This is a genomic window from Streptomyces sp. NPDC001194 (assembly GCF_042896985.1).
Lineage (GTDB): Bacteria > Actinomycetota > Actinomycetes > Streptomycetales > Streptomycetaceae > Streptomyces.
The window spans coordinates 392,176-449,383 of the sequence record NZ_JBIAXU010000002.1 but is presented as its reverse complement, the minus strand read 5'-3'; the positions used below and the strand labels follow the sequence as shown (position 1 = coordinate 449,383).

Below are 57,208 nucleotides of genomic sequence, written 5' to 3'. Positions count from 1 at the left end.
ACACCGCCGCGAACATCGCGGCCCGTGTGACGCGCAGCGGCGCGGGGGTTCCTGGCATGGCTGAAACATGCTCGCACGGGCCCCGGTTCCGCCAGTCCGAGGGTCGTATCCGATCATGATCGGATGAAATCACTGCTGTGGCCGCCGCCGGCCCTCGGCGTGGTGTATGCGGGCGGGCTCCAGCTCGGCGCCTACGCCCTGGAGCGACGGGGGCCGGCGGAGCGCGAGCGCGTGCTGCGCGGCTGCTCGACGAATGTCGACAATCTCGCGGCCGGCCGCTGGGACACCCTGCTGAGCAGCGCCTTCGTCGTCGAGGAGCCCATGCCGCTGCCGTACGCGCTGCTGCTCGTCGCGACCCTCGGGTACGCGGAGTACGCGTACGGGGCCTGGTGGACGGCCGGGGTGTTCCTCTTCGGCCACGCCGCGGCGACGCTCCTGGTGTTCGGCGCCCTGCGCGGAACGGCGGACGCCCCGACCCGGCGGGCCCTGGACGTGGGCGCCAGCTACGGCTTCAACGCGGTGCTCGGCGCGCTGACCTCCTCGCTGCCGCGCGGCCCGGTCCGCACGGCCGCACGGGTGGGGCTGCTGGCGCTCGCCGCACGGCCGGCGCTGGGGCGGGACCGGAACTTCACGGACGCCGGGCACCTGGCGGCACTGGGGCTCGGGGTCGGACTGTCCCTCGCCTTCGATTACCTATCCGGGGCAAAACACCCGAAAATCGGATGAACGAATATCCGCCGCACCCGCCACCGCATCACCGCCACCGCTTCACCCTCCACCGCACCACCCACGCCGCACGCACACCGCTGGAGCCGCCACGATGACCACGACCACCCCCTCCACCACCGTCGCCAACCTCCGCGACCTCGGCGGCACCCCCCTGGCGGGCGGCCGCACCGTCCGCCCCGGCCTGGTCCTGCGCTCCGGCCAGCTGGACCGGCTCGACGTGGACGCCGACCCGGTGGTGGCCGCGCTGGGTCTGCGCACGGTCATCGACTTCCGCACCGACGCCGAGCGGGCCGACCACCCGGACCGGATACCGGAGGGCGTACGCCTCCTGGTCGAGGACGTCCTCGCCGACAAGATGAACTCCGGGAAGATGCCGGCCGCCACCCAGCTCAAGGACCTCCTGTCCGACCCGGCGATGGCCGAGGAGCACCTGGGCGGCGGCAAGGTGCAGGCGCTGTTCGCCGACACCTACCGGTCCTTCGTGTCCACCGCTTCCGCGCAGGCCGCGTATCGGACCCTGCTCACCGAGCTCGCGGACCCGCAGGCCGGCCCGCTGCTGTTCCACTGCACGGCGGGCAAGGACCGTACGGGCTGGGGCGCGACCGTCGTCCTGGCGCTGCTCGGCGCGGACGACGAGACCCTGATGGCCGAATACCTGTCCGTCAATCCGGCGGTCAAGCAGGCGTTCGCGCCGATGATCGAGGGCTTCACCGTCGCCGGCGGCAACCCGGACATCGCCCTGGGCCTGATCGGCGTGTTCCCCGAGTACCTGCAGGCCGCGCTCGACGAGGTGGGCACGCGGTACGGCTCGATGGAGAAGTACGTGCGCGAGGGCCTCGGCGTCCCCGACGAGACGGTCGAGGCGCTCCGCACCCGCCTGACGGCCTGATCCCGGGCGGCCCGGCCCCCGTTCGGCCCGGCGGCTCGCGGCCCGAACGCGCGACCCGGGGACGGGTGACCATCCGACGATTCGCTCGTTCTGCTGAACGTGACTGCGCCGGACACCGCCACCCGCCCCCCGTCTCCCGTGCCGCCCGACGTCGAGCTGGCCGAGGCCGCCATCGTCGAGCACTACCCGCGGCTGGTGCGGCTCGCCTACCTGGTGCTGCCGCCCTCCCTCGGCCGCAACCGGCGGGTGCTCACCGCCCATTCGCTGGCCCAGCGGGCGCTCCCGCGCGGGCGGCGGGGCGCCGGTGCGGAGGCCGCCGCCGCAGCAGCCGTGCAGGGCGGGGTTCCGGGCCAGCGCGGGACCCCGGGAGCCGACTCGGGTTACGCGTACGTCCGGCTGAGGGTGTTGCGCGCGGCCCTGGAGGCCGGGATCCCGCTGACGTTCCGGGCACTGCCCAGGCGGGCGCAACTGCCTCCGCTTCTCCCCCAGGTGTGGGGGCTGCGGCTGTTCCCGCGCTCCGGCGGGGCCGAGGAGCTGGCCCTGGACCAGTGGCTGGCCACCCTCGACGGCCCCGGCCGCGCGGCCTGCGTACTGCGCGCCCTGGAGCGACTGCCGGAGCCGGAGGTGCTCCGGGTGCTCGCGGAGGCCGGGGTGGCGAACCCCGCCGTCGCGGTCGCGGAGTCGGGCGATCCGGCCAACGACTCCCTGTTCGCGTCCCCCGAGTTCGATCCGTGCGCCCTCCAGGCCCGCCCCACCGACCTGCTGCGCCGGCGCCGGTTCGCGCGGGCCGGCCTGGCCGCCGCGGCCGCCCTCGCCGTGTGCGGGGCGCTGCTCGCGCTGCCCGGCGGCGGCTGGGGCGCGGACGGGGCCGCGGCGCCGCCGTACGCGCTCAACGCGGCGGCGGAGCAGGCCCTGGATCCGGGCAGGCTGGTCCGGGTCGCGCCCACCGCCTGGCGCACGTCCTCCCGTACGGGTTTCTCCACCTGGCCCGCCCGCGGCGACCGCACCGACGACGCCGAACTGCTGCGCCGGGCGCTGGCCGTCTGGGCCCGGCCCGGCTCGACCGTCGTCGCCTCGGCCACGCCCGGCACCCCTCCCGGGCCGCCGATGGGCCCGCCGCAGCTGCTGTTCGCGGGCACCGTCGACCAGGCGGTCGTGGTCCTGCTGTACGACGGCCTGCGCGTGGTCCGGTACGCCGAGCCCCGCACCGGGACCTCGGTCGCCGCGCTCGACTTCGCCCGGACCGACGCCGCCTCGGCGGAGAGCGCGACCGCGCTCGTACTGAGCCGGGTCGACGGCAACGTCCGCTACCTGACCGCGCCGTGGGTCACCGGGGTGGGGCTGCGGGACCTGCTCAAGCCCGGCGACTCCCCGGTGGCGCTGAAGCCGGGCCGGGACGGGGTCACCCCGCCGGTGGCGAGCCCGGCCCCGGCGGGCAACTGCACCGGCTGGAACGCCCTGGCCCTGACCGGCGGCGGCGCAACCCGGCTGGTCACCGACCTCGGCGAGCTGACCCCGGCCCGGCTGACCTCGGGCGCGCCGGGCGCGGAGCGCGACGTGGCCGAGGGGGCGGAGCTGGGCGACTGGTCGCGGATCGCGTGCCTGCTGCCGTCGGTCCGCTCGCACGGCGTCCGCAGCGTCAACGCCTGGACGTACGCGAAGCAGCCGCTGCCCGAGGGCGACGGCACGGCGACCTGGCTGTGCACCCGGGCCGAGACCTGGGCGGGTACGGAGGACCGGGTGCAGGCGCAGTTCCTGGCCCCGGGCGCCCCGCTGGCGGCGCAGGCGGCGAAGGCGGAGGGCTCGCCCGCCTGCGGGGCGCGGGAGCCGCGGGTGCTGGCGGGCGTGCTGTGGAAGTCGAAGGCCGGCCAGTGGTACGTACTGGCGGCGGGCAGCGCGCAGTTCGCCTCGCTGTCCGTGTCGGGCGGCGGGGTGAACGGGTCGGCGAACGGCAACCGGCTGGCGGTGAAGGCTCCGGCGGGCGCGCAGGTGGAGCTGGCGGGCAAGCTGACGGACGGCACGAAGGCGGGAGTGCTGCGGTAGCCCCGCGAGGACGTGGGTGAATCTTCAACCGTAAGGTGCCTCAACCATCAGGACTGGTCGGGGAGTTGGCGGGATCCGGACATGACGGCCGCATAGCGCACATGGCATGATCGGATTCCGGTTACCACTCGGTAACCCACCCACACCCCCCTCACGTACTGAAGGTTCACCCACGTGCGCATGCTCGCCCGACGGCTCCTGCTTCCCGGCCTGACCACACTCGCGCTCACCGCCACCGGCTGCTCCTCGACCCCGCACACCGGGGCCGCCGACGCGGCCGCCCCCGCCACCCTCGCGCCCGCCGGCGACGGCACGTCGCAGCAGCTCGACGTGGCCGCCGCGCCGCAGGGGACGCCGACCCCGGCGGCCGTGGCCCGCGCCGGCGCGAAGGGCAGGACGGAGCAGTCCTCGTTCAAGGTCGCCTCGTACGACCAGGCGAGCGGACGGGCCGTCATAGCCAAGGCCCCCCAGGGGCCCGCACCCGGCAAGTCCACCACCCCCTCCGCCTCCGCCAAGCCCTCCGGCTCCGCGTCCGCCTCCGCCTCCCCGCCGGCCGACAAGCCCGTCGCCGTGGGCGACGTCATCGCCAGCGCACCGGCGCCCGGCGCCCCCAACGGCCTGCTCGCCAAGGTCACCGAGGTGGTCGGGAAGACCGACCGCGGCACCGAGGTCAAGACCGCCTCCACGACGCTGGCCGCCGTCCTGAACGACGACAAGGCCGACGGCAAGGTCCCCGTCGACCCGTCGTCGGTCACCGTCGAGCCCCTGATGAAGGGCGTCACCTTCTCCTGGGCCAAGACCGGGGGCGTGAAGTTCGGCCCCGAGGGCGCGAAGCTCCCGCTCGGCAACTTGCGGCTCGACGTGAACGCCGCCGTCGACACCGCCCCGGACGCCCCCGCCTCGGCGGGCGCCTCGGTGTCCGGATTCGTCCAGCTCGCCCCGCAGGTGGAGTTCTCCTACGACGGCAGCGGCGGCTCCGGCCCGCGCGGCGCCTTCCTCGGCATGAGCGGCGACTGGTCCTCGCAGTGGAAGCTCCAGGGCCGCGCCGCCGCGAGCACCGGAGCGCCCAAGCGGATCCCGTTCGCCAAGCTGCACAGCGCCCCCGTCATCCAGGTCGGCCCGGTGCCGGTCGTCGTCAACCTCGACATGACCTGCTACGTCCAGGTGGAGGCCGACGGCCGCGTCACCCTCGACGTCCAGCAGGACGTCAAGGGCGACTTCAAGGTCGGCGGCACGTACGCCCTGGGCAAGGGCTGGACCCCGGTCAGCCAGTCCAACGTCAAGAGCACGCCGGTCACGGCGACCGTCACCGCCTCCGGCAAGGTCAAGGGCGCGCTCGGCGCCGAGGCCTCCGTCGGCCTGTACGGGGCCGTCGGCGTCAGCGCGGACTTCGCCCCGTACCTGCGCGGCGAGGCCGATGCCAAGGCGAGCGCGTCCAGCGACGGCAAGACCTCCCTCAGCGGCTCGTGGGCGCTGTACGGCGGCTTCGACCTGAGCGGGAACCTGCACCTGCAGCTCTCCCTGTTCGGCACGCCGCTCTTCGAGCGCAAGATCCCCCTGGGCGCCCTCAACCGCGAGTGGGCCCTCGCGAGCGGCCACGCCGAGCGCTAGGCCGAGCGCCAGGCCCTGCCGCGAGGCGGCACACCGCAGGAGTCCCCCGGACGCACACCGCGTCCGGGGGACTCCTGCGTGAAGTGGTGGGCGCAGAGGGGTTTTCCTCTCCCCTACCCCTCAGTACATTGACGCCATGTCTAATACGCCGCACGCGCCCGCCCCCGTGGCGTCGGAGCACATCGAGCTCAAGGCGCGGAACGTGTCCTTCGGCTGGGAGGACACCCCGCTCCACTGGCTGCCCGGCGACCCGTTCGCCACCCACACCATCAACGTGCTGCACCTGCTGCTGCCCGCGGGCGAGCGCTGGTTCGTGCACGTCTACAAGCAGGTGCTCCCGTACATCAAGGACGAGCAACTGCGGGCGGACGTCGTCGGTTTCATCGGGCAGGAGGCCATGCACGCCGCCGCCCACGACGACGTGCTCCCCCACCTCAAGCGGCTGGGCCTGGACCCGACGCCCTACACGGCGCAGGTGGACTGGCTCTTCGAGAAGCTGCTCGGCGACCGGACGCTGCCTCCGGGCAGGGCCCGGCACTGGTGGCTGATGGAGCGGGTCGCGCTGATCGCGGCGATCGAGCACTACACGGCGTTCCTCGGGGACTGGGTGCTCAACGCGGACGAACTGGACCGCCGGGGCGCGGACCCGGTGATGCTGGACCTGCTGCGCTGGCACGGTGCGGAGGAGGTGGAGCACCGCTCGGTGGCCTTCGACCTCTTCATGCACGTGGACGGCGGCTACCACCGGCGGGCCCGCACCTGGGCCACCGCCTTCACGGCGCTCGTCTTCCTGTGGCAGCGGGGCACCCGCTTCTTCATGGAGAACGACCCGGAGCTGCCCGCCGCCAAGGCCTCCCTCGGCCAGTTCTTCCGGGCGGGCCGGCAGGGCACGCTGCCCTCGGCGGGGGCGATGCTCAAGTCGATCCCGACGTACCTGTCCCGTACGTACCACCCGTCCCAGGGAGGCTCCACGGCCCAGGCCGTGGCCTACCTGGCCTCCTCCCCCGGCGCGAACGGCGGTGCCATCGCATGAGCCGCGCCCTGAAGCTGGCGGCGGTGGCCGGCGCGGCCCTGCTGACCCGGCGCGCCCTGCGGGGGCGCATCGCCCGCTCCCCGCTGTGGCCCCTCCCCGCGCTGGAGACCCCGGTCTCGGGCCGCTCCCCCCGGCGGTGGCTGCCCGCGCTGATCGTGTCCCGCACGGAGCCCGCCGACGGGGTGGTGATGCTGACCCTCGAATCCCCGGAGCTCCCGCCGTGGACCCCGGGCGCGCACGTGGACGTACAGCTCCCGTCGGGCCTGGTCCGCCAGTACAGCCTCTGCGGAGACCCGGCCGACGCGGGCCGCTACACGATCGCGATCCGGCTGATCGAGGACGGCCGCGGGGGCTCCCGGGAGGCGCACGCCCAGCTGGTGGAGGGTGCCGAACTCCCCGTACGCCCGCCCCGCAACCGCTTCGAGCTGGTGCCGTCCTCCTCGTACGCCTTCGTCGCGGGCGGCATCGGCATCACCCCGATCCTCCCGATGCTGCGCGAGGCCGCGGCGGCGGGTGCGGACTGGACCCTCCTGTACGGCGGCCGCTCGCGCTCCTCCATGCCGTTCACCGCCGAACTGGCCGCGTACGGCTCCCGGGTCACCCTCGTCCCCGAGGACGAGGCCGGCCTCCCCGACCTGGGCCCGCTCGCCTCGGCGGCCCCCGGCACCCTCGTCTACTGCTGCGGACCGGCCCCCTTGATGAAGGCGGTGGAAGCGGCAGCCCCGCCCACCGCCGCGGTCCACCTGGAACGCTTCACCGCGGCCCCCGACACCGGGACCTCCCGCCCCTTCACGGTCGAACTCCACCGCTCGGGCCGCACGATCGAGGTCGGGAGGGACGAATCCACCCTGGCCGCGGTGCGCCGGGAGCTGCCCGACACCCCGTACTCCTGCGAGCAGGGCTTCTGCGGCACCTGCCAACACCGGGTCCTCGCGGGCGAGGTCGACCACCGCGACACCCTCCTCACGGACCAGGAGCGCGAGGACTCGATGCTGCTCTGCGTCTCCCGCGCCCAGGAGGACCACCTGGTCCTCGACCTCTGAGCGTCGCCGCAGGCCCAGTAGGGTGTGGCGCATGACTACCGGGACGCGGCGCAGGATGGGTGTCGAGGAGCGGCGGCAGCAGCTGATCGGCGTGGCCCTGGAGCTGTTCAGCCTCAGGTCGCCCGACGACGTGTCGATCGACGAGATCGCGGCGGCCGCGGGGATATCGCGGCCGCTCGTCTACCACTACTTCCCTGGCAAGTTGAGCCTGTACGAGGCCGCTCTGCGGCGGGCCGCCGACGAGCTCGCGCAGCGCTTCGTCGAGCCCCGGGAAGGTCCGCTGGGGGCGCGGCTGCTGCGCGTCATGGGCCGGTTCTTCGCGTTCGTCGACGACCACGGGCCCGGTTTCTCGGCGCTGATGCGCGGCGGCCCGGCCGTCGGCAGCAACCGGACCAACGCGATGATCGACGAGGTCCGGCAGGCCGCCTACGAGCAGATCGTGACGCACATCGGCATCGAGAACCCGCCCGCGCGGCTGGAGCTCGTGGTGCGGTCCTGGGTGTCGCTGGCGGAGTCCACCGCGCTGATCTGGCTGGAGGGGCGGAAGATCCCGCGGTCCGAGCTGGAGCTGCAGCTCGTGCACGACTTCGCCGCGCTGGCCGCCGTGAGCGCCGCGTACGACGCGGAGATGGCCGCCATCCTCGGCCGGATCCTTCGCGACGAGCCGGCCGACGGGCCGTTCGGGGAGCTGGTCGGGCGGCTCGTGGGGCTGGTGCCTCCGGCGGTGGAGGCCGCCGTTCCCGACCCCCGGTGATCATCCGCGTGATAATGCGCCCGTGATCATTAATGACGGGATCTTGTTCCGGCGTGCCGTGGAGAAGGACGCCGCCACGCTGGTGACCCTGTACGACCAGGCCGCCCGGTGGATGCGCAAGCACGGGATCGACCAGTGGAAGCCCGGGGACAAGGACGCCGCGCACTTCCTGGCGAAGATGCGCGAGGGCGAGGTGTGGCTCGCCGGCGACGCCGACGGGCTGATCATCGGCGCGTACGAGCTGTGGTGGTCCGACGAGGAGGCCTGGGGCGTGCAGCCGCCGGTCGCCGGTTACGTGCACCGGCTGATGGTGGACCGCGAAACCGCGCCCGCGGGCGCCGGACGGCGGATGCTCGAACATGCCGAGCGCCGGATCGCCGGTTCCGGACTGCCGCGGGCGCGGCTGGACTGCGTCTCCACCAACCCCCGGCTGCTCGCGTACTACCGGGGTGCGGGCTACCGGGTGGTCGGGGAGTTCCCCCACAAGGAGGGCAAGGACGGGAAGGTGTACGGGGTGATCCTGCTCGAGAAGCGGCTCGATCAGCTCACCGTCGTGTGAAGACCGCGACCGTGCGCGGCGGCGTCGTGAACTCTCCCGTCTTCGCGTCGTACGCCGCCTGCTTGACCGCGGGGTCGGAGCCGGCCGCCTGGACCGGGTGCAGGGCGTAGGCGGTGCCCGCGAGGGCCGGGACGCGCTGGGACCGGGCGGCGGGGGTGGCGTTGAAGACGACCACCAGGTCGCCGAGGGTCATCGTGATCACCCCGGGGGTCTCGTCCTTGCCGGAGAGCGGGAAGGCGAGCGCCGCCTGGACCGCCTCGGGGGTGGTGAGGGCGAAGGCCGGTTCCGTCGTACGGATCCGCAGCAGGTCGCGGTAGGCGGCGGACGCGCCCGTGATCTCGGCGCAGCCCGGTGCCTTGCCGCCGGCCAGCAGCGGCTTCGCGTACGGCCACTTGGAGGCGTTGTCGGCGGCGGGCGGCAGGCCGCGGCCGAAGCCGTTGCCCTCGCGGCAGTCCCAGTGGACGGCGTTGAACCAGTCGCCGCTGTCGTACGAGTTGCGGTCGAGGGACTTCGAGCGCAGCAGGTCCGTACCCGCCTGGGACAGTGACGGGCCCTGCGAAAGGGTGCCGACGGCCATCGCCAGGACCTGCATCCGGGCCCGGTCCGCGGCCGAGGTGCCCGGCGCCAGCTTGTACGCCAGCGCGTCGGCCAGGGTCTCGTTGTCGTGGGCGTCGGCGTAGGCGAGGGCGTCGCCCGGAGCCGCCGCGTATCCGGCCGGGGAGCCGTTGTAGTCCACCTCGGCGCCCTTGGTGGGCCGGCCCGAGCTGTCCGTGAAGGCGTACGAGGCGAGGTTGCCGGAGAGCCCGACCTTGATCAGGTCCTGGGCGTGCAGCAGCCTGGCCCGCTGCTCGTCCGCGGTGCCGTTCGCGGGCGAGGCGTTCGGGGCGGTGAACAGGCCGGAGGCGAAGCCCTGGACGCGCGGGTCCTCGTCGAAGGGGCCGCCGCCGCGGACCGCGTCGCGCGAGCGGTCCGAGAAGGTGGCGATGCCGGTGCCGGCCATGTTCTTCTGCGTGGCCTGGACGAAGCGGGCGTCGTCCGCGACCTCGCCGAAGTTCCAGCCCTCCCCGTAGAGGATGATCTTCTTGCCGTCGACCCCGTCCTTGGCGACGGTCAGGGCGTCGAGTGCCGTGCGGACGGCGAGGATGTTCGCCTTCGGGTGGTGGCCCATCAGGTCGAAGCGGAAGCCGTCGACCTTGTACTCCTTGGCCCAGGTGACGATCGAGTCCACGACGAGCCGGCCCATCATGGCGTTCTCGGGAGCGGTGTTGGCGCAGCAGGTGGAGTTGGCGACCGAGCCGTCCGCCAGCAGCCGCTGGTAGTAGCCCGGCACGATCCGGTCGAGGACGGACTTGTCGGACTGGCCGGAGGCCACGGTGTGGTTGTAGACCACGTCCATGACGGTCCGCAGGCCTGCCCCGTTCAGCGACTGGACCATCCTGCGGAACTCGACCGTGCGGGCGGTGCCGTTCGGGTCGCTCGCGTACGAGCCCTCCGGCACCGTGTAGTGCAGCGGGTCGTAGCCCCAGTTGTACGCGTCCTTCGCCGCCGCGGCGGCCACGCAGGCCTGCTGCTCGGGCGAGTCCGGCGCGTACACCTTCAGGTCGCAGGCGGGTTCGGTGCGGTCGGAGGCCTTCTCCGGGATCGTGCCGATGTCGAAGGCGGGCAGGAGGTGGACGTAGGAGGTGCCGGAGGCGGCCAGCTCACGCAGGTGCCGCATGCCCGCCGAGCCGGTGTCCGTGAACGCCAGGTACTGGCCGGGGTGGGTGCTCGTGGGGTCCGCGACCGAGAAGTCGCGGATGTGGAGCTCCTGGATCTGGGCGGAGGTGAAGGGGACGGCCGCGGGCTTGCGCAGGCCGCGCCAGCCGGGCGGGGCCAGCTTCGGGTCGGCCAGGTCGACGGCCAGGCTGTACGTGGAGTCGGTGGTCAGGGCGGTGGAGTACGGGTCGGTGACGAGGTTGCGGACCATCCGGCGGGTGCTCGGGGCCCACACGGTCACGTCGTAGCGGTAGGGCTTGCCGGTCCAGCCGCGCTCGCCGCGCACCGACCAGACGCCGGTGGTGTCGTCGCGGCGCATGGGGACGGTGCGGCCGTCGAGTTCGAGGGCGACCTGGCGGGCGGTGGGGGCCCAGACGGAGAGGGTGGGTCGGCCGTCCTTGAAGACCGGGCCGAGGGCGGCGGTGTTCGCGTACAGGTCGTCGAGCACGCCGGCGAGCTGGACGCCGGTCGCGGCGAGGACGGCGCCGTTCGCGGTGCGGGCGCTCGCGACGAGCTGCCCGCGCAGGGCGTCCCGTACGCGGTCCCGGTCGCGGGGGTCGACGGAGTAGGCGACGTACGCCGCGAGGTGCGGGAACTTCTGCTTCTGGGCGGCGGTGAGCTCGGTCTTGGCCAGGCGCAGCCACTGGGCGCCGTCCGCGCGCAGGACGCCGTTCTCCGCGGTGATCGTGCCCTCGCGGGAGGCGAGGAGCTGGAGGGAGGCGGCGGTCGCGGGGGCGTTCCAGGCCAGGGTGGAGCGGTCGATCCAGACGGCCTCGGACTTGGTGAGGTCGAGGGCGGCGGAGGAGCCGGCGGGCTGCGGGAGGAGGTACGGGGCCCGGCCGCCCAGCATCCAGACCTCGTGGCCGGTGGCCTTCAGGTCGAGGGACTGGTCGGTGGGCAGGTCCTTCTCGTCGCCCTTGTGGAGGATGTAGCTCAGGCTGGTCGCCCCGGCCGCGAGCGGGACCTCGTACACGGCGCCGTAGGAGTCGGTGCGGGCCGGCATCAGCGGCTTCGACCAGTCGGTCGGGGTCGCGGCGCCGGTCCAGACGTGCAGGCCCCAGCCGTCGTAGGCGCCGTCGGGGCGCTGGTAGTGGAGGACGGCCTTGGCCTGGTCCTGGGGCGGTTGGGCGGGGCGGTCGGTGGTGGCCGCCTCCTTGCCCTGCTCCAGCCAGACCTCGCCGCTCTTCGTCACGTCGAGGGTGCGGTCGGTGGCGACGTCCTTGTTGCCGTCCTTGTCGATGACGAGGTAGCCGACGGAGGAGGCGCCGGGCTTGAGCTTGACGTAGGCGAAGGCGCCGTACGCGTCGCGGCCGGTGAAGTCGTGCCCGGCCGGCCAGGGAGTGGCCTCGCCGTCGGCGAGGTCGCCCCAGGCGTACAGCCGCCAGTTCGCGTAGTCGCCGTCGGGGCGGCGGTAGTGGACCACCGCGTAGTCGCGCTGGGTGGCGGTGGGGACCGGGGTGGGCGGGACCTGGCCGGAGACGGACTCGGCGAGGGCGCTCGCGGTGCGGCCGGAGGCGTCCACGGCGACGGCCTTGTAGCGCAGGGCGGTGCCGGCCGGGGCCGTGACGTGCTGGGTGACCTTGTACGGGGCGTGGTCGGCGGAGCCGAGGACCTGCCAGTGGCCGGTGCCGGTCTGGGCGGCGAAGACGACCCGGTTCAGGCCGCCGCCGGTGACGTCGGCGGAGAGCTCGACGGTGCCGGTGGCACCGGGGGCCGGGGCCTTGAGGGTCAGGGCGGGCTTGGTGGCGGGGGCGGCGAGCGGCGCGGCGCCCTGGAGGACCACCGAGCCGAGGGCGGGGACGGTCACGGTGAGCTTGCCGGCCGCGGAGGCGCGGAGCAGGGCGCTGCCGCCGTACAGGGTGCGGTACCGGGCGCCGGCCGGGGCGTCGAGCTCGACGGTCCGGGGTTCGGCGGCGTTGTTGGCGGCGACGAGGTACTCGGTGCGGGTACGGGCGTCGGTGCGGGCGAAGGCGTAGACGGACCCGTCGGCGAAACGTTCGCTCTGGACGCCGTCCCGCAGGGCGGGGTGGTCCTTCGTCAGCTTCGAGAGAGCACTGATCTGCCGGTAGAGCGGGTGTCCCGGATCGTAGGCATCGCTCGCGTGGGTGCGCGCCGTCGCGAGCTGGTCGTCGTCCAGGTAGTCCGCGATCCGCGTGCCGAACAGCGGCTGCCGGGCGTCCTTGTCACCGCCCGCGCCCGTGAAGCCCTGCTCGTCGCCGGAGTAGATCACCGGGTTGCCCCGGGAGAAGAACATCAGCTCGTTGGCGAGCCGGTAGCGGTCCAGCAGCTCCTGCTCCCCCGCCCCCGGCCGGTCCTGCTTCAGGAAGCTCCCGAAACGGCCCATGTCGTGGTTGCCGAGGAAGGTGACCTGCTCGTACGCGTTCGCCTTGTCCGTCGTGTACCGGTAGTCGTCGGCCAGTACGGAGCCCAGTCGCGGGGCCGCCGCGCCCTGGGAGGCGTACGCCCGGATCGCGTCCTGGAGCGGGAAGTCGAGGGTGGCGTCGAGGCGGCCCTGCGTCACGTAGGGGGAGGTGACGGCGGTGTCGGCGGAGTAGACCTCGCCGAACATGAAGAAGTTCTTCCGGCCGCGCTGGGCGGCGTACTTGTCGAGGGCGGTGGCCCACTGCGTCCAGAACCCGGTGTTGACGTGCTTGACCGTGTCGATGCGGAAGCCGTCGATCGAGAAGTCCTTGACCCACTTCTCGTAGATCTTCTCCATCCCGCTGACGACCTCGGGGCGTTCGGTCCACAGGTCGTCGAGGCCGAAGAAGTCGCCCTGGTCGGAGGACTCGCCGGCGAAGGTGGAGTCGCCCCGGTCGTGGTACATCGTCGGGTCGTTGAGCCAGGCGGGAGACTTCAGGTTCTTCTTCGCCTCGGGCACGAAGGGGGTCCGCGGGAAGGACTCGGCGTCCACGGCGGGGAACTTGCGCTTCCCGTCCGCGTAGTCGGAGTCCTCGAACGGCACCCCGTCCTTCGTCAGATAGGGGAAGGCCCCCTTGGAGAGGTAGGAGTAGGACTGCTCCCGGTAGTCGACGACGTCGGCCGTGTGGTTGGTGATGACGTCGAAGAAGACCTTCATCCCCTTCGCGTGCGCCTTGTCGATCAGCCGCTCCAGGTCGGCGTTGGTGCCGAAGTGCGGGTCGACCTGCGTGAAGTCGGTGATCCAGTAGCCGTGGTAGCCGGCCGAGACGTCGGCCCCCTTCCCCTGCACCGGCTGGTTCTTGAAGATCGGCGCCATCCAGATGGCGGTGGTCCCGAGCCCCTTGATGTAGTCGAGCCGGTCGGTCAGCCCCTTGAGGTCGCCGCCCTGGTAGAAGCCCTTGTCCGTCGGGTCCAGCCCGGTCTCCAGCCGGCTGCCGGTCAGGCCGCCGGTGTCGTTGCGCGGATCGCCGTTCGCGAACCGGTCCGGGAGGACGAAGTAGAACTGCTCCCGGGTCAGGTCGTGCCGCGCGGGCTCGGCGGCCAGTTTCGCGTCCGAGGGCGGGGCGGGCGGCGCGGCGGCCACGGCCGGGAGGGCGGGCAGGAGCGTCACGGCCAGGGCGGCGGCGAGCACTCCTGCGGCGGGGCGTATCAAGGCGGATCTCCTTGGTTACGTGTCGCGTGGATGAGGGCCGCCCGGCGGATGGCGGGGTCTGTGGACGCCGGGCGGCCCTGGTCGGTGGGGTTGCGTGCGGGCTGTGGGGGGTGTGCGGGCTGTGGGGGGCGTGGGGGTCAGTTGCGCCAGGTGTCGTTGAGCACGGCCCTGCCGCTCGCCGGGACGGTCGCGGTGCGGTCGGCGCCGCTCTCCCAGGTGACGTTCCCGGCGGCGTCCTTGCGCACGTACTTGTACGAGAACGCGGTCCCGGCCGGGAGGGCGACGTCCAGCTTCCAGACGGGGTAGGCCGCCGGGTCGAGCTTGAGGGCACTGCCGGTGTTCCAGCCGCCGAGCTCGGCGCGGTCGCCGGTGACGTAGATGTTCTGCCCGGGGGTGGTGGTGGCGTTGACGGCGAACGAGGCGCCCGCGGCCGCCGGCGGCGGCGTGGTCCCGCCGCCTGCGCACGTACGGGCGCCCACGTGCAGGGCGAGGGCCGTACCGGCCCCGAGGGTGGCGGTGAACTGCCCGGCGGAGTTCACGGTGACGGTGCGCCCGCTCTGGACGTCGCAGTAGTCGCCGGCCGGGAGCGAGCTCTGGAAGGTCCGGGTGAGGGCCGCGCCCTCGTGGTTGATGGCGACGTACGCCTTGGCCCCGCGCCCGAAGGCGATCTGGTCGGCTCCGTTGTCCCACCAGTTGGTGACGGCCTGGCCGCGGGCGGCGTTGCGGAAGCCGACCATGGAGGAGATCTCCCGCCAGGCGTGCTGGCACTTCCACCCGTCGGCGTAACAGGCTCCGACCGAGCCGCCGTTCGGCGGGCCTGCGTCCTTGTCGGTCCACTCGTACCCGGAGTGCACGTCGGGGGATCCGTACGGCCACGCCAGCATGAAGACGCTGGCGAGGGTGTAGGCGGAGCCGTCCTTGTAGTTGAGGGTGTCGCCGCCGCGCTCGGTGTCGTGGTTGTCGACGAAGACGGCGGACTGCCCGCTCGGCATGTACCCCCAGGCCTCGCCGAAGTTCTTGAGGTAGGCGAGGTTCTCGTTCTGGAAGACCCGCTTGAGGTCCCGGGCGTAGCGGAACTCCTGCACGTCGCCGTTGCCGAGGTACTCGGAGGGCGAGACGGCCTCGCCGGCCCCGTATATCGCCTCCTGCTTCCAGTAGACGGAAGGATTCGCCAGCCGGGACTTGATGGCGGCGAGGTCGGCGGCGGGCATGTGCTTGGCGGCGTCGATGCGGAAGCCGTCGACGCCCAGGGACAGCAGGTCGCCCAGGTACCCGGCGATGCGCCCGCGTACGTGGTCCTCGCCGGTGTCGAGATCGGCGAGCTGTACGAGCTCGCAGTTCTGGATGTCGGCCCGGTCCCGGTAGTTGGAGATGGTCGCCCGGCAGTCGTCCATGTCGGAGCCCGAATAGATGCCGGGGTAGCCGTACTTCGTGTACGAGGACCCTCCGGTCCCCACGCCGTCGCCGGCGGCCATGTGGTTGATCACGGAGTCGGCGACGACCTTCACCCCGGCGGCGTGGCAGGTGTCGACCATGGCCTTGAACGAGGCGCGGTCGCCGAGCCGGCCGGCGATCTTGTAGCTGACGGGCTGGTACGAGGTCCACCACTGGGGGCCCTGGATGTGCTCCTGGGGCGGCGAGACCTGGACGTACCCGTATCCGGCGGGCCCGAGCGCATCGGTGCATGCCTTGGCGACGGAGTCGAAGCGCCACTCGAAGAGGACGGCGGTGACGTCCTTGTCGCCGGGCGCCGCGGCGGCGGCCTGCGGCGCCGGGCCGGTGAGGAGGGCGCCGGCGGCGAGGGCGGTCGAGGTGAAAAGAGTTGCAGCTCTGACGGCTCTGGCAGGCATGCGGGGGGCCTCCTGGCGGGAGAGGTGGGGATTGCAGAGACCGTAGGGGCCAGGTAAGAGCGCTGCAAGAGTTTGCGCAAGAGATTGCAGAATTGTTTCCGGGGCGTGTCCTGCCGGACGGGCTTGCCCCGTAGGCCCGTTGACACCACCGCCCGCCCGCGAGCCGGCCGGTGAAGCGGTCCCGGCCCGGTCGCGGGCCGCCCGGTCGGTGGTGGCATGCTCCCGTGCGTGATCGATGAACGGAACGACGGCTGGTCGTTCGCGACGGCGCGGGTGGCGGCCCGGTTCGGGGCCTGCGAGGTGAGGGGCGCTCCCGGGGTCGAGCACGCCGGCGGCGGGCGCGGGACGCGCTGCGGCTTCGGTGGCGCCATCCGCCCGGTCGTCGCCCGCGGGCCGCGCACCCCGTGAGCGGCCGGGGGGCGCGAAAAGGGGCGCAGAGTGTCGAAACGATACAGCTGCGGGCATTGGAGTGAACGCCCGTTCCCAGCGGCGCCCATGGACGGTTGGACCGGCCGACGCGCGGACCGAACAGCGCGTCCTTCCGATGATCCTTAGGGGAGTCATGCGCATTCGTTCCGCTGTCACCGCGTCCGTCCTGGCTGCAGGCATCCTGCTCGGCGGCGCCGGCGCCGCCCTGGCCGACGGAGTCGACATCGACTACTTCGGCGGCGGCCACGCGGCCAAGTCGTCGAACTGCTCCACGTTCGCCGCGGTGCCGCACAACCTGCCCGCGTTCGCCGGCCCGGTCTACAACTCGTCCTGCGAGAAGAGCAGCGAGAAGGAGTGGCTGAAGGGCCACCACCTCGGCGCCTGACCCCCGGCCCGCACCGCAGGGGCGGCCGACGTCACCGTCGGGCCGCCCCTGCGGCGTGCCGGGGGCCGGCACCGAGACCGTTCAGTCCTGCGGGACCTGGGCCGTCGAGCCCCTCACCACCAGCTCCGGCTGGAAGACGTACTCCGTGCGCTGGACGGGGGTTCCGGCCACCGCCTCCAGGAGGGCTCCGACCGCCGCCGTGGCCATGGCGCGGACCGGCTGGCGGATCGTCGTCAGCGGCGGGTCCGTGAAGGCGATCAGGGGGGAGTCGTCGAAGCCGACGACCGACACGTCCTCCGGGACGCGCAGGCCGCGCTCCCTCGCCGCGCGGATCACGCCGAGCGCCATGGGGTCACTGCCGCACACGATGCCCGTGCAGCCCCGGTCCAGCAGGGCCCCGCCCGCCGCGTGGCCGCCCTCCACCGTGAACAGCGTCCGCTGGATCCGGCCCTCCTCCTCCGCCTCCGGCACCGCCGCCTTGAACCCCGCCTCCTTGCGCGCCGACGGGACGTACCGCGTCGGCCCTATGGCCAGGCCGATCCGCCGGTGGCCCAGGTCCGCGAGGTGGCGTACCGCCATGTCCGCGGCCGCCCGGTCGTCCGGCGAGATGAAGGGGGCGTTGACGTGCTCGTTGAAGCCGTTGATCAGGACGAAGGGGATCCCCCGCGACGACAGGCGCTGGTAGCGGGACGGGTCCAGCGACGCGTCCGCGTGCAGGCCCGACAGGAAGACGATCCCCGTGACCCCCCGCTCCTCCAGCTGCTCCACCAGCTCGTCCTCGGTGGCCCCGCCCGGCGTCTGCGTACACAGCACCGGCGTGTACCCGTGACCGGCCAGCGCCTGCTCGATGACCTGCGCGAACGCCGGGAAGATGGGGTTGGTGAGCTCCGGGATCAGCAGCCCCACCAGGCCGTTGCTGCGGCGCTTGAGCCGTACGGGGCGCTCGTAGCCCAGCAGGTCCATGGCGGCCAGCACCTTGTGCCGGGTGCCGGCCGCCACGCCCGCCTTGCCGTTGAGCACACGGCTGACCGTCGCCTCGCTGACCTGGGCCTGCGCGGCGATGTCCGTCAGCCGGAGCGGGGAGGTCACCCCTTCCACCACACCGCCGTGTCGGCCCCGAGGACCCCGGGGTCCGTCACGTCGCCGCTCGCCAGCAGCACCGTCCCCGGGGCGGGCATGCGGACCGGCTCCTGCGTCGTGTTGACCGTGCAGACGAAGTCCCCGCGCCGGAAGGCCAGTACGCCCTCGGGCGCCTCCAGCCACTCCACCGCGTCGCCCGCGCCAAGGTCGCCGCGCTCCCGGCGGATCCGCAGCGCCGCCCGGTACAGCTCCAGGGTGGAGCCCGGGTCGCCGGTCTGGGCCTCGACGCTCAGTCCGGCCCACTCGGCCGGCTGCGGCAGCCAGCTGCCGCCTTCGCCGAAGCCGTACGGGGCCTGGTCGCCCGACCACGGGATCGGCACGCGGCAGCCGTCGCGGAGTCCGTCCTGGCCGTTCGCCTTGAAGAAGGAGGGGTCCTGGCGCACCTCGTCGGGGAGGTCCACGACCTCCGGCAGGCCGAGCTCCTCGCCCTGGTAGACGTACGCCGACCCGGGCAGGGCCAGCATCAGCAGCGCGGCGGCGCGGGCCCGCTCCAGGCTGCCGAAGCGGGTGCGGTGGCGGACCACGTCGTGGTTGGACAGCACCCAGGTGGTGGGGGCGCCGACGGGCCGCATCGAGTCGAGCGACTCGTCGATGGTGGCGCGCAGCGCCGGTGCGTCCCAGCCGGTGCTCAGGTAGTGGAAGTTGAACGCCTGGTGCAGCTCGTCGGGGCGCAGGTACAGGGCCGTGCGGTCCGCGCTCGGGGTCCAGGCCTCGGCGACGCCGATGCGGTCGCCCGCGTACTCGTCGAGCACCTTCCGCCAGGAGCGGTAGATCTCGTGGACCCCGTCCTGGTCGAAGAAGGGGAGCACCTGGTTGCCGAGCAGCTTGAGCTGCTCGTCGCGCCCGAGGTCGGGCAGGCCGGGGGCCTTCACCAGGCCGTGGGCCACGTCGATGCGGAAGCCGTCGGCGCCGAGGTCGAGCCAGAACCGCAGGATGGAGCGGAACTCGTCCTGGACGGCCGGGTGCTCCCAGTTGAAGTCGGGCTGCTCGGGGGCGAAGAGGTGCAGGTACCACTCCCCGTCGGCCACCCGGGTCCACGCCGGACCGCCGAAGATCGACTCCCAGTCGTTGGGCGGCAGTTCCCCGTCGGCCCCCTGCCCCGGCCGGAAGTGGAAGCGCTCGCGCAGCGGGGTGCCGGGGCCTTCCCGAAGCGCCTGCTTGAACCATTCGTGCTGGTCGGAGCAGTGGTTCGGGACGAGGTCCACGATGATGCGCAGGCCCAGTCCGTGGGCTTCGCGGATCACGGCGTCGGCGTCGTGCAGGGTGCCGAACATGGGGTCGATGGCCCGGTAGTCGGCGACGTCGTAGCCGGCGTCGGCCTGCGGGGAGGCGTAGAAGGGGCTGAGCCAGACGGCGTCGACGCCCAGCTCCTTGAGGTAGGGCAGACGGCTGCGGATGCCTTCGAGGTCCCCCATGCCGTCCCCGTTGGAGTCGGCGAAGCTGCGCGGATAGACCTGGTAGATCACCGCTTCTCTCCACCAGCCGGGCCGGGTGCCGGTGGTGGTGGGAAGGCCACTGTCCGAAGTCAGTGCGTCGGCGAGGTGCTGGGTCATGTCGTCCTTGGAGAGATCGGGCCGGGGTGAGAGGGGGCAGGCAGGGTGGTCGGCCCTGGGTCGCGAGAGGGGTGTCAGCCCTTGGTCGCGCCTGCCGTCATCCCGGCGACGAGGTGACGCTGGGCGAAGAGGAAGAAGATGGCCGCCGGGATGGCGATGAGGACCGAGGCGGCGCTCATCGCACCCCAGTTGGAGGTGTACTGCGTGACGAAGGTCTGCAGGCCCCCGGCGAGGGTGAGGTGCTCGTCGCCGACCATGAAGGCGGAGGCGTACGCGACCTCGCCCCAGGCGGTGATGAACGAGTAGAAGCCGGTGACGGCGAGGCCGGGCTTGGCCAGCGGCAGGATCAGGCGCCAGAAGGTGCCGAAGGGGTTGAGTCCGTCCACGCGGCCGGATTCGTCGATCTCGACCGGGATGGTGTCGAAGAAGCCCTTCATCATCCAGGCGCAGAACGGCACGGCGATGGTGAGGTACGTGATGATCAGCCCGAGCGGCTGGTTGAGCAGTCCCAGCTGTCCCATGAGGTTGTAGAGCGGGACGATCAGGATGGCCATCGGGAACATCTGCGTGATGAGCAGGGTCCACATCAGCGGCTTCATGCCGGGGAACTTGAACCGGCTGACGGCGTACCCGGTCGTGGCGGCGATGAACACACCGAGGACGGTGGTGATGCCGGCGACGAGCACGGAGTTGCCGAACCAGGTGAAGAAGGAGGTCGACTCCACCAGGTAGCGGTAGTTGTCGAGGGTCGGTTCCTTCACGAAGTCCGTGGAGATGGCGTGCTTCGCGGGCTTGATGGAGGTCAGCAGGACCCACAGCACCGGGAAGACGGCGATCACGGACGCCACGATCAGGGTGACGTGCAGTCCGGCGGAGGCGAGCGGGGAGCGCTGGCCCCTCTTGCGCACGCCCTGCCTGCTCGGGTCCTGCTTGCTCGTGCCCTGCTTGATCGCGGGTACGTCGGTCGTCGTCACGGTCACCACACCTCTCCCTGCTTGCGCAGCGAGCGCCGGTAGACCAGCGCGAAGATCATGAGCAGGGCGAGGATGAGCACGCCCCAGGTGGCGGAGCCCGCGAAGTCGCGCGGGCTGGACACGAAGGCCTCCCGGAACGCCTGGGTCACCAGGATCTCGGTGGAGTCCCCCGGTCCGCCCCGCGTCAGCAGGAAGATCACCGGGAACATGTTGAAGGTCCAGATGGTGGAGAGCAGGATCACCGTCATGCTCACCGTGCGCAGCCCGGGCAGGGTGATGTGCCGGAACCGCTGCCAGGCCGTGGCCCCGTCCATCTCGGCGGCCTCGTACAGCTCGCCGGGGATCGACTGCAGCCCGCCGAGCAGGGCGACCATCATGAAGGGGACGCCGAGCCAGACGTTGACGGCGACGACGGAGAACTTCGCCCACGTCGGGTCGTCGAGCCACGGGATCGCCGAAATGCCGCCCCCGTCGAGGATCTTGTTCAGGATGCCGCTGTCGCGGTTGAACAGGAACCGCCAGGCGAAGACGGAGACGAAGCCGGGAACGGCCCAGGGCAGGATGAGCGCCATCCGGTAGGCGGCGCGGCCCCGGAACTCCCGGTTCAGCATGTTGGCCAGGGCCAGTCCGAGCGTGAAGGTGATCGACACGCACAGGACGGTCCACACCACCGTCCACACCAGCCGCTGCAGGAACACCGGGTCGGCCAGGACGGCGGCGTAGTTGTCGAGGCCGACGAACGTGTACGTGGCCTCGATGTGGTTGGCGCCGATCGTACGGCCGACGTTGCGCTCGTTGGCGTCGGTCAGCGACAGGTAGATGCCGCGGGCGAGCGGCCAGCCGATGATCACGCCGAGGACGAGCACCACCGGGGTGATCATGGCCCAGGCGTACCAGTGGGTGGCGAGGGCACGCCTGACGCCACCGTCGTTCCGGGCGGTTGCGGTGTCAGTCCTGCGGCTCCGGCCGCGGGCCGCGACGGGGTCTTCCCCGTCGCCGCCCGCGGCCTTCGCCACCGACTGGCTGGTGTGAGCAGCCATCGTCTTTTCTACTTCCAGCCCTTGAGGATCTTGCGGAACTCGACGCCGGCCGACTTGGCCGCGTCCTCCGGGCTCGCGGCCCCCGTGATCGCCTTGGTGTACTCGACCTTCAGCGGCTCGAAGAGCGAGCCGTTCTCCGGGATCCAGGCGCGCTCGACGGCCTTGTCCACGGCCGGCTTGAAGAACTGGACCATCTCGCTGGACTTGACGTCCGGCTGCTCGTACGCGGCGGTCCGGGTCGGGAGCAGGCTGAGCTCCTTGGTGGACTGCACCTGCACGTCCTGCGAGGTCATGTACTCGACGAAGGCGTGCGCGGCGGCGCGGTTCTTGGAACCGGCGTAGACGGCGAGGTCGTGGCCGCCCTGCGGGGCACCGGCCTTGGCGGAGCCGGCCGGGACGGCGGCGACGCCGAGGTTGGCCTTGTCCTTGAACTGGTCGCCGGCGTAGGTGTCGGCGACGGCCCACGGACCGTTGATCATCATCGCGGCTTCGCCCGACTTGAAGGCGGTCTGCATGTTGGTCCAGCCGTCGGTGGCGTTGGTGATCGCCGCACCCGAGGTGACCAGGTCGCGGGCGGTCTTGAACGCCTTGACGCCCGCCGGGTTGTCGACGGTGACCGTCTTGTTCTTCGCGTCGACGAGGTCGCCGCCCTCGCCGTAGATGAGCGGGAGGAACCAGTACGAGTCGTCGCCGCGCAGGTAGAGGCCGGCCTTGCCGCTCTTCGCCTTGATCGCGGCGGCGGCGGTCTTCAGCTCCTCCAGGGTCTTGGGGGGCTGGACGCCGGCGTCGGCGAGCATCTTCTTGTTGTAGAAGAGGCCGAGGGTGTCGATGACCTGCGGGACGGCGTAGGTCTTGCCCTCGTACTTGCCGCTGGCCGCGGCCTGCGGCAGGAACTCGGCGTCGACCTTCTTCGCCGTCTCGGCCGGGACCTCGTCGAGGTAGCCGAGCGAGGCGAAGTCCGCGACCCAGCCGACGTCGGCACGGATCACGTCGGGGGCTTCGGAACCGCTGCTGAAGGCGTTCTTGACCTTGTTCTGCGCGTCGCCGTACGGAACGTTGACGTACTTGACGGTGACCTTCGGGTGCTTCGCGGTGAACGCCTCGGCGATCTTCTGGAAGCTGGCCTTCTCGGCGTCGTTCGAGGTGTCCCACCACGTGACCGTGCCGGAAAGCTCGCCGCCTGCCTTGGTCTCGCCGGCCGCGCCCTTGTCGTCCCCACCGCAAGCCGTCGCCGCGAGCGCCAGGGTCGCGACCAGCGCGGTGGCCGCTATGCCACGCCGCATATGAACTCCTTCGATGATCCCGGCCGCGCCCTCGCGGTCCCGAGTTGCAGGGAACGTAACAAGCCTGAAAGCCGTCCGAAAGAGCTTGCGGCAATTTTCTGCAAGCTGGGCCGATCGTTACATCCGTGTGTCCTGACGGTTGCCGCCGCTTGCTGGTTGTTCGAACTTCCTTCGGGGCATCAGGCCCGCAACCAGGGGGCATGTGCGCGCGTTGACCCCTATATGACCCATGAGCTGACCGCCTCCCGGCTTGCAAGCGCTTCCAGCAAGGTCACCGCAAGCGGCGGCTGGTGGCGCGATGCCGTCATCTACCAGGTGTACGTACGGTCCTTCGCGGACAGCGACGGCGACGGCATCGGAGACCTCCAGGGGGTGCGCGCGCGCCTGCCCCACCTGGCCCGGCTCGGGGTCGACGCCGTGTGGCTCACCCCCTTCTACGTCTCCCCGCAGGCCGACGGCGGCTACGACGTCGCCGACTACCGGGCCGTCGACCCCCTCTTCGGGGACCTCTCCGACGCCGACGAGCTCGTCCGGGCCGCCCACGCGCTCGGCCTGCGGGTCATCGTGGACGTCGTGCCCAACCACACCTCCGAGCGGCACGCCTGGTTCCGCGAGGCCCTCGCCCACCCCGCGGGCGAGGCCCGGGCCCGCTACCACTTCCGCCCCGGCCGCGGCCCCGGCGGGGAGCGCCCGCCCAACGACTGGGAGTCCGTCTTCGGCGGCCCCGCCTGGACCCGGACCCCCGACGGCGCCTGGTACCTGCACCTCTTCGCGCCCGAGCAGCCCGACCTGAACTGGGAGCACCCCGAGGTCGCGGAGGAGTTCGCCTCCGTCCTGCGCTTCTGGCTCGACCTCGGCGTCGACGGGTTCCGCATCGACGTCGCGCACGGCATGGTCAAGGCCCCCGGCCTGCCCGACATCGGCCGCGGCGCCCAGGCCACCCTGATCGGGACCGAGCCGCTCCCCTTCTTCGACCAGGACGGGGTCCACGCGATCCACCGCTCCTGGCGGCGGCTCCTCGACTCCTACGAGGGCCCGCGCATCGGCGTCGCCGAGGCCTGGGCGCCGACCTCCGAGCGGCTCGCCCTGTACGTCCGCCCCGACGAGCTGCACCAGGCCTTCAATTTCCGCTTCCTGAACTGCCCGTGGGACACCCGCGCGATGCGCACCGTCATCGACGAGTCCCTGGCCGCCACCGCCTCCGTCGGAGCCCCCACCACCTGGGTGCTGTCCAACCACGACGTCGTACGCCATGTCACGCGGTACGGGGGCGGCGCCCAGGGCCTGGCCCGCGCCCGGGCCGCCGCGCTGCTGATGCTCGCCCTGCCCGGGTCCGCGTACCTCTACCAGGGCGAGGAGCTCGGCCTGCCCGAGGTCGCCGACCTGCCCGATGCCGTGCGCCAGGACCCCGCCTTCCTGCGCTCCGCCGGACAGGACGGTCTGCGCGACGGCTGCCGGATCCCGCTGCCCTGGTCCGGCGAGCGGCCCCCGTACGGTTTCGGGCCGGCCGGCAGCTGGCTCCCGCAGCCCGCCGACTGGGCCCCGCTCAGCGTCGCCGCCCAGACCGGCGACCCCCACTCCACCCTGGAGCTGTACCGCGCCGCCCTGGAGCTGCGCCGCGCGCTGCCCGGCCTCGGCTCCCCCGACGCGGGCCCCCTGACCTGGCTGCCCGCGCCCGAGGGCGTGCTCCTCTTCACCCGCCCCGGGTTCGCCTGCACCCTCAACAGCCGCCCCGAGCCGCTCGAACTGGCCTCGCCCGGACGCCCCGTACTCTCCAGCGCACCGGTGGAGACGGACGGCCGGACCGTACTGCTGCCGGCCGATGCGTGCACGTGGTGGGCACTGTGAGCCCGGGACCGGTACAGTCCAATCCCGTGACCGCACGGCTAGCCGACATCGCAGCCCAGGCGGGGGTCAGCGAAGCCACAGTCAGCCGCGTGCTCAACGGCAAGCCCGGTGTGGCCGCGGGCACCCGTGAATCGGTGCTGGCCGCACTCGACGTCCTCGGCTACGAGCGCCCGGTGCGGCTGCGCCAGCGCAGCGCGGGGCTCGTCGGCCTGATAACCCCCGAGCTGGACAACCCCATCTTCCCGGCGCTCGCGCAGGTCATCGGCCAGGCGCTGACCCGGCAGGGGTACACCCCGGTGCTGGCCACGCAGACGCCCGGCGGATCCACCGAGGACGAGCTCACCGAGATGCTGGTCGACCGCGGGGTCTCCGGCATCATCTTCGTCTCCGGACTGCACGCCGACACCACGGCCGACATGGGCCGCTACGACCAACTCCGCGGGCAGGGCGTCCCGTACGTCCTCATCAACGGGTTCTCCGACAAGGTGCAGGCCCCCTTCGTCTCCCCCGACGACCGCGCCGCGATGCAGCTCGCCGTGACCCACCTGACCGCGCTCGGGCACACCCGGATCGGACTCGCGGTCGGCCCCAAGCGGTTCGTGCCCGTACTGCGCAAGATCGAGGGCTTCCGGCTCGGGATGAAGGAGCGGCTCGGCCTCGACGAGGCCGAGGTCGAGGAACTCGTCCAGCATTCGCTGTACACGCTGGAGGGCGGGCAGGCGGCGGCCGCCGCCCTCATCGCGCGCGGCTGCACCGCCATCGTGTGCGCCAGCGACATGATGGCGCTCGGGGCGATCCGGGCGGCCCGCCAGCAGGGTCTGCGCGTGCCGCAGGACGTCTCCGTCGTCGGTTTCGACGACTCCCCGCTCATAGCGTTCACGGACCCGCCGCTCACCACCATCCGGCAGCCGGTGCAGGCCATGGGGCAGGCCGCGGTCCGCACCCTCCTGGAGGAGATCGGCGGTACGCCGGCCCCGCACAGCGAGTTCGTCTTCCTGCCCGAGCTGGTGGTGCGCGGGTCCACCGCCTCCGGTCCGCGGCAACGTAGGGGACCGTCTACTCCCCAGGGCTGAGCCGCTGCGCCCGAGACCGTCCCGAGGGATGATCGAAGGCGAGAAGCCATCTGGCAGACTCTTTCCCCATGGGTGAATCGAGCGTGAAGACACTGGAAACCCGGACGGAAACCTTGTCACCCCACGTGACCGAGAGTGATGCCCGTCCGGGGACTCAGCGCGCTCTCCTGTCCCGGCTGCGCGCCCCGCGCCGGCCGCGGATCTGGTTCGAGATCCTGCTCATCGGGGTCAGTTACTGGACCTACTCGCTCATCCGCAACGCGGTGCCGGAACAGAAGGCGGACGCCCTCGCGAACGCCGACTGGCTGTGGGACCTCGAACGCACCCTCGGCATCGCGGTGGAGCAGTCGGTCAACCACGCCGTCAACTCGGTGACGTGGCTGATCGTCGGCATGAACTACTACTACGCCACGCTCCACTTCGTCGTGACCATCGGCGTCCTGGTGTGGATCTACCGCTTCCATCCGGGGCGCTACGCGGCCACGCGCATGGTCCTCTTCGCCACCACGGGCGTGGCCCTGCTCGGCTACTACTTCTACCCGCTCGCGCCGCCGCGGCTGATGAACGGGCAGAGCTTCGTGGACACGGTGCTGGTCCACCACACCTGGGGCTCGATGGCCTCCGGCAACCTCAAGCACATGTCGAACCAGTACGCGGCCATGCCCTCGATGCACATAGGGTGGTCGCTCTGGTGCGGACTGACGATCTTCGCGGTCGCCTCCGCCCCGTGGGCCCGGATCCTCGGCCTGCTCTACCCGGTTGCCACCCTCGTGGTCATCGTGGCCACCGCCAACCACTTCTGGCTGGACGCCGCCGGCGGCATGCTCTGCCTCGCGTTCGGCTACACGGTCTCGCGCGGCTGGTACGGATCGCTGCCGCACCGGCTGCCGCGCGAGCCCGAGGAGACGGGACCGCATCCGGCGACGTCGGCCCTGCTGAACCGGTTCCGCAGGGCCTGAGCCGCTCCCGCCGGCCGGGCCGCGTCGGGTCCGCGGCTCGCGGCTCGCATTGTCAGTGGATGTTGTTAGCGTGCGCCTCGCCAGTAGGAACGATCAAGGAGGCGGCGTGCAGGACGTGGAGCGGCACGAGGTCGGCGAGCACCGGATATCCGAGGCCCTGGAAGACGGGCCGGGACGGGCCTACGACCACTGGTACCGGCTGCGGTACGGCGGCGGGCTGTCCCTGAAGGGGCTCCACGAGACCCGCGACGACCTCCTCGACCACGTCGGCGCACGGACGCTGGCGGACCCCGGCCTGACCGGAGCCGTCGCACGCCGCGCGCTGCTGACGGCCGCCGAATGCGCACTCGGGGAGCTCGACCTCGGCTGCTTCCCGAACGGCGATTTCGAGGTGCCGTTCCCGCTCCTCCACGAGGAGCTCAGCAGCACGGACCTCTCCTTCGGCGACGCCGTCGACCAGGCGCCCACGGCCCGGACCTGGCTGGACGCCTTCGCGCTGTCCGTTGCCTGCGGGCTGGTGCGGGAACGGAACCGGGCGATCGGGCTGCTGCTGCGGGGCGACTACGCGCCCGCCCTGCACGACGGAGTGCCGTACTCGCCGCTCGACTCGCATTCCGACCCGGCCGAGCTCGCCGAGATGGACGCGCTGTGCCTCTACCTCGCGCCGGCGGCCGGGCACCTCCCGCGGGACTGGCCGGACGCGACCCTGCGCAAGCCCGACGCCGCCGAGCGTGCCGCGGCCGCCCGCCGGCTGGACGACTTCGGTGTGCTCACCGCGGACCAGCGGCTGCTGCGCGTCCTCCTCGACGACGACCAGCCGGCCTTCGAACGCGCCCTGGCCGGGAACCTCGCCGGGCTCCGCGAGGGCGCGGGCCCCGACGCGCCCGCCCGCTCCCTCTTCCCCGCCGGCACGATCGCCTTGGCCGCGCTGGCCGTCCAGGTGCACGGCTGGCGGCTCGGCGTCACCTCGGCCTACCTCCCGCAGAGCCTCCTGCACGTCTGACCGGCGCTACCGGGGGTGCCCGCCGTACGTGATGCGGCCGCCCGACATCGTGAGCCGGATCGGGGCCTCGGCCAGCTCGTCCGGGGCGGTGTCCACCGGGTCGAGGGTGAAGGCCGTCAGGTCCGCCCGGAAGCCGGCCGCGATCCGGCCGGCCACCCGCTGCTCCCCCGCCGCGAGCGCCGCGTGCGAGGTCATGCCCTCCAGTGCCATCAGCCCGGTCAGGGCGGGCCCCGCGGCGGCCGCGCCCAGCGGGCTGCGGGCGACGGCCAGCACCCGGCGGGCGTCGTGGTGGGCGATGGGCCAGTCGGAGCCCAGGGCCAGCGCGGCCCCCGCGTCGCGCAGGTCCCGGCAGCGCCAGGCCCTCCCCGCCCGGTCCGGTCCCAGCCGTTTCGACCACTCGTCGCTGTGGTCGGCCCGGGTGTACGCGGTGTGCGGCGGCTGCATCGAGGCGATCACCCCGAGCTCCGCGAACCGCTTCAGCTGGTCGTCGGGGACGGTCTCGATGTGCTCGATCCGGTGCCGCATCCGGGCCTGGGGGCCCAGCGAGGCCACCGTGTCGAGGACGTGGCGGACCGCCGCGTCGCCGATGGCGTGGGTCGCGGTGCGCACCCCGGCCGCGTCCAGGGTCCGTACGGCTGCCGAGTAGGCCTCGGGATCGGGCCAGAAGGCGTCGGTGCCCCGGCCGTGGCAGTCGGCGTGCTCCAGCCAGGCGGTGCCGCCCTCGACGGTGCCGTCCATGAAGAACTTGACGCCGCCGACCTGCCAGTGGCGGCCGCGCAGCCCCTGGAGTTCGATGAGCTCCGCCAGGTCCCCGGGGGTGGCGCCCGGCATGCACCAGGGCGCCAGGTTCAGCCGCAGCGGCAGGTCCCCGTCGTACTCGACGCCCGCGAGCAGGGCCGGTACGTCGCCGTCGCCGAGGTCCATCACGTGGGCCCCGGTGAGGCCGGTGGCGGCCATCTCGGCGAGCAGCGCGGTGAGCCGGGTGCGCCGCTCGGCGGCCGCGGGCTTCGGGGCGAGGGCGCCGACCAGGGCCATCGCCGCGTGCTCGACGAGGTGGCCGGTGGGGCGGCCGTCCGGGCCGCAGACGATCTCCGAGCGCTGGTCGAACGCGCGCGGGCCGGTGATGCCCGCGGCGGCCAGGGCCGCGCCGGAGGCGAGCGCGGAGTGGCCGTCGTACAGGCGCAGGAAGGCGGGGGCGCCGGCCAGGGCCTCCTCGACCAGGGCTTTGTCGACGGGGCGGCCGCCGAAGGCGTTGTGGTCGAGGCCGTGGCCGAGGACCCAGCCGCCGAGGCGGGGCGCGGTGCGCAGGGCGGCCCGGAGCTGGTCGAGGTCGCGGACGGCCGAGAGGTCGGTGCCGGTGGCCATCTCGATGCCCCAGACGGGGTGGCTGTGGGCGTCGGTGAGGCCGGGTGTGAGGGTCGCGCCGCCGAGGTCGACCACCTCCGTGGCGGGGCCGCGCCAGTCGCGCACGTCGGCCTCGTCGCCGACGGCGAGGATCTCGCCGCCGCGGACGGCTACCGCGCGGGCCTCGGGGCGGCCGGGGTCGAGGGTGCGGACGCGGGCTCCGGTGAGGACGGTGTCGGCAGCGGGCACGGCTCTTCTCCTTCGGGTACGTCGGTTGCGGGCTCGGCGGCGAAACGGGCGTAGGTCTCGGGGCGGCGGGTCTTCAGGCGCTGCGCGAGCGCGAGCCCGGCCAGGAACACGGCGGGGACGAGGGCGACGAGGACGGTGTTCACGGCGGTGGAGGCCATGGTGAACAGGCCCACCTTGGAGACGACCAGGCAGATCGCGACGGCCAGCAGCACGGCGGCGGCGATCGGCGCGACCACGGTCCGCCAGGGGCCTTCGGTGTGCGCGGTGCGCCGGAAGTAGACGGGTACGGCGATCGCGGCGAGCAGCATCAGCGCCATGAGCCCGATCATGCCGGGCGTGTTCACCCAGAGCAGCAGCTGCTGGTACGGGTCGGCCCCGGCCAGCGCGAAGGCGAGCACGATCACTGCGCCGAGGGCGGTCTGGGCGAGCCCGGCGAGGTACGGGGAGCGGTGGCGCGGATGGACCCGGCCGAGGGCCGCGGGCAGTACGCCCTCCTCGGCCAGGGCGAGCGCGTAGCGGTTGATGGCGTTGTGGAAGGCGAGGAGGGAGGCGATGACGCTGGTGACGATGAACAGGTGCATGAGGTCGGCCGCCCAGGGGCCGACGTACGTGGTGATCGCGGCGAAGAAGAGGCCGCCGGGGTCCTCGGCGGCGGCCGCCACGACCTCCTCGGCGCCGAAGGCCTGGATGACGGTCCAGACGATGAAGGCGTAGAAGAGGCCGAGGAAGGCGACGGCGATGTAGGTGGCGCGCGGGATGGTCCGGTCGGGGTCGCGGGCCTCGCGGCGGTAGATGACGGTGGACTCGAAGCCGGTGAACGCGGCGAAGGCGAAGGCGAGCACGGCGGCGGTGCCGGGGACGAGGACCGCGCCGGGGGCGAAGGAGCCGGCGGAGAGCCCGTGGGCGCCGCCCTCCAGGAGGACGCCTCCGGCGAGCAGGACGAGTATCCCGGTCTCGGCGACGAGCAGGACGCCGAGCACCTTGGCGCCGAAGTCGATCGAGCGGAAGCCGCCGTACCAGATGAGGGCGAGGCCGGCGAGGGAGACGGGCAGCCAGGGGACGTCGAAGCCGCCGAGGGCGTGGGCGGTGTCGGCGGTGGTGGTGCCGAGGAGGCCGTAGACCCCGATCTCCATGCCGTTGTAGCCGACCAGGGCGAGCAGCGCCGCGCCGATGCCGACGCGCTTGCCGAGGCCGCGGGTGATGTACGCGTAGAAGGCGCCGCCGCTGCGGACGTGGCGGCTCATGGTGGTGAACCCGACCGCGAACACGGCGAGGGTGAGGCCCGCGAGGAGGTACCCGGCGGGGGCGCCGATCCCGCCGAGCAGGATCGCGACGGGGGCCACCCCGGCCATGACGGTGAGGGGGGCGGCGGCGGAGACGACGAAGAAGGAGATGTCGGCGGTGCCGAGCGCCGCGCGGCGCAGGGCGGGTCTGTCGGTCGGCGGTTCAGGCCGTTCCGGCGTTTCGGGCATGCGGCGGTACACCCTTCGGGAGACCGAAACCTAAAGGCTTTCGGTTCTTCGGTTCGCGGCAATGTAGCCTCCGGTTTTGGCGTACGGGAAGACCTCACGGCGGGAGAAAACCGATGGCACGGCCGCGCACCCCCCTCCTCGACAGGGAGCGGATCGCCGCGACCGCCCTGCAACTCGTCGAGGAGCAGGGCGAGTTCAGCGTCCCGCAGATCGCCCGGGAGCTCGGCGTGCAGACGGCGTCGGTGTATCACCACGTGGACGGCCGGGCGGGGGTGGTGGAGCTGGTGCGCGAGCTCGTGTGCGACCGGATCGCGGACGGGTCCCTGGACCTGGAGCCGTGGGACCGGGCCCTGGAGGCCTGGGCCCGCTCGTACCGGGCCGCCTTCGCGGCCTCGCCGCGGGCCATCCCGCTGCTCATGACCACGCCGGTGCGTGCCCCGCGGGTGCTGGCGCAGTACGAGCGGGCGGTCGGCATGCTGCTGGCGGCGGGGTTCACCCGCGAGCGGGTCATGCCGCTGTTGACGGCGCTGGAGAACCTGGTCCTCGGCTCGGCCCTGGACCTGGCCGCTCCCGAGGCGATGTGGGAGCCGTCCGCCGACACCCCGCTGCTCGCGGACGCCCTGGCGGCCGTCGGCCCGGGCCGCGCGGACGCCGCCTTCGACGTGGGCCTGGCCGCGTTCCTGACGTACGCGCGCTTGGTGCGGGGCGAAGCGGGCTGAGGGGTCGGCCGGTCAGCGGGTGCGCGCTGCGCGCGGGCCCGGCCAACGCTCCAGCACCCCGCGCCGGGCGGCGGGCGAGGGCTCCGGCGCCGGGCCGGCCGTGCTCGCGCCGATCCGTTCGAGGGCCTCGGCGAGGGTGCGGACGTAGGCCTCGTCGGCCAGGATCCGGACGTTCTCGTACGGGTGGCCCAGCCGCTCCTGCGCCGCCAGGATCCGGCGCAGCAGGGGCGCCGCGGCGGCAGCGGGCGCGCCGATCCCGCCGAGCCGGCGGACGGCCTCGCGGGTCGGCAGGGCCGGGTTACCGGTCCAGCCGGGGTCCACCTCGGCCAGCAGCACCGCCACGGCGGGCTCCGGGTCCCCGGTGATCCGCGCGCACGCGTACGCCGCGGCGACGCGGGTCCACGCGCCGGGCGATTCCATCAGACCGCGCACGGTGTCCGCGTGGGCGGCGGCCAGGGGTCCGAGGTCGGCGAGGAAGGGCAGGCCGTGGCTGGCGGTCCCGGACCGCACGGCCGCCCCGCACACGTCGAGGGCGAGCGCCGGGTCGCCGGTGGCCCTCCAGTGCGCCCAGGCGGCCAGCCGCCGGTGGTGGCGTGCCGCCTTCGGAGCGCGGCCCGTGGCGAAGCCGGCCAGCCGGTCGGCGGCGACGGCGGCGGCCGGGCCGATCCGGCCCAGGACGCGCAGGGCGTCGTGGGCGTAGGGGCTCTCCAGGTACGGGAGCACCTCGGGGACGGCGGGCGCGGAGTCCGGGCCCCATTGCGCGAGGAGTTCGAGGATGGAGGTGCTCGCGTGGTACTTCAGCGGATCCGGGCGCAGTACTGCCCGCGTCGTCGGGAGCAGCTCCGCGGCGGGCAGTGCGGCCAGGACGCGGACCTGTATGCGGTAGGTCGGGAAGCGGCTGCCCTGCACGCGGCGCCGCAGAGCGGGCAGCGCCCGGAGGTCACCCACCCCGGCCAGGGCGGAGGCGAGTTCGTCCCGGTGCTCGGTCCGCTCGTCGAGGGCCTTGGCGATCCGGTTGGCGTGCACGGCGACGGCGGGCCCGGCCTGGGCCACCGCCTTGGCGGCGTCCCACTGGTGGCGCGTGTCGCCGCAGGCTGCCGTGACGACGGCGTCCCAGCGCTCGGGGCCCGGCCGCCGGTACCGGTACACGGCCTCGACGGCCGAACCCGTGCTTCTCACGCGGCGGCGTAGGTGACGAACCCGTCCCAGGCGGCGGGCGCGACGGCCAGCCGTCCGCCGTCGGGCTGCTTGGAGTCCCGGACGAGGACGGTGCCGGGGGTACGGGCGACCTCGACGCAGTCGTTGCTGTCGCTCGCGCTGTAGCTGCTCTTGGTCCAGGCGACTTCGACGCAGTCGTTGCTGCTGCTCGGGCTGTAGCTGCTCTTCACCCAATCCAGTGCGGAAGGGTCGCCGACCGAGGGCTTGATGCTCATGTCTCTCCCAGCACTTTCTCGATGAAGGCTCTCGACTGTCGTGGGTTGAGGGCCTGTGAACGGATGATCCCATACCTGAGTTCGAGGATCTGGATCTCTTTCGCACCCGTGACCAGGCGACTCATGAGCTGCGCCTCGACGTATCCGATCGTAGAACCATCCCCGAGCTTCAAGACATCGATCTGCCCGCCCATTCCGGCGTGATCCTCGCAGTCCATCGGCATCACCTGGATCTCAACGTTGCGGAGTCGACCGACGTCGAGCAGGTGCTCCAACTGCCGCCGCAGGACGTCCCGTCCACCGATCGTGCGCTCAAGCGTGACCTGCTCTAGCACGAACGTGAGCGCGGGCGACGGCTGTCGGTGGAAGATCTCCTGCCGGGCCATCCGGGCGGCTACGTGACGCTCCACTTCGTCCGACGAGAAGGCCGGCCGTCGGATCTCGTACAGCGCCCGCGCGTACTCCTCGGTCTGTAGCAGTCCGTGGAGGTTGTGGTTCCCGTAGGCACCAAGCTCAACCGCTTGCGATTCCAACTTGGCCAGATCCCGCACCTTCTTGGGGTAACGGGCCTTTTCGACGTCCGTCTTCATCGCGGCGATCTTCCCGCCCGCCCCGAGAACCCCGTCCGCCTTGTCCAGGTACTCCGGACGCGGAATTCGGATACCGCTCTCGATCTTGCGGGTCAGGTCCGCTCCGTAACCCATCCGTTCAGCGAAAGTGGACCGGTCGAATCCGGCTGCCTCGCGCCACATTTTCAACTGGCGTCCCACCGCCGCGACGACCGCCCCGGATTCGTCCTCCGGGTCGAGTTCCCAGCTCGACTCGTCGGTGCCCTCTGCGCTCACTGCCACCTCCGCTGGCCTGCAACTCACCTCAGGCTACGTACGGATGGCCACGACGAGGCGCCAGAACGGGAAAGTCCGATTTCACCGGATCGAGGTTTCCACGCTCCGGTGGGGCGATAGCCGGTGACGCTCGACGTCTAAAGACAAACAACCGGAGGGAAATGACCTCTCCTCACCTCCCCCTCCCCTCTCACCCGGACGGGTGAACCACCCCAACCCGGCTGGCGCATATGCCAATCCGTCGGGCACGCTAACCCCCGACAACCCCATAAACGCAATTCGGCCCTCGTACGGGACGCCAATCCCGACCGAGGGCCTGACCAAGAGAAGGCACTACCCTTCCATGGCTGACCAGCAGTTTAGCGCGCCCTCGCGCGTCTCGTCGGGCATCCGGCACATCAATCACGACCACCGCCGCGGCTACGTCAAGATCGGCAACCACCTCGCCCAGCACCGCGAGTTGAGCATGGGCGCGATCGGTCTGGCCACGCACATCCAGTCCCTCCCGCCGGGCGCGAAGGTCACCATCAAGGCCCTCGCCGAACGCTTCCCCGAGGGGGAAGTCCGCATCGCGGCCACCCTGCGCGAGCTGGAGGAGCACGGCTACCTGGCCCGCTACCACGAGCGGCTCCCCACCGGCCGGATCGTGACCTGCACGGTCTCGTACAACAACCCGCCCGCGATGGCGGCAGCGGCGCGCGAACGGCGCGCCGAGCCCACCGCGGCCGAGCGGACGCCGACCCCCGAGCCGGACCCCGAGCCGGACCCCGAACCCGAGCCGGACCACGCCCCGGCCGCCGTCTCCGAAACGGGGCTCCGGGCACGCGAGTTGCTCGCCCGGCTGCGGCTGCGCGATCCCCGGCTCGTGCTGTCCGAGCGGGACACCGTACGGCTGGCGCCCGCCGCGGCCGTGTGGCTGGAGCGCGGGCTGCCCCCGAGCGCCGTCGCCGACGCGCTGACCCGCTCGCTGCCGACGACGGCCATCCACTCCCCGGCCGCGCTGCTCGCCCACCGCCTGCGGGAACTGCTCCCGCCCCGGCTGCCCGACCCCGGCGCGGCCCGTACCGTACCGCCCGACCGCGAGATCCACCCCCTGCGCACCTGCGACGGCTGCGACCGCGCCTTCCGCTCCCCCGTCCCGGGCCGCTGCCGCGACTGCCCACCCCCGGACGCACACGCGGCGTAGCCGAGTGGCGGGGCCGCGCCCACAGGGGTGAACTGGTGGGGGAGGCACGTCATGCGTTACTCACCACTGTTTGCTCTGACAGGCCTCGCGCTCTCGGCCTCGCTCACCCTCGGACCGGCCGCCGTCGCCGCGCAACCCCCGTCCGGCCGGGTCTCCGTCGCACCGACCGCGACCCTCTGCAAGCTGGACGGCACGGTCTGGGACTACTCCACGGGGCACGTCTCCACGGACCAGAAGGCCCGCGCCCGCTGCGAGGGGCTCAGGCAGGGAGAAGCGCGCGGCGCGGACGACGGACGGCAGTGCCGCCCGAAGAACTACCCGCTGTGGGTGCCCAACCCCAACGAGGTGTCGAGCGCCAAGCAGAGCGCGTTCAAGACCGGGTACGACAGGGCCTACCAGCGCGAATGGAACAACGCCAACTGCCAGAACCGGCCGCAGCCCGAGCCGTACTACCCGCCGGTGCACTAGCCCCGGCTGGACCCGGGCCGAACTACGCCCCGTAGAACAGGTCGTCCACGACCGCGCGGGCGCGGCGGGTGATGCGGCGGTAGTCGTCGAGCAGTTCGCCGGCCGTGCCCTCCGGGTAGCCCAGGTAGCGGCCCACGGCCCCCAGTTCGCGGGCCTCCGAGGGGAAGGTGTCCCCGGCGCGGCCGCGGACCAGCATCACCGCGTTGCGGACGCGGGTGGCCAGTACCCAGGCCTCGTCGAGGATCTGCGCCTCCTCGGTCGGGATCAGCCCGGCCGCGTGGGCGGCGGCCAGGGCCTCGCGGGTCCGGGTGGTGCGCAGGCCCGGCTCCGACCAGGCGTGCTGCATCTGGATCAGCTGGACGGTCCACTCGACGTCGCTGAGGCCGCCGCGGCCCAGCTTCGTGTGCAGGGTCGGGTCGGCGCCGCGCGGGAGGCGTTCGGACTCCATGCGGGCCTTCAGCCGGCGGATCTCCCGTACGGCGTCCTCGCCGAGGCCCTCCGCCGGGTAGCGCAGCGGGTCGATCAGCTCGATGAAGCGGGCCCCCAGGTCGGCGTCCCCCGCGACCGGTTCTGCGCGCAGCAGGGCCTGGCTCTCCCAGGTCAGGGACCAGCGCCGGTAGTACGCGGCGTACGAGGACAGGGTCCGTACGAGCGGGCCGGAGCGGCCTTCCGGGCGCAGGTCGGCGTCGATGAGCAGCGGCGGGTCGGCGGTGGGGAGTTGGAGCAGCCTGCGCATCTCGGCGATGACGGTCTGGGCGGCCTTCGCGGCCTCCTGTTCGTCGACGCCCTCGCGGGGTTCGTGGACGAACAGGACGTCGGCGTCGGACCCGTAGGCCAGCTCGTGGCCGCCGAAGCGGCCGACCCCGATGATCGCGAAGCGGGTGGGCAGGGTCTCGCCCCAGTGGTGGCGGACGGCTGCGCGCAGGGCTCCGGCGACGGTGGCGGCGGTGAGGTCGGAGACGGCTCCTCCGACCCGGTCGACGAGGGCTCCGGTGTCCTCCTCGGCCGGGCGGTCCTCCGTACCGTAGGAGCGGATGATGTCGGCGGCGGCCGTACGGAACAGCTCGCGGCGCCGGACTCCGCGGGCGGCCGCGACCCCCGCCTCGGCGCTCTCGGCGCGCCCGACGGCGGCGAGCACCTCCTGCTCCAGGGCCTCGTGGGTACGGGGGGAGAGCCCGCCGGGGTCGCCGAGCAGGGCGACGGCCTCGGGGGCGCGCATCAGCAGGTCGGGGGCCAGCCGGCCGGCGGACAGGACGCGGGCCAGGTTCTCGGCGGCGGCGCCCTCGTCGCGCAGGAGCCGCAGGTACCAGGGGGTCTTGCCGAGGGCGTCGGAGACCTTGCGGAAGTTCAGCAGGCCGGCGTCCGGATCGGCGGAGTCGGCGAACCAGCCGAGCATGACCGGAAGCAGGGTGCGCTGGATGGCGGCCTTGCGGGTGACGCCGGAGGCGAGGGCCTCGAGGTGGCGCAGCGCCGACGCCGGGTCGGCGTAGCCGAGGGCTTCGAGGCGCTGGCCGGCGGCGCGCGGGGAGAGCCGGGCCTCGCCGGGGGCCAGCTGGGCGACGGCGTCGAGCAGCGGCCGGTAGAAGAGCTTCTCGTGCAGGCGCCGGACCACCGAGGCGTGGCGGCGCCAGGCCTTGTTGAGCTCGGCGACGGGTTCGGTGCGCAGACCCAGCGAGCGGCCGAGGCGGCGCAGGTCGGCCTCGTCCTCGGGGACGAGGTGGGTGCGGCGCAGCCGGTGGAGCTGGATGCGGTGCTCCATGGCGCGCAGGAACCGGTACGCGTCGTTCAGCTGGGCGGCGTCGGTGCGGCCGACGTAACCGCCGGCGGCCAGGGCGTGCAGGGCGTCGAGGGTGCTGCCCGAGTGCAGGCCGGCGTCGCTGCGGCCGTGGACGAGCTGGAGCAGCTGGACGGCGAACTCGACGTCGCGCAGGCCGCCGGGGCCGAGCTTGAGCTCGCGGTCGACCTGGGCGGCGGGGATGTTGTCGACGACGCGGCGGCGCATCTTCTGGACGTCGGCGACGAAGTTCTCGCGCTCGGCGGCGTGCCAGACCAGCGGCGTTATGGCCTCGATGTACTGGGCGCCGAGGGCCGGGTCGCCGGCGACGGCCCGGGCCTTGAGGAGGGCCTGGAACTCCCAGGTCTTGGCCCAGCGCTGGTAGTAGGCGAGGTGGGAGGCGAGGGTGCGGACCAGGGGGCCGTTGCGGCCCTCGGGGCGCAGGTTGGCGTCGACGGGCCAGATCGTGCCCTCGACCGTGGTCTCGGAGCAGATCCGCATGAGGTGGGAGGCGAGGCGGGTGGCGGCCTGGACGGCCTTGCCCTCGTCGGCGCCGGGGGGCGCGTCCCCGACGAAGATGACGTCGACGTCGGAGACGTAATTGAGCTCGTTGCCGCCGCACTTGCCCATGGCGATGACGGCGAGCCGGCAGGCGGCGGCGTCCTCGGGGGCGGCGGCGGAGGCGATCCGCAGGGCGGCGCGGAGGGTGGCGGTGGCGAGGTCGGCGAGCTCGGCGGCGGTCTGGGCGACGTCGATGGTGCCGCAGACGTCACGGGCGGCGATGGAGAGCAGGCAGCGGCGGTAGGCGACGCGCAGGGCGACGGGGTCGTGGGCCCGGGCGAGCCCCTGCTCGAACTCGGCCAGCCCGGGGTGCAGGTCGGCGGCCTCGTACGTCACGAGGGCGTGCCAGTCGCGGGGGTGGCGGGCGAGGTGGTCGGCGAGCGCCTCGGAGGCGCCGAGCACGCCGAGGAGGCGGTCGCGCAGCGGCTTCGCGCTGACCAGGGTGTCGAGGAGTACGGGGCGCTCGTCCTCGCTCTGCGCCTCGGCGAGGCGGACGAGCCCGAGGAGGGCGAGGTCCGGATCGGCGGTGGCCCCGAGGGCGTCGAGGAGCACCGGATCGGTGCGTACGGAGGCCAGCGCGTCGGAGTCGAGCAGCCTGGCCGCGGCCGAGGGGTCGGTGAAGCCGCTGCGCAGCAGCCGCATGAAGGTACTGCTCCTGCGTCCCGGGACTGTCATCCCGCCGCCTCCCGCGTACGTCGCCTTCGCCGCCACTGCCCGAGCGGGCCCCGAGCGGGCCTGGATGTGAGCCTAGCCCGTGTCTTTCGGATCATGCGGGGCGCGCGGGGTCCGGCGGGCGATCCGGCCTGATCCGAGGGACGCGGCCAGGCCGGAGCGGGTGTTCGACTCACCGTCTCGATCTACACGTACCATGATCCCGATTATCGGATTATCTCCATATATTCGGACCCTGTCGGTCCGCTCCCGCCCCGAAGGACCTCGATGCCCGAAGGCCCCCACACCCAGGGCCACACCCCCTGGCAGGGCCCCCCGCAACCGTGGCCGGGTGACCCGTTCGCGGACGCGGCACGGCCGTGGGCGGGGGTGCCGGGTGGGGATACGGCGCAGCCGTGGCCCGGCGGCCCGGGCTGGGATACGGCTCAGCAGCCCTGGTCCGGCGGACCGGGCGGGGGCCCGGGGGCCCCGGCACAGGGGCCGGCCGAGTATCCCGTGGTCCCGCCGGGTGCCGGGCCGTGGGACCCGTCGCGGCATCCGGCGGGCGCGCAGCCGCACGCGGCGGCGGGATCCGGCTGGGATCCGTCACGCCCTCGGCCGGACGCGCCGGCCGGCGGCGCGGGATGGGCACCGGCACCGTTCCCGGCCGACCCGGAGACCGCCGACGGGCGGGATCCCCGTACCCACCGCCCCCGTACCCACCGCCCCCGTACCCACGACCCCCGCACCCACGCCGCCCCGGCCGACGACCGCCCCGGCGATGCCGGAGCCCCGGACCCCGGCGGCCGCCGCGCCGGGCGCCGCGCACGGGCCGAGGACCCGGCGGAGGCGGCCGCCGGCCGCCAGGCCCCCGGCGCCGGGCGGGCCTCCCGCCGCTCCGGCCGGGCCGAAGCGCCGGCGGGCGACCGGCGCCGCGGGCGGGTGGTCAAGGCGGTGGCCGGCTTCGCGGCCGCCGCCGCGTGCTGCATGTTCGTACTGCGCGGCTCCGAGGCGCTCGGCGGCATCGGCGGCGACCGGTCCGGCCCCGCTCCGGCGGCGGCCGTCGACGCGCCCGACCCCGGCCGGGTGCTGCAGATCGTCGCGCACCCCGACGACGACCTGTACTTCATGAACCCGGACCTGCGGTACTCCATAGCCGCCGGCCACCCCGTCACCACCGTCTACCTCACCGCCGGCGAGGCGGACGGCATCAACGCCACCGAGGGCAAGCAGGCCTCGACCCCGCCCAACAAGCCCGCCTACGCCGAAGCCCGCCAGAACGGCATCCGGGCCGCCTACGCCCGGATGGCCACCGGCGACCGCGGCAGCGCCTGGAAGCGGACCGTGGCCCCCACCCGGGGCGGCGGCCAAGCCGAGGTCGACGTCCTCGTCGCCAAGCCCGAGGTCAACCTCGTCTGGCTGCAGCTGCGCGAGGCCGGCACCGTCTACGACAGCGCCCCGGACAGCCTGCACGGCCTGTGGGACGGCAAGACGTCCGCGCTCGGCGCCCAGCTCTCCTCCGGCACCCCCGTCAAGCAGCGGTTCTCGTACTCCAAGGACCAGGTGGTCCGCACCCTCGTCGGCGTCCTGGAGCAGTACAAGCCGACCACCGTCCGCGCCCAGGACCCCACTCCCGGACGCTTCCCGGACACCAGGAAGTACACGGACCACCAGGACCACTTCTACGGCGCCCGCTTCGTGCAGGCCGCCCTCGCCGCGTACGCGAAGGACGTCGACGCGAAGGACCGCCCGCACTTCGCGGTGCAGAACTACGTCGGCTACTTCAACGGCTCCCTGCCCAGCGCCCTGGGCCCGGACGAGGCGAAGGAGAAGCTGGACATACTCGACACCTACGCCTGGCTCGACAAGCAGAACCACTGCGGCAGCAACGCCGGCTGCGGCGACCTCAAGGTCGCCGACCACCCCGCCGGCAACGGCTGGACCTCGACCGTCAACTACGCCCGCGGCACCGGCACGTCCTGGCTGACCTCCGACAAGGAGCACGGCCTGTGGGCCTTCAAGGTGCTCGACGGCCAGGTCGCGCTCTGGCACCGCTCCGGCCCCATCGGCGCGTGGAGCGGTCCGCGCCTGCTGCCCGGCACCGGCATGGACCCGGGCGTGGCCACCGTCACCCTGCCGGACGGGCGGATCGCCGCCTTCGGTACGCGCACCTCCTTCGGCGCGCGGCCCGCGGACTACCGGCGGGAGGTCGTGTACGCCGTCCAGAAGGGCCCGGGCACCGAGGAGTTCGGGGACTGGCAGTCGCTCGGCACCCCCGAGACCACCGACGAGAACTGGACCTCCGACATCAGCGCCCCCGCCGTCGCGGTGGACGGCAGCGGGCAGTTGGCGGCGTACGTCCGCGACGGCGCGGGCTCGCTGCGCGGGCGGGTGCAGCTCGCGGGCGGCGGCTGGGGCCCGTGGGCCTCGTACGGCGGCGCCGACCTGCACGGGACCCCGGTCACCGCCGCCGACGGCGCCGGACGGCGCATGGTGTTCGCGGCGACCACCAAGTCGGTGGTGGGCTGGGCTCAGCCGAAGCCGGGCGCCCCGCTCGGGCCGGCCACCCCCACCGGACTCCCGGACACGACGCTCCCGCTCACCGCGGAGGGGCGCGAGGGCGGGGTGCGGCTGTGGTTCCGCAAGCCGGGCTCGGGCAACGTCCGTACTGCCCTGGTGACGGGCGAGGGCGGGCTGAAGGTGAACCACCTGACCGACCTCGGCGGGCTCCAGGGCTTCGGCTCGGTGACGGCGAGCGGGCACGTGCTGGCCGGCCGCTCGGCGGGCGGGCTGCTGGGCGCGGGCCTCGGCGAGGGGCGGCCGTGGGAGCGCTCGCCGCTGATGTTCGTCGGGGCTCCGTCGTCCACGAAGACCGGCAGGGACACGGTCAGCCTGGCGGTGGTGGGCCTCGACGCGCGCCTGTACGTGACCTCGTCGGCGGACGACGCGGACGCGCACCTGGCGCCCTGGCTGCCGGTGGGCCCGCGCAACGCGGCTCCGCCCGCGGCACCCCGCTGACCCGGTCCGTCCACATGCCGGGTCCGTCCACATGCCGGGTCCGTCCACATCCCGGGCACGTGCGCGCGTCGAAAACGCACCGTGCACAATCACGTCCGGTCGTATCCGGAAAGCATGAGTCATCGAGCACATCGGTGAACCAAGTCCCCCGATTTGGCCTCTCACTGACTGAGCCGCTTGAGCCGAACTGACTGAACTGCCGTTCTTCCCGCCCGGAACGACCCAAGGCGTGACCGATGCCGATTGCCCGTCGCCGCTTCCTCCTCGCTGCCCTCCTTCCCGTCCTCACCGTCGGTGCCACCGGCGTGCTCGCCGTCGCCACCGGCCAGCAGACCTCGGCCGAGGCCACCGACGCCCGGAAGCAGGGCCCGGACTTCACGCTGACCGCGAGCACCACCTCCGGCTCGGTCGTCCAGGTCGTCGCCCACCCCGACGACGACCTGTTCTTCATGAACCCGGACCTCAGCCGCTCGCTGACCGCCGGCCTTCAGCTCACCACCGTCTACCTGACCTCCGGCGAGGCCGACGGCCGCAACGAGGCCAACGGGGCCGGCGCCAAGGACCCGGAGCAGCCCGCCGACCGCGCCCACTACGCCGAGGCGCGGCAGAACGGCATCCGCTGCGCCTACGCGCAGATGGTCACCGGGGACCGCACCAGCGCCTGGAAGCGCACGGTCATACCCACCGCGGGCGGCGGCCAGGCCGAGCTCGACGTGCTCGTGGCCAGGCCGCAGGTCAACCTGGTCTGGCTGCAGATGCGCGAGGCCCGCAACCCCACCGCGGAGAACCCGGACAGCCTGCGGGGGCTGTGGAACGGCAAGATACCCGCGCTCGGAGCCCAGTTGGCCTCCGGAACGCCGGTCAGGCAGCAGTACACGTACACCAAGGACCAGGTGGTCCGGTCGATAGCCGGGCTGCTCGCGCAGTACAAGCCGACGACGATACGCATGCAGGACCCGACGCCGGGCCGCTACCACGACACCGGCAAGTACACCGACCACCAGGACCACATGTACGGCGCCCGCTTCGTGCAGGCCGCGACGGCCGCGTACGCCGCCCAGGTCGCGGACCGGCCGCGGTTCTCGGTGCAGAACTACCTCGGCTACCACAACGGCAGCCTCCCGCACGCGCTGGACCCGCAGACTGCCGAGACGAAGCTCGGCTTCCTCAAGACGTACGCCTGGCTCGACCACGAGAACTACTGCGGCAGCCCCTCCGGTTGCGGCGACCGCAAGGTCGCGAGCAGCCCGACCGGCCGCAACTGGGCCCAGTCGCTGCGCTACGCCCGCGCCGACACCACCTCCTGGCTGGCGGCGGGCGTCGGCGGCCGGCTCCACGCCTTCGCGGCCCTCGACGGGCAGATGGCGGTCTGGACCCGGCCGGGCGGCCCGGCAGCCGCCGCCTGGACCGGTCCGCAGCTGCTCCCCGGCACCGGCATCGACCCGGGCGCGAGCAGCGCCCGCCTCCCCGACGGGCGCGTCGCGGTCCTCGCCACCCGTACGGTCCTCGGCTCGGGGCCGTCGGACTACCGGCGCGAGGTCGTGTACGCCGTCCAGGCCTCCCCCGACGGCCCGTTCGGGCCGTGGCAGTCCCTCGGCACCCCCGAGGGCGCCGACGAGGAGGGCACCTCCTCGATCAGCGCGCCCGCGGCGGCCGTGACCCCGGACGGCCGGCTGACCGTCTACGTCCGCGACTCCCGCCGCACGCTGCGCGCCCGCGAGCAGCAGCCGGACGGCGTCTTCGGCGCCTGGCAGCACCTGGGCGGCGAGGACCTGCAGAGCGACCCGGTGACGGCGGTCGACGCCGCCGGGCGGCGCCAGGTGTACGCCACCACCACCAAATCCGTCCTGGCCTGGACCCAGCCCGCCCCGGGCACCCCGCTCCAGGGACCGTTCCCGACGGGCCTGCCCGCCACCACGGTCCCGCTGTCGGCGGCTCCGGAGGGCGCGGGCGTCCGGCTCTACTTCCGGCGCCCCGACTCGGGGGTCGTCCGTACGGCCCTGGTCACCGCGGGCTCCGACAAGCCGCAGGTGTCCAGCGTCGCGGAGGCCGGCGGCCGGGCGGGCTACGGCGCGGTCGGCGTCGCGGGCCGCCTCCTGTCGGGCCGCGCGGACACGGGCACGGCCGGCACGACGGGCCTCGGCGGCCCTCCGGCGTGGACGGAGTCGCGGATGCTCTACGCGGGCGCCCCGGCCGGCGTCCTCGAACCGGCGGGCGCGACGACGACGGCGGTCCTGGGCCTGGACGCCGAACTCCACGTCACGACAACCCCACCCCCCACCCGCCCCCAACCCCCCCAAACCCCCTGGCACAAGGCGGTCCCCCCGAAGTAACCACCCGCCCCTTCGCGGGGCAGCCGACCACGGCCGCCACGGCAACGGCCGTCAGGCCTGGCGTCGCCTCTCAGTGGGCCAGGGGGAAGCCGGCGAAGCCGTCCTCGGTCTGGTAGACGAGGTGCACGTTCTGCGATGCCAGCAGGTCCTTCACGTCCTTGCTCGGCTCGCTGGGCAGCAGCACAGCCGCCCGCAGGCCCTCCGGGTTGGGGAGGTGCCTGCGGTAGTCGGCAAGCTGACCGATCGCCATGCGGATGTTGGTGCGGGTGGTCAGTCCCTTGGCCTCGTACAGCACGTGATCGGTGATGTCGTACAGGTCTGGGGTGAGGGCGCCCACCTCACCGGCGATGGTGATCTGGAACGACTTGTGCACGTGGCCGGCCGCCTCAAGGTCCTTCTTGAACGCCTCCATCAGCAGGCCCTCACGACGAAGAACCGTACGCGGGCCCCCGGGAACGTCAGCGATGGTCTCCGAGGTGGTGTGCTGCTCGGACTTCTTGTCCTTCACGCTGGTCTGCTCGGGAATGAACGGGACGGTCTCCACGTCCTCGACGTCGTTGCCGGCCGCCGGCTTGAGCCGGTCCTCTTCCTTCCATGCCGGCGACGACCCCGGAACCGGCCGAAGCCGAAACACCAGGGCGTTGCGCATCTTGTGGTCCTGGCCCGGTCCGCGGCGGATCTCGACGGGGTTGATCGGGTCCACGGTCATCTGCCCGATGTACCGCTGGCGCATGGCGCCGCTACCACCCGGCACCTTGCCCTGCGCGACGAACAGGTGCAGCTCACGGCCGTCTTCGACGTGGTACCGCAGGGACTTGTTGCGGCTCTTCATCTCCTGGTCACCGTTCGCGCCGTAGCCGGTGTACAGGTACAGGGGACCGTACTCGTCATCCTCGGCGCGGCCATCGAAGGTGTAGCCGTACTCCTCGCCCGCGGACGGGTCGGAGTAGACGAACACCTTCTTCGCCTCGTTGGCCGGCTCGATGCCCTGGTACTTCCCGCCGCCGAACGCAGCCACGACCTCATCACGCGTCGTGATCACCCCGGGCACAAGCTCAAACGTCTTCGTCATGGTCACGACCATAAGCAGCCCCGCCCGCATCCCGGCACCGTATTTCCCCGACCACGCACACAGGCGGCCCCCTCCGGGGGCATTCCAGCGTCGACAGCACCTCATGTGCGACGGCGCACCGGAGGGTGCAAGTCATCCCGCATCAGCCGTTGCAGCGAATCCAAGTCCCTGAAGAAGGGCTGTATGACCTGCTGATACTCAGGGGTCTCGAAGGTCACCTCATCGGAGGCGAGCATGTCGCGAGCGGTCCGAAGCTGGTAGTAGACCGGCACGGCGGCCTCGTAGATGTGGTCAGGCGCCGCTATCGCCAGCTCCCGTAGGACGGACTTGGCGTCCGAGTGCTGGGGATCCGTGAGGAACGCGTTGTGGATCGCCTGCGTTCGAGCGGGCCCGACTGCCTCCCGTGCGGCCGCCATCGTCATACGGCTGTGGGCCTGAGCCAGCGAAGTCAGAAACCGCACGTAGGCGAGTCGCTTCGTATCCGCCCACTGCTGTTGCTGTGCCCGCCGAGAACGCAGGACATCGGTGATCAGCGTCGTCCCGATCCCGAATAAGGCACCTACCGCCGCAACTGCCAGAGTCCCCCACTCCATGTGCGCAGAGTACGAGTCCCATCACACCGGGTCCAGGTGGCCCGCCCCGAACCCGTACCGCATCCATGCCGAGAGCGGCCCCTCACGCCGATGACCGGGCCGCTCTCTTCCAGCACTCTCAAGAACTGGAGATTGCCGTTGCGGGAGGGCAAGCTCCCGTTCGGGAGCTGCCGCACCTGCACCCTCCGGCCCGAGCACATCCGCGACCGGCTCAGTGAGCGGCCAGAGGAGTCAAGTCGCGGTGATCGACCCATTCGGCCCGCATGCGCTTGAGTGCCTCACAGGCAAAATGTCCAATAATACCCAATATGAGAAGCGGAGGGATCCCTGGCTCCGGTGGTTCCGACACAGGCAGCGGCACTCCGGGTGGGACCGATGGGCAGGGCAATGACACACGAAGTCGCTGGCCGCATTTCCGGAGCTGGTTAGCCGAGAACCTGAAAAAGCTGATCGGCGTTACCATTGTGGCATTCGTAGGAATCGCTGTTCAGCAAGCTGTGACTCAGTGCACCGCATCAGAGCCGGGCTTGGGGCCTACAAAAGTTCACTATCTCCGCTTGTTCGACGAACAAGGCCGGCTCCTGCCGCCCTTCAAAGAAAGCCGTCGACACAAAAATGCGAAATGCTTTACGGGTGCGGCTGGCACCCTGGACCCGAATGCCTGGCGCTGCATCGCGGGCAATCAGATCCTCGATCCCTGCTGGTACAAGCCATATGCGGCGCCCGACAACAATGTCGTTGCATGCGTGTCGGCGCCTTGGGATCGAAATGCAGTGATCCTGGAAACTCCAGAATGGAGCGGGCCATCGTCCAATCCACGCCCAACCAACAAGCTCACCCAGCCTTGGGCAATCGAAATCAGAGACCCCGCCAAACATAAGCAGACTCTGCACTGCGTTTGGGTTCAGGGCACTGGCGTACAGGAAATCAATGGCATGCGGCTTGATTGGGCGTGTCACACAGATGACCAATCCCCTGCGCATGTCATCGGATACGCTCTAGGCCTTCTCAACAGATCTCACCCTCTCAATACCGTACCTTTCGCTCCTGCCGGGAGTAGCGAAGTGCGGGATGCCGAGGTCACCGCCATTTGGCCCTAGAGACTCCCTCGCACGTGCGGCAAGGGCGTGCGTTGGCGCTCTCGGCACAGGGGATCACGGCATTGACGACCCAGGGGACGGCCCAGGAGGGGTGAGACGGGTCCGGGCCGGCGGCTGACTGCCGTCGGCCCGGAGGGTCGTGGTGCTGGGGTACTGCCGCTGAGCTGCGGTCAGAGGACCGGGAGGTTCTTGCGGAGTTCGAAGGCCGTGACCTCGCTCCGGTATTCCTCCCACTCCTGCTTCTTGTTGCGCAGGAAGAAGTCGAAGACGTGCTCGCCGAGGGTTTCGGCGACCAGTTCGCTGCGTTCCATCAGGGCGATGGCCTCGCCGAGGTTCTGCGGGAGGGGTTCGATGCCCATCGCGCGGCGCTCCGCGTCGGAGAGGGCCCAGACGTCGTCGTCGGCGCCCGCCGGGAGTTCGTAGCCCTCCTCGATGCCCTTGAGGCCGGCCGCGAGGAGTACGGCGTACGTCAGGTACGGGTTGGCGCCCGAGTCGATCGAGCGGACCTCCACGCGGGAGGAGCCCGTCTTGCCCGGCTTGTACATCGGGACGCGGATCAGGGCCGAGCGGTTGTTGTGGCCCCAGCAGATGTACGAGGGGGCCTCGCCGCCCGAGCCTGCGGTGCGGGAGGAGCCGCCCCAGATGCGCTTGTAGGAATTCACCCACTGGTTCGTGACCGCCGCCGTCTCCGCGGCGTGGCGCAGCAGGCCCGCGATGAACGAGCGGCCGACCTTCGAGAGCTGGTACTCGGCGCCCGACTCGTAGAAGGCGTTGCGGTCCCCCTCGAAGAGGGAGAGGTGGGTGTGCATGCCCGAGCCCGGGTACTCGGAGAAGGGCTTGGGCATGAACGTGGCCTGGACGCCCTGTTCCAGGGCCACCTGCTTCATCACCAGGCGGAAGGTCATGATGTTGTCGGCCGTGGAGAGGGCGTCGGCGTAGCGGAGGTCGATCTCCTGCTGGCCCGGGGCGCCCTCGTGGTGGCTGAACTCGACCGAGATGCCCATGGATTCGAGCATGGTGATCGCCTGGCGGCGGAAGTCCATGCCGACGTTCTGCGGAGTGTGGTCGAAATAGCCGGAGTTGTCCGCCGGCACCGGGCGGGTCCCGTCCAGCGGCTTGTCCTTCAGCAGGAAGAACTCGATCTCCGGGTGGGTGTAGAAGGTGAAGCCCAGGTCGGAGGTCTTGTTCAGGATCCGCTTGAGCACGAAGCGGGGGTCCGCGAAGGAGGGGGAGCCGTCCGGCATCAGGATGTCGCAGAACATCCGGGCGGTCCCGGGGGCCTCGGCGCGCCACGGCAGTATCTGGAACGTGCTGGGGTCCGGCTTGGCGATCATGTCGGACTCGTAGACCCGGGCGAAGCCCTCGATGGCCGAGCCGTCGAAGCCGATGCCCTCGTCGAAGGCCTGCTCCAGCTCGGCGGGGGCGACCGCGACGGACTTCAGGAAGCCCAGTACGTCGGTGAACCACAGGCGCACGAACCGGATGTCGCGCTCCTCGAGCGTCCGGAGGACGAATTCCTGCTGCTTGTCCATGCCTTCATCCTCGCAGTTCAGACGGCCTGTGCACCACTCCCCCGAGTGGCGGGGGCACAGTCGGGCGGGCCCAGTATCGCCAGCCGCGGTTTCCGCCACATTACGCATGCTCGACAGGTCGCGGCACCCCCGCACTGACCTCAGGGCCGTCATGAGCATTACCATCTGCGCCCATGGGGGGCCGGGAGCACATACGACGCGGGCGCATCGGGCGCCGGGTACGTCGGCGTGCCGTCATCGCGGTGGCCCTGTCGGTACTGCTCGGAGCGCTGTTCCTGTGTGTACGGCCGGGCGAGCCGCACGTCGTGACGGCAGGGGCCGCGGCCACCGCCACGGCCACACCCGCGACCCCCGCGCGCGCCGTCTGCGTGGCCCCCGACGAGCCGCCCGGCTGTTCCCCCTTCTCGCACGTGGCCCCGGGCGTGCTGCCCGCCGCGCCGCCCGCCGTGACCGTGCCGGGCTCCGCCCCGGATCCCGTCGCGCGCGCCGCCGGCGGCGGAGCGGCCCGGCCGTACGGGACGCTCGCGCGCGCCCCCGACCTCCACGCCCTCCAAGTGCTGCGGACCTGACGGGTCCGGGCGCCGTACCGCGCTCCACCGGATCCATCCCTCCACCCCCCTCAGCAGAAGGATTCAGGGCACATGGCCAGCAGGACCTCTCCCGACAGCAACTCCCGCCAGGCGCGCATAGCCGAGATGCGCCGCGCCGAGCAGTCCCGCGACCGGCGCAACAAGGCCGTCGCGATCACCGCTTCCGTGGCCGTCGTCGCCGCGCTCGTCGGATTCGGCGCGTGGGTGATGATCGACAAGAAGGAGAAGAAGGACGCCGCGGCCGCGGCGGTCCGCAAGGCCGAGGCCGCCGCGGCCGAGGCCCGCAAGACCCCGGTGACCGGCGAGCAGAGCTGGGACGCGAAGACTCTGGGCCGCAACCACGTCGAGACCCCGGTGAAGTACCCGATGAACCCGCCGGTCGGCGGGGACCACAACCCGCGCTGGATGAACTGCAACGGCGACGTCTACAAGAATGCGATCCCCGAGGTCAACGCGGTGCACTCGCTGGAGCACGGCGCGGTCTGGGTGACGTACAACGAGAAGGCCGCCAAGGGCGACGTCGACGCGCTCGCCGGGAAGGTGGCCAAGACCCCGTACACGCTGATGAGCCCGGACAAGGAGCAGGCCGGCGCGATCATGCTGAGCGCCTGGGGCAAGCAGCTGACGGTGGACAAGGCGGACGACCCCCGCGTCGCGCAGTTCCTCACCAAGTACGTGCAGGGCCCGCAGACCCCCGAGCCGGGCGCGGCCTGCACCAACGGGCTGGCCGAGAAGTGACCCGTACGTACTGGGCGGCCGGGACGGCCGTCCTGCTCGCGCTGCTGTTCGCGGTGGCGGCCACGGTCGCCTCCGCGAGCGGCGACGGGGACGGCTCCCGTACGACGGCCCGCGCGCCCGGCCTCCACTCCCCGGACGCGGGCTTCGCCCGGGACATGGCCGTGCACCACCAGCAGGCGGTGGAGATGTCCTTCATCGTGCGGGACCGCACCAAGGACGAGCCGGTGCGCGGACTCGCGTACGACATCGCCAACACCCAGGCCAACCAGCGGGGCATGCTGCTGGGCTGGCTGGACCTGTGGGGGCTGCCCAAGGTGGTGGCCGACGAGCCGCCGATGTCCTGGATGGGGTCCGCGGACGGACACGGCGGCCACGCCGGACACGACATGAGCGGATCCGGCATGTCCGGGCACGAGATGTCCGGGCACGACATGGGCGGCGTCACCGCCAAGCCCGGCGCGCTCATGCCGGGCATGGCCACCAAGGAGGAGCTCGCGCAGCTCGGCGCCGCCGAGGGCCGGGACGCGGAGGTGCTCTACCTCCAGCTGATGACCGACCACCACAAGGGCGGCGTCGCGATGGCCCAGGGCTGCGCGGCGCAGTGCAAGACGCCCGCCGAGCGGGCGCTGGCCCAGGGCATGGTCGAGGCGCAGCAGTCGGAGCTCACCCTCATGGCGGACATGCTGAAACAGCGCGGGGCCGCACCGCGCGGGTGACGGGACACGCTCGTACGGTGGGAAAAGGCGTCCTCCCACCCGTACGGGCGTGTGCTCCGCCGCGTGGGGAACGCCGCGGCCGAGCGCGTCCGCGACCGGCCGTGAACGGCGCTCAGGGAGGTTCAGCGATGACGACCGCCGCAGACATCATGCACCCCGGGGCCCAGTGGATCCCCGCCACCGAGACCCTCGACCGGGCCGCCCAGCTGATGGCCCGGCTCAATGTGGGCGCCCTGCCCATCAGCGACGCCGACGAGCGGCTGTGCGGCATCCTCACCGACCGCGACATCGTCGTGAACTGCGTGGCCAAGGGGCACGACCCGGCGAAGGTCACCTGCGGTGACATGGCCCAGGGCACCCCGCGCTGGATCGACGCCGGCGCGGACGTCACCGACGTGCTGGAGGAGATGGAGAGCCACCAGATCAAGCGGCTGCCGGTCATCCGGAACAAGAAGCTGGTCGGCATGATCAGCGAGGCCGACCTGGCCCAGCACCTCTCCGAGGACCAGCTGGCGGGTTTCGTCGAGAAGGTCTACGCCCGGCGCTGATCCGCGTCCAGGACCGCCCGCGCCACCCGGCCCGGGCGGTCCAGCATGACCAGGTGCCCCGCCGGTTCGGCGACCTCGAAGCGGGCTCCGAGCCGGACCGCCAGCTCCGCCTGGCGCGCGAGCCACCGCCGCGCCCCCCGCCCCGCCGAGCCGTCGTACCCCGCGAGGACGGTGGCGGGCACGGCGAGCGGGCGCCCGGTCCGCAGCGCGAGCACCTCGGCGGCGACGTCGGGGTAGCGGGCGTTCTCCAGCAGGGCGCCGCGCCACACCCGGCCGGTGCGGTAGACGCGGCGTACGAGCTCCCGCGCGGCCGGGTCGCAGCCGCCGGTGCGGGAGGCCCGTACGGCGGCGCGCCGCGCGAGCGGCCCCAGTGCGGCGGGCAGCCCGGCGGCGGTCAGGGCCCGGCCGAGGACGCGCGCGGCGCCGCCGCGCACCCCGGGCAGGGCCGTACGGGGGTCCTCCTCGATGCTGGCGTCGACCAGGACCACGGCGGCGGTGCGCTCGGGGTACAGGCGGGCGAACGCCTCGGCGTGGAACCCGGCGATCGAGTGCCCGGCGATGGTGACGGGGCCGGACAGGCACAGCGCGTCCAGCAGCCCGGCGATGCGGCGGGCCTCCCCGGCGGCGGTCGGCGGGGCGGTGGCGGGGGCGCTCAGCCCGTGCCCGGGACGGTCGAAGCGGACCACGGTGCGGCCCTGCGCGACGAGCAGCGCCGCGACCGGGTCCCAGTCGAACCAGGCCATCGCCAGCCCGGCGCTCAGCACCACGGTGGGCCCGGACCCCTCGACGACGACGTGCAGGGGGACCCCGTCCACCCGCACGAAGCGCTCGCCCCGGCGCCCCGCCGTCACGTGCGCCGCTCCTTGTGGACGGAGTACGCGAGCAGGCCCAGCCAGAGCGCCACGAGGAGCACCTGCATTCGCTGCCCGGCGCCGAGCGCCCAGGTCCCGCGCCCGGCGGTGAACAGCGCGATGGCGGACAGGGTCCAGACGGTGGCCAGCAGTTCCAGCACCACCAGCGCGGGTCCGTAGCGGGCGAGCGGGGCGAGTCGGCGGTAGCGGCGGGCGGCGAAGGTGAGGGCGACTATCCCGACGAGTGCGCCGGTCATGGCGAGGCTGCTGCTGACGGCGTGGGCCTGATGGGTGGCCGGGACCAGGCCGGCGGTCTCCCGGGCGGCGCACACGGGGTCCACGGTGGGCGTGCAGCTGAGCGGGAGCCAGGCGTCGGCGGCGGTGGCCGCGCCGAAGAGGGTGACGCCGGCCCAGCCGGCGACCGACCAGGGCCGCCGGGATCCGCCGTCCCGCAGCAGCCAGCCGAGCCCCAGCAGGCCGCCCGCGAAGGCGAGCAGACCGGCGGTGAAGTCCGTGGCCCGGAACAGGCCGCCGAGCGGCTGGTCCTGGGCGGCGAGCTCGCTGACGTACGTCTCGATGGGGTTCAGGCCGGTCGACAGGACGACCTCGAGCACCCAGGCGGTGTACGCGGCGGCGCCCAGGCCGATGAGCAGGGCGACCGGCCACGGGCTCTTCACGAACAGTCCTCTTTCGGGATTGGTGGACATAGTGCGCATCATCCTCAACACGGCGGACCCGGTCCTACGATCAGATACCCACCCGGGGTAGGGTTCCGCCCATGACGCGCCCTGCCCAGCGCACCGCACGGAGAGCCGCCCGGTGGCCCCGGCTGCTGCTGTTCGCTGCGCTGCTCCTGGGCATCGTCACCATGCACACCCTGGGCCATCCGAGTCGGTCCCACACCATGGAGGACGCGGCTCCGGTCGCCGCCGTTGCCCCGGCCGCACGTGCGGCCGGCCACACCGCCGGCCACTCCACCGGCCACACGGCCGCGGGGCGGACCGCAGACCCGGCCGCGTACCCGCCCGCGGGGCGGACCGCGCACCGCGGCCCGGACCTGACGCCGGAGCCGCACGCCCCGGGCGACCGGGCCCCCGCCGCCGACGCACCGCTCCCCGGCTCCGGCATGGACCCCATGTCGGTGTGCCTGGCCGTGCTCGGCGGGCTCACCCTGCTGATCCTGGGCGCCGGACCGGCCGGGCTCCGCGACGCCGCGCCGCTCGGGGGCGCGGCCCGCGCGCCGGGCCGGTCCGGCGGACCCGACCCGCCCTCACCCCGCGAACTCCTCACCCGGCTGGCGGTACTGCGCGTATAGCGGCGGGCCCGCTGCCGCCCCCGCACGCCCGCTCACAGGGCCCGGCGGCGGCAGCAGACGGCGCCCATCCGCTCGTACGACACACGCCACGAGGTGCTTCCGTGCGCTCTCTTCCCCACCACCGCCCCACCCGCCGCGCCGTCCTCGGCGCCACCGCCGCCCTCGCCGGTTCGGGGCTGCTCGCCGCCTGCTCCGACACCGGCTCCGGCCCCGCCGCCGGCACGGACCACGGGTCCATGAACCACGGCGGCCCCTCCCCCGCCGCCTCGCCGGGCGGCTACGTGGACCCCGCCGGGCCCGAGGTGCGGGCCGCCGAGGCCGCCCGCAAGGCCACCGGACCGGTCTCCGAGGTCAAGCTGACCGCCACCGCCACCCCGCTCGACCTCGGCGGCGGGCTCACCGTCCGCTCCTGGGCGTACGGGGACCGGCTGCCCGGGCAGGAGGTCCGGGTCACCGCGGGCGGCACCCTCGCCCTGACCCTGGCCAACAACCTCCCGCAGGCCACCTCCCTGCACTGGCACGGCCTCGCCCTGCGCAACGACATGGACGGGGTCCCGGGCCTGACCCAGCGGGAGATCGCCCCGGGCGGGTCCTTCACGTACCGCTTCGCCGTCCCGCACCCGGGGACGTACTGGTTCCACCCCCACTCGGGGGCTCAGCAGGACCGCGGCCTGTACGCGCCGCTCGTCGTCGAGGACCCGAAGGAGCCCCTCTCCTACGACAAGGAGTGGGTGGTGGTCCTGGACGACTGGGTCGACGGAGTGGACGGCTCCACCCCGGACGCGGTCCTCGCCGAGCTCCGCAAGGGCATGGACACGAGGGCGGGCGGCGGCCACGCGGGCCACGGCGGGGCCGCCGCCCCGCAGACCCCGCCGGCCGGCGGCGCGCCCTCGAGGCTGCTCATGGGCGGGGAGAGCGACGTCCTCGGCAAGGACGCGGGCGACGTGGCCTACCCGTACTACCTGGTCAACGGCCGGACGGCGCAGGACCCCTCGGTCTTCACCGCCAGGCCCGGCGACCGGATCCGGCTGCGGATCGTCAACGCGGGCGGGGACACCGCCTTCCGGATCGCCCTCGGCGGCCACGAACTGACGGTCACCCACACCGACGGCTACCCGGTGGAGCACGCGAAGACCGGCTCCCTGCTGCTCGGCATGGGCGAGCGGTACGACGTACTGGTCACGGCTCAGGACGGGGTGTTCCCGCTGACCGCCCTCGCCGAGGGCAAGGGCGGGGCGGCGTCCGCGCTGGCCCTGCTGCGCACCGGGCCGGGTACCGCGCCCACGGCCGCGACCCGGCCCGCCGAGCTGGCCGGCCGGCCGCTGACGGCCGACGCCCTGCGGGCTGCCGGGCCCGCCGCCCTGGCGGCCCGTACGCCGGACCGCACGATCGGGATCGAACTCACCGGCGGGATGGCCGCGTACGACTGGGCCTTCGACGGCAAGCCGTACACCCCGGACCAGCGGCACCCGGTGAAGGCGGGCGAGCGGGTCCGGCTGGAGTTCAACAACTCCACAACGATGTGGCACCCGCTGCACCTGCACGGGCACACCTTCGCCCTGGGCGGCGGTGCGGGCGGGGCGCGCAAGGACACCGCGCTGATCCTGCCGAAGGGGAAGCTGACGGTGGACTTCGACGCCGACAACCCCGGGCTGTGGATGGTGCATTGCCACAACGTGTACCACGCGGAGGCCGGGATGATGACGGTCCTCGGCTACCGGCGGTAGCTCGTGCCCAAAGGGGTTCGGCCCCGGGCCAAACCCCTTTGGGGCCGTCGGGGGCGCATGGCAGGCTTGGCGATCACCGCGTACACCACCCGTGAGGATTCCCGCCAGGTATGAGCACGCCCCCGAACCAGCCCGACAGCCCCTCCGGTCCGCCGACGGAGCCCACGGGCACGCCCATACCGGAGCCGGCGGCCGAGCCGGCTCAGCCCCTCTCGCTGGAGAAGACCCCGGAGCCGCAAGCCCGGCCCGAGCCGGCCCCGGCACCCGCCGCCGAGGCACAGCCCGCCCCGGCCCCGGCACCCGCGCCGGTGTCCGCACCCGCGCCGCAGCCCGCGCCCGGCGACCCCTTCGCGCCGCCCGCGCCCGGCGGGGCCTTCGCGCCTCCGGCGCCGCTGCCCCCGGCCCCCGCGTTCGGCGCGCCGGTACCGCCCGGACCGCCCGCCGGCCCCTGGGGCGTCAACGCCCCGGGCGCGGCCCCCGGCAACCCGTGGGGCGCCCCCGCCCCGAGCACCACCAACGGCCTGGCCGTCGCCGCCCTCACGCTCGGCATCGCGGCCGTGGTCATCGGCATCATCCCGTTCCTCTTCTGGGCGGGCGGCATCCTCGCCGTGGTCGGCATCGGCATCGGCATCGGCGCCCTCGTCCGCGCCTCCAAGGGCGCCGGCCGCAGGGCGATGGCCGTCACCGGCACGGTCTTGGCCGTGCTCGGCCTCGCCGCCTCGGCCGGAGGCCTCTTCCTCACCGGCTACGTCGTCACGAACGTGGCCGACAAGAAGCTCCGCGAGGGCTGGGAGGTCCCGTCCGACCTCGACGCCGACGTGCCGCCGCTCCCGGCGCCGTCGCCGACCCCCTCGCCCTCCCAGGTGCCCGGCATCACTTCCCCGCTGCCGTTCGGCGAGACGTACACGTACCCGAACGGCATCAAGGTGACCCTCTCGAAGCCGAAGAAGTACGTCACGAAGAACAAGTACTCGACGGTCGAGAACGCGGTGGAGTTCACGCTCACCATCACCAACAACTCCACCGAGACCCACAACGTCATCTACGCGGTGCCCAACGTCCGCGACGACAAGGGCATGACCGCCAAGCTCGCCTTCGACGGCGGCGACGTCCCGAAGATGATCAGGGGCGACATCCTGCCGGGCGAGTCCGCCAGCGGGATCCTGGCGTACGAGGTCCCCGAGGGCACCGAGCAGCTCTCTGCCGACATCTCCCCCGGCATCCGGCTGCCCAGCGCGAAGTTCAGCGGCTCGATCGGCTGACCCGGACGCCGCACACCGGGCGACCCGAGCACCCCGCCCGCCACCCCGAAAGACCGGCGAAAGACCGGCGAAAGGCACGGCGAAAGGCACGGCGAAAGGCACGGTCCCAGGACATCGCGTCAGAAAGACGATTACACTGGGCCCGTGCCTCAACTTCGCCTCGCTCTGAATCAGATCGACTCGCAGGTCGGCAACATCGCCGCCAACGCCGACTCGGTCGTCCACTGGACCCGGCACTCCGCCGAGCAGGGCGCCCACCTCGTGGCGTTCCCGGAGATGATGCTGACCGGGTACCCCGTCGAGGACCTCGCCCTGCGCACCTCCTTCGTCGAGGCCTCCCGCACCGCGCTGCGCGAGCTCGCGGAGCGGCTGGCGGCCGAGGGCTTCGGCGAACTGCCGGTCGTCGTCGGCTACCTCGACCGTACGGAGCAGGCCGCGCCGCGGCTCGGCCGCCCGGCCGGGTCCCCGGAGAACGCCGCCGCCGTGCTGTACGGCGGGAAGGTCGCCCTCCGCTTCGCCAAGCACCACCTCCCCAACTACGGCGTGTTCGACGAGTTCCGCTACTTCGTGCCGGGCGACACCCAGCCGGTCGTCCGGGTGCGCGGCGTCGACGTGGCCCTGGCCATCTGCGAGGACCTCTGGCAGGAGGGCGGCCGCGTCCCGGCCACCCGCTCCGCCGGGGCCGGCCTGCTGATCTCCGTCAACGCCTCCCCGTACGAGCGCAACAAGGACGACCAGCGCCTGGAGCTGGTGCGCAAGCGCGCGCAGGAGGCCGGCTGCACCCTCGCCTACCTGGCGATGATCGGCGGCCAGGACGAGCTGGTCTTCGACGGGGACTCGATCGTCGTCGGCGCCGACGGCGAGGTCATCGCCCGGGCCCCGCAGTTCTCCGAGGGCTGCGTCCTCGTCGACCTCGACCTGCCCGCCGCCCGCGCCGACGCCCCCGAGGGCCTCGTCGACGACGGACTGCGGATCGACCGAGTGGTCCTCTCCGAGGAGCCGGTGGAACCGTACGAGCCCGTGGTCACCGGCGGTTACGCCGACCGCCTCGACGACGACGAGGAGGTCTACGACGCGCTGGTCGTGGGCCTGCGCGCGTACGTCCGGAAGAACGGGTTCCGATCCGTCCTGATCGGGCTCTCCGGCGGCATCGACTCCGCGCTCGTCGCCGCCATCGCCTGCGACGCGATCGGCGCGCAGAACGTGTACGGCATCTCGATGCCCTCGAAGTACTCCTCGGACCACTCCAAGGGCGACGCCCGCGAGCTGGCCGACCGGACGGGCCTGAACTTCCGGACCGTGCCGATCGAGCCGATGTTCGACGCGTACATGGGCTCGCTGGGCCTGACCGGCCTGGCGGAGGAGAACCTCCAGTCCCGGCTGCGCGGCACCATGCTGATGGCGGTCTCCAACCAGGAGGGCCACATCGTGCTGGCCCCCGGCAACAAGTCGGAGCTGGCCGTCGGCTACTCCACCCTGTACGGCGACTCGGTGGGCGCGTACGGCCCGATCAAGGACGTCTACAAGACGGACGTCTTCCGGCTCGCGCGCTACCGCAACCGGGCCGCGGCCGAGCGCGGCGAG

At 72.7% G+C, this 57,208-nt stretch carries 46 protein-coding genes (1 of these 46 cut by a window edge); 28 read left to right on the top strand and 18 right to left on the bottom strand.

Annotated features, from left to right (window positions below; genetic code table 11):
- Window positions 1–123 precede the first annotated feature (123 nt).
- The 8 genes from ACFY1T_RS06760 to ACFY1T_RS06725 all read left to right on the top strand — a co-directional run bounded on the left by ACFY1T_RS06760 (window position 124) and on the right by ACFY1T_RS06725 (window position 8,661).
- The gene (locus ACFY1T_RS06760; protein WP_390787263.1) at window positions 124–726 is read left to right on the top strand and encodes a rhomboid-like protein; all 603 of its coding nucleotides are present in this window, start codon (window positions 124–126) and stop codon (window positions 724–726) included.
- Window positions 727–820: 94 nt separating this feature from the next.
- The gene (locus ACFY1T_RS06755; RefSeq protein WP_390787262.1) at window positions 821–1,618 is read left to right on the top strand and encodes a tyrosine-protein phosphatase; all 798 of its coding nucleotides are present in this window, start codon (window positions 821–823) and stop codon (window positions 1,616–1,618) included.
- Between the two features lie 99 nt (window positions 1,619–1,717).
- Window positions 1,718–3,661 carry a hypothetical protein gene (locus ACFY1T_RS06750; protein WP_390787261.1) on the top strand — a complete coding sequence of 648 codons (1,944 nt, stop codon included), beginning with the start codon at window positions 1,718–1,720 and terminating at the stop codon, window positions 3,659–3,661.
- Window positions 3,662–3,835: 174 nt separating this feature from the next.
- Window positions 3,836–5,272 carry a hypothetical protein gene (locus ACFY1T_RS06745; protein ID WP_390787260.1) on the top strand — a complete coding sequence of 479 codons (1,437 nt, stop codon included), beginning with the start codon at window positions 3,836–3,838 and terminating at the stop codon, window positions 5,270–5,272.
- 136 nt (window positions 5,273–5,408) lie between these two features.
- Window positions 5,409–6,305 carry a metal-dependent hydrolase gene (locus ACFY1T_RS06740; RefSeq protein ID WP_390787259.1) on the top strand — a complete coding sequence of 299 codons (897 nt, stop codon included), beginning with the start codon at window positions 5,409–5,411 and terminating at the stop codon, window positions 6,303–6,305.
- A complete protein-coding gene (locus ACFY1T_RS06735) occupies window positions 6,302–7,348 on the top strand; it encodes a PDR/VanB family oxidoreductase (protein WP_390787258.1) in 1,047 nt (348 codons plus the stop codon). Before ACFY1T_RS06740 ends, ACFY1T_RS06735 begins: the two co-directional genes overlap by 4 nt.
- A 31-nt stretch (window positions 7,349–7,379) precedes the next feature.
- A complete protein-coding gene (locus tag ACFY1T_RS06730) occupies window positions 7,380–8,102 on the top strand; it encodes a TetR/AcrR family transcriptional regulator (RefSeq protein WP_390787257.1) in 723 nt (240 codons plus the stop codon).
- Window positions 8,103–8,124: 22 nt separating this feature from the next.
- On the top strand, window positions 8,125–8,661 hold the full coding sequence (locus ACFY1T_RS06725; protein ID WP_030872118.1) for a GNAT family N-acetyltransferase: 537 nt from the start codon (window positions 8,125–8,127) through the stop codon (window positions 8,659–8,661).
- Here ACFY1T_RS06725 and pulA read toward each other — a convergent pair.
- Window positions 8,648–13,990 (bottom strand): pullulanase-type alpha-1,6-glucosidase, encoded by a 5,343-nt coding sequence (pulA, locus tag ACFY1T_RS06720; protein ID WP_390787256.1) that lies wholly within the window; start codon window positions 13,988–13,990, stop codon window positions 8,648–8,650. The two genes, ACFY1T_RS06725 and pulA, sit on opposite strands and share 14 nt — an antisense overlap.
- A 137-nt stretch (window positions 13,991–14,127) precedes the next feature.
- Complete coding sequence (locus ACFY1T_RS06715) at window positions 14,128–15,840, bottom strand: carbohydrate-binding module family 20 domain-containing protein (protein ID WP_390787255.1); 1,713 nt, start codon at window positions 15,838–15,840, stop codon at window positions 14,128–14,130.
- A gap of 228 nt (window positions 15,841–16,068) precedes the next feature.
- Between ACFY1T_RS06715 and ACFY1T_RS06710 the strand changes: the two genes are divergently transcribed.
- Both ACFY1T_RS06710 and ACFY1T_RS06705 read left to right on the top strand, forming a co-directional pair.
- The gene (locus ACFY1T_RS06710; protein WP_390787254.1) at window positions 16,069–16,248 is read left to right on the top strand and encodes a hypothetical protein; all 180 of its coding nucleotides are present in this window, start codon (window positions 16,069–16,071) and stop codon (window positions 16,246–16,248) included.
- 154 nt (window positions 16,249–16,402) lie between these two features.
- Complete coding sequence (locus ACFY1T_RS06705; RefSeq protein WP_229340233.1) at window positions 16,403–16,654, top strand: hypothetical protein; 252 nt, start codon at window positions 16,403–16,405, stop codon at window positions 16,652–16,654.
- An 81-nt stretch (window positions 16,655–16,735) separates the two neighbouring features.
- Here the strand turns inward: ACFY1T_RS06705 and ACFY1T_RS06700 are convergent, their stop codons facing one another.
- From ACFY1T_RS06700 to ACFY1T_RS06680, 5 genes are all read right to left on the bottom strand, one after another.
- Window positions 16,736–17,755, bottom strand: coding sequence for a LacI family DNA-binding transcriptional regulator (locus ACFY1T_RS06700; protein WP_390787253.1), 1,020 nt, complete (start codon window positions 17,753–17,755; stop codon window positions 16,736–16,738).
- Window positions 17,740–19,347: a glycoside hydrolase family 13 protein gene (locus tag ACFY1T_RS06695; protein WP_390787252.1), complete on the bottom strand. Its 1,608-nt coding sequence runs from the start codon at window positions 19,345–19,347 to the stop codon at window positions 17,740–17,742. The genes ACFY1T_RS06700 and ACFY1T_RS06695 overlap by 16 nt, the downstream gene beginning before the upstream one ends.
- Before the next feature lie 74 nt (window positions 19,348–19,421).
- A complete protein-coding gene (locus tag ACFY1T_RS06690) occupies window positions 19,422–20,297 on the bottom strand; it encodes a sugar ABC transporter permease (RefSeq protein ID WP_390787436.1) in 876 nt (291 codons plus the stop codon).
- A 26-nt stretch (window positions 20,298–20,323) separates the two neighbouring features.
- Entirely contained in the window at window positions 20,324–21,361 is a 1,038-nt protein-coding gene (locus ACFY1T_RS06685) for a carbohydrate ABC transporter permease (RefSeq protein WP_390787251.1), read from the bottom strand.
- A gap of 8 nt (window positions 21,362–21,369) precedes the next feature.
- On the bottom strand, window positions 21,370–22,644 hold the full coding sequence (locus tag ACFY1T_RS06680; protein WP_390787250.1) for an extracellular solute-binding protein: 1,275 nt from the start codon (window positions 22,642–22,644) through the stop codon (window positions 21,370–21,372).
- Between the two features lie 222 nt (window positions 22,645–22,866).
- On the opposite strand from ACFY1T_RS06680, the gene ACFY1T_RS06675 reads away from it, so the two are divergent.
- From ACFY1T_RS06675 to ACFY1T_RS06660, 4 genes are all read left to right on the top strand, one after another.
- Window positions 22,867–24,492, top strand: coding sequence for a glycoside hydrolase family 13 protein (locus tag ACFY1T_RS06675; protein ID WP_390787249.1), 1,626 nt, complete (start codon window positions 22,867–22,869; stop codon window positions 24,490–24,492).
- Window positions 24,493–24,518: 26 nt separating this feature from the next.
- On the top strand, window positions 24,519–25,565 hold the full coding sequence (locus ACFY1T_RS06670) for a LacI family DNA-binding transcriptional regulator (protein ID WP_390787248.1): 1,047 nt from the start codon (window positions 24,519–24,521) through the stop codon (window positions 25,563–25,565).
- Between the two features lie 68 nt (window positions 25,566–25,633).
- The gene (locus ACFY1T_RS06665; protein ID WP_390787247.1) at window positions 25,634–26,524 is read left to right on the top strand and encodes a phosphatase PAP2 family protein; all 891 of its coding nucleotides are present in this window, start codon (window positions 25,634–25,636) and stop codon (window positions 26,522–26,524) included.
- Between the two features lie 106 nt (window positions 26,525–26,630).
- Window positions 26,631–27,527, top strand: coding sequence for an immunity 49 family protein (locus tag ACFY1T_RS06660; RefSeq protein ID WP_390787246.1), 897 nt, complete (start codon window positions 26,631–26,633; stop codon window positions 27,525–27,527).
- A gap of 6 nt (window positions 27,528–27,533) precedes the next feature.
- Here the strand turns inward: ACFY1T_RS06660 and ACFY1T_RS06655 are convergent, their stop codons facing one another.
- A complete protein-coding gene (locus ACFY1T_RS06655) occupies window positions 27,534–29,120 on the bottom strand; it encodes an amidohydrolase (RefSeq protein ID WP_390787245.1) in 1,587 nt (528 codons plus the stop codon).
- On the bottom strand, window positions 29,042–30,592 hold the full coding sequence (locus ACFY1T_RS06650; protein WP_390787244.1) for an APC family permease: 1,551 nt from the start codon (window positions 30,590–30,592) through the stop codon (window positions 29,042–29,044). The genes ACFY1T_RS06655 and ACFY1T_RS06650 overlap by 79 nt, the downstream gene beginning before the upstream one ends.
- 113 nt (window positions 30,593–30,705) lie before the next feature.
- On the opposite strand from ACFY1T_RS06650, the gene ACFY1T_RS06645 reads away from it, so the two are divergent.
- The gene (locus ACFY1T_RS06645; protein WP_390787243.1) at window positions 30,706–31,311 is read left to right on the top strand and encodes a TetR/AcrR family transcriptional regulator; all 606 of its coding nucleotides are present in this window, start codon (window positions 30,706–30,708) and stop codon (window positions 31,309–31,311) included.
- Window positions 31,312–31,323: 12 nt separating this feature from the next.
- On the opposite strand, the gene ACFY1T_RS06640 is transcribed toward ACFY1T_RS06645, so the two are convergent.
- Genes ACFY1T_RS06640 through ACFY1T_RS06630 form a run of 3 tightly spaced genes read right to left on the bottom strand, consistent with a single transcriptional unit; the run spans window position 31,324 to window position 33,589 of the window.
- The gene (locus ACFY1T_RS06640; RefSeq protein WP_390787242.1) at window positions 31,324–32,490 is read right to left on the bottom strand and encodes a hypothetical protein; all 1,167 of its coding nucleotides are present in this window, start codon (window positions 32,488–32,490) and stop codon (window positions 31,324–31,326) included.
- Entirely contained in the window at window positions 32,487–32,744 is a 258-nt protein-coding gene (locus tag ACFY1T_RS06635) for a DUF397 domain-containing protein (RefSeq protein ID WP_390787241.1), read from the bottom strand. Before ACFY1T_RS06635 ends, ACFY1T_RS06640 begins: the two co-directional genes overlap by 4 nt.
- A complete protein-coding gene (locus tag ACFY1T_RS06630; RefSeq protein WP_390787240.1) occupies window positions 32,741–33,589 on the bottom strand; it encodes a Scr1 family TA system antitoxin-like transcriptional regulator in 849 nt (282 codons plus the stop codon). The genes ACFY1T_RS06635 and ACFY1T_RS06630 overlap by 4 nt, the downstream gene beginning before the upstream one ends.
- Before the next feature lie 343 nt (window positions 33,590–33,932).
- On the opposite strand from ACFY1T_RS06630, the gene ACFY1T_RS06625 reads away from it, so the two are divergent.
- Window positions 33,933–34,775 carry a helix-turn-helix domain-containing protein gene (locus ACFY1T_RS06625; protein WP_390787239.1) on the top strand — a complete coding sequence of 281 codons (843 nt, stop codon included), beginning with the start codon at window positions 33,933–33,935 and terminating at the stop codon, window positions 34,773–34,775.
- A gap of 51 nt (window positions 34,776–34,826) precedes the next feature.
- Window positions 34,827–35,243, top strand: coding sequence for a hypothetical protein (locus ACFY1T_RS06620; protein ID WP_390787238.1), 417 nt, complete (start codon window positions 34,827–34,829; stop codon window positions 35,241–35,243).
- Between the two features lie 22 nt (window positions 35,244–35,265).
- On the opposite strand, the gene ACFY1T_RS06615 is transcribed toward ACFY1T_RS06620, so the two are convergent.
- Complete coding sequence (locus ACFY1T_RS06615) at window positions 35,266–38,253, bottom strand: bifunctional [glutamine synthetase] adenylyltransferase/[glutamine synthetase]-adenylyl-L-tyrosine phosphorylase (protein WP_390787237.1); 2,988 nt, start codon at window positions 38,251–38,253, stop codon at window positions 35,266–35,268.
- Window positions 38,254–38,745: 492 nt separating this feature from the next.
- On the opposite strand from ACFY1T_RS06615, the gene ACFY1T_RS06610 reads away from it, so the two are divergent.
- Together ACFY1T_RS06610 and ACFY1T_RS06605 are read left to right on the top strand one after the other, a co-directional pair.
- Window positions 38,746–41,247, top strand: coding sequence for a PIG-L family deacetylase (locus tag ACFY1T_RS06610; RefSeq protein WP_390787236.1), 2,502 nt, complete (start codon window positions 38,746–38,748; stop codon window positions 41,245–41,247).
- A 236-nt stretch (window positions 41,248–41,483) separates the two neighbouring features.
- Entirely contained in the window at window positions 41,484–43,580 is a 2,097-nt protein-coding gene (locus ACFY1T_RS06605; RefSeq protein WP_390787235.1) for a PIG-L family deacetylase, read from the top strand.
- Window positions 43,581–43,650: 70 nt separating this feature from the next.
- Here ACFY1T_RS06605 and ACFY1T_RS06600 read toward each other — a convergent pair whose 3' ends face one another.
- Both ACFY1T_RS06600 and ACFY1T_RS06595 read right to left on the bottom strand, forming a co-directional pair.
- Window positions 43,651–44,652, bottom strand: a complete 1,002-nt coding sequence (locus tag ACFY1T_RS06600) for a hypothetical protein (RefSeq protein ID WP_390787234.1) — start codon at window positions 44,650–44,652, stop codon at window positions 43,651–43,653.
- Window positions 44,653–44,753: 101 nt separating this feature from the next.
- Complete coding sequence (locus ACFY1T_RS06595; protein WP_390787233.1) at window positions 44,754–45,245, bottom strand: hypothetical protein; 492 nt, start codon at window positions 45,243–45,245, stop codon at window positions 44,754–44,756.
- Window positions 45,246–45,802: 557 nt separating this feature from the next.
- Here ACFY1T_RS06595 and ACFY1T_RS06590 point away from each other — a divergent pair.
- The gene (locus ACFY1T_RS06590; RefSeq protein ID WP_390787232.1) at window positions 45,803–46,345 is read left to right on the top strand and encodes a hypothetical protein; all 543 of its coding nucleotides are present in this window, start codon (window positions 45,803–45,805) and stop codon (window positions 46,343–46,345) included.
- A 170-nt stretch (window positions 46,346–46,515) separates the two neighbouring features.
- Here the strand turns inward: ACFY1T_RS06590 and ACFY1T_RS06585 are convergent, their stop codons facing one another.
- A complete protein-coding gene (locus ACFY1T_RS06585; RefSeq protein ID WP_030866929.1) occupies window positions 46,516–47,877 on the bottom strand; it encodes a glutamine synthetase family protein in 1,362 nt (453 codons plus the stop codon).
- A gap of 173 nt (window positions 47,878–48,050) precedes the next feature.
- Between ACFY1T_RS06585 and ACFY1T_RS06580 the strand changes: the two genes are divergently transcribed.
- The 4 genes from ACFY1T_RS06580 (at window position 48,051) to ACFY1T_RS06565 (ending at window position 50,469) form a co-directional block, all read left to right on the top strand.
- Window positions 48,051–48,446, top strand: a complete 396-nt coding sequence (locus ACFY1T_RS06580; protein ID WP_390787231.1) for a hypothetical protein — start codon at window positions 48,051–48,053, stop codon at window positions 48,444–48,446.
- 72 nt (window positions 48,447–48,518) lie between these two features.
- Window positions 48,519–49,205, top strand: a complete 687-nt coding sequence (locus ACFY1T_RS06575) for a DUF3105 domain-containing protein (protein WP_390787230.1) — start codon at window positions 48,519–48,521, stop codon at window positions 49,203–49,205.
- On the top strand, window positions 49,202–49,921 hold the full coding sequence (locus tag ACFY1T_RS06570) for a DUF305 domain-containing protein (protein WP_390787229.1): 720 nt from the start codon (window positions 49,202–49,204) through the stop codon (window positions 49,919–49,921). The genes ACFY1T_RS06575 and ACFY1T_RS06570 overlap by 4 nt, the downstream gene beginning before the upstream one ends.
- A 128-nt stretch (window positions 49,922–50,049) precedes the next feature.
- Window positions 50,050–50,469 (top strand): CBS domain-containing protein, encoded by a 420-nt coding sequence (locus ACFY1T_RS06565; protein WP_030866921.1) that lies wholly within the window; start codon window positions 50,050–50,052, stop codon window positions 50,467–50,469.
- On the opposite strand, the gene ACFY1T_RS06560 is transcribed toward ACFY1T_RS06565, so the two are convergent.
- Window positions 50,454–51,320 (bottom strand): alpha/beta fold hydrolase, encoded by an 867-nt coding sequence (locus ACFY1T_RS06560; RefSeq protein WP_390787228.1) that lies wholly within the window; start codon window positions 51,318–51,320, stop codon window positions 50,454–50,456. The genes ACFY1T_RS06565 and ACFY1T_RS06560 overlap by 16 nt on opposite strands.
- Complete coding sequence (locus ACFY1T_RS06555) at window positions 51,317–52,027, bottom strand: DUF998 domain-containing protein (RefSeq protein ID WP_390787227.1); 711 nt, start codon at window positions 52,025–52,027, stop codon at window positions 51,317–51,319. Before ACFY1T_RS06555 ends, ACFY1T_RS06560 begins: the two co-directional genes overlap by 4 nt.
- Window positions 52,028–52,098: 71 nt before the next feature.
- Between ACFY1T_RS06555 and ACFY1T_RS06550 the strand changes: the two genes are divergently transcribed.
- From ACFY1T_RS06550 to ACFY1T_RS06535, 4 genes are all read left to right on the top strand, one after another.
- A complete protein-coding gene (locus ACFY1T_RS06550) occupies window positions 52,099–52,635 on the top strand; it encodes a hypothetical protein (protein WP_390787226.1) in 537 nt (178 codons plus the stop codon).
- A gap of 101 nt (window positions 52,636–52,736) precedes the next feature.
- Window positions 52,737–54,362 carry a multicopper oxidase family protein gene (locus tag ACFY1T_RS06545; RefSeq protein ID WP_390787225.1) on the top strand — a complete coding sequence of 542 codons (1,626 nt, stop codon included), beginning with the start codon at window positions 52,737–52,739 and terminating at the stop codon, window positions 54,360–54,362.
- A 110-nt stretch (window positions 54,363–54,472) separates the two neighbouring features.
- Entirely contained in the window at window positions 54,473–55,624 is a 1,152-nt protein-coding gene (locus tag ACFY1T_RS06540; RefSeq protein ID WP_390787224.1) for a DUF4190 domain-containing protein, read from the top strand.
- Between the two features lie 144 nt (window positions 55,625–55,768).
- Window positions 55,769–57,208, top strand: the 5' portion of a protein-coding gene (locus ACFY1T_RS06535) for an NAD+ synthase (RefSeq protein ID WP_390787223.1). Its footprint extends 315 nt past the window's final position; 1,440 of the gene's 1,755 nt are visible here — the first part of the coding sequence; its start codon is at window positions 55,769–55,771; the stop codon falls past the right edge of the window.

What these genes read in the sequence shown, in the direction of transcription:
- ACFY1T_RS06645 (WP_390787243.1), top strand. Translation starts at nt 30,706, where the DNA reads ATGGCACGGCCGCGCACCCCCCTCCTCGACAGGGAGCGGATCGCCGCG.
- ACFY1T_RS06540 (WP_390787224.1), top strand. Translation starts at nt 54,473, where the DNA reads ATGAGCACGCCCCCGAACCAGCCCGACAGCCCCTCCGGTCCGCCGACG.
- ACFY1T_RS06615 (WP_390787237.1), bottom strand. Translation starts at nt 38,253, where the DNA reads ATGACAGTCCCGGGACGCAGGAGCAGTACCTTCATGCGGCTGCTGCGC.
- ACFY1T_RS06550 (WP_390787226.1), top strand. Translation starts at nt 52,099, where the DNA reads ATGACGCGCCCTGCCCAGCGCACCGCACGGAGAGCCGCCCGGTGGCCC.
- ACFY1T_RS06755 (WP_390787262.1), top strand. Translation starts at nt 821, where the DNA reads ATGACCACGACCACCCCCTCCACCACCGTCGCCAACCTCCGCGACCTC.
- ACFY1T_RS06680 (WP_390787250.1), bottom strand. Translation starts at nt 22,644, where the DNA reads ATGCGGCGTGGCATAGCGGCCACCGCGCTGGTCGCGACCCTGGCGCTC.
- ACFY1T_RS06625 (WP_390787239.1), top strand. Translation starts at nt 33,933, where the DNA reads ATGGCTGACCAGCAGTTTAGCGCGCCCTCGCGCGTCTCGTCGGGCATC.
- ACFY1T_RS06730 (WP_390787257.1), top strand. Translation starts at nt 7,380, where the DNA reads ATGACTACCGGGACGCGGCGCAGGATGGGTGTCGAGGAGCGGCGGCAG.
- ACFY1T_RS06705 (WP_229340233.1), top strand. Translation starts at nt 16,403, where the DNA reads ATGCGCATTCGTTCCGCTGTCACCGCGTCCGTCCTGGCTGCAGGCATC.
- ACFY1T_RS06760 (WP_390787263.1), top strand. Translation starts at nt 124, where the DNA reads ATGAAATCACTGCTGTGGCCGCCGCCGGCCCTCGGCGTGGTGTATGCG.
- ACFY1T_RS06600 (WP_390787234.1), bottom strand. Translation starts at nt 44,652, where the DNA reads ATGACGAAGACGTTTGAGCTTGTGCCCGGGGTGATCACGACGCGTGAT.
- ACFY1T_RS06735 (WP_390787258.1), top strand. Translation starts at nt 6,302, where the DNA reads ATGAGCCGCGCCCTGAAGCTGGCGGCGGTGGCCGGCGCGGCCCTGCTG.
- ACFY1T_RS06635 (WP_390787241.1), bottom strand. Translation starts at nt 32,744, where the DNA reads ATGAGCATCAAGCCCTCGGTCGGCGACCCTTCCGCACTGGATTGGGTG.
- ACFY1T_RS06565 (WP_030866921.1), top strand. Translation starts at nt 50,050, where the DNA reads ATGACGACCGCCGCAGACATCATGCACCCCGGGGCCCAGTGGATCCCC.
- ACFY1T_RS06620 (WP_390787238.1), top strand. Translation starts at nt 34,827, where the DNA reads ATGCGTTACTCACCACTGTTTGCTCTGACAGGCCTCGCGCTCTCGGCC.
- ACFY1T_RS06585 (WP_030866929.1), bottom strand. Translation starts at nt 47,877, where the DNA reads ATGGACAAGCAGCAGGAATTCGTCCTCCGGACGCTCGAGGAGCGCGAC.
- ACFY1T_RS06595 (WP_390787233.1), bottom strand. Translation starts at nt 45,245, where the DNA reads ATGGAGTGGGGGACTCTGGCAGTTGCGGCGGTAGGTGCCTTATTCGGG.
- ACFY1T_RS06555 (WP_390787227.1), bottom strand. Translation starts at nt 52,027, where the DNA reads ATGTCCACCAATCCCGAAAGAGGACTGTTCGTGAAGAGCCCGTGGCCG.
- ACFY1T_RS06605 (WP_390787235.1), top strand. Translation starts at nt 41,484, where the DNA reads ATGCCGATTGCCCGTCGCCGCTTCCTCCTCGCTGCCCTCCTTCCCGTC.
- ACFY1T_RS06575 (WP_390787230.1), top strand. Translation starts at nt 48,519, where the DNA reads ATGGCCAGCAGGACCTCTCCCGACAGCAACTCCCGCCAGGCGCGCATA.
- ACFY1T_RS06650 (WP_390787244.1), bottom strand. Translation starts at nt 30,592, where the DNA reads ATGCCCGAAACGCCGGAACGGCCTGAACCGCCGACCGACAGACCCGCC.
- ACFY1T_RS06665 (WP_390787247.1), top strand. Translation starts at nt 25,634, where the DNA reads ATGGGTGAATCGAGCGTGAAGACACTGGAAACCCGGACGGAAACCTTG.
- ACFY1T_RS06715 (WP_390787255.1), bottom strand. Translation starts at nt 15,840, where the DNA reads ATGCCTGCCAGAGCCGTCAGAGCTGCAACTCTTTTCACCTCGACCGCC.
- ACFY1T_RS06685 (WP_390787251.1), bottom strand. Translation starts at nt 21,361, where the DNA reads ATGGCTGCTCACACCAGCCAGTCGGTGGCGAAGGCCGCGGGCGGCGAC.
- ACFY1T_RS06695 (WP_390787252.1), bottom strand. Translation starts at nt 19,347, where the DNA reads ATGACCCAGCACCTCGCCGACGCACTGACTTCGGACAGTGGCCTTCCC.
- ACFY1T_RS06740 (WP_390787259.1), top strand. Translation starts at nt 5,409, where the DNA reads ATGTCTAATACGCCGCACGCGCCCGCCCCCGTGGCGTCGGAGCACATC.
- ACFY1T_RS06675 (WP_390787249.1), top strand. Translation starts at nt 22,867, where the DNA reads ATGACCCATGAGCTGACCGCCTCCCGGCTTGCAAGCGCTTCCAGCAAG.
- ACFY1T_RS06580 (WP_390787231.1), top strand. Translation starts at nt 48,051, where the DNA reads ATGGGGGGCCGGGAGCACATACGACGCGGGCGCATCGGGCGCCGGGTA.